Below are 55,413 nucleotides of genomic sequence, written 5' to 3'. Positions count from 1 at the left end.
CTTGCAGGCCGTGGAAGGCATGTGGCATGGCGGCAGCCCGTTCCCGCCGCGCACCCTGGGCGCGACGCTGGTGCTGGCCAACGACCTGGCGCCCGTCGGTTCGCCCCTGCACCCGCCGGAAAGCGCGGCGCGGCGCCAGGCGGCGGCGAAGATCGATTTTGGGATTGGCGGCAGCACCCTGCACACCATCCTCGACGAGTCGGCCGAGGAGATCGAATCCTTGGCGGCCGCCTTGTTAGTGTAAAACTTTTCTTTCCTGACATCCCCGCCTTGCTGCGGGGATTTTTTTCGTCCGCATTTTGATGCATCTTTCCCCATGGCATACAATCGCCGGCTCGGCTATCCGCCGGACTGACTTCCTCCTCTTATCAAAAGGATCTTATGCAGAAGCTGTTTTCTTCCCTGGCCGTCACGGCGCTCGCTTCCAGCCTGGCGCTGGCGTTTTCCGCGCACGCCGCCGCGCCTGCCGCCAAGGACTTGCCCGTGGTACAGGAAGCGCCGCTGCGCGCCCACCTGGCTTTCCTGTCCAATGATTTACTGGAAGGCCGGGGCACGGGCCAGCGCGGCGCCGACCTGACGGTGGCGTACCTGGAAACGCAGGCGCTGATGGCCGGGCTGCAACCCGTGCGCGGCAACAGCTACCGCCAGAGCGTGCAGATCGCCGGCGTGAAATCCTTGCCGCAGGAAAGCAGCCTGCAGGCGGTGGCGGGCGGCAAGGCCGTGCCGCTGGCGTTCGGCCCGGACTGGGTCTGGGCCACGGGCGACTCCGTTGCCGCGCACACATTCGACGCGCCTCTGGTGTTCGTCGGCTACGGCATCACGGCGCCGGAAGAAGGCTGGAACGATTTCAAGGGGGCCGATGTCAAAAACAAGATCGTCGTCATGATGGTCAACGACCCGCAGCCCACTGCCGCCGAGCCGAACCGCTTCGCCGGCAAGGCGCTGACGTATTACGGCCGCTGGACGTATAAATTCGAGGAAGCCAAGCGCCAGGGCGCTGCTGGCGTGCTGCTGATCCATACGAAGCCATCGGCCTCGTATGACTGGAGCGTGGTGCAGAACAGCTGGAGCGGCAGCGAACGTTTTCAATTGGCGGACCGCACGGCGGGCACGCCGCTGCAGGGCTGGATCGCGGAAGACGCGGCGCGCCGGCTGTTCGCGGCCGGCGGCCAGGATCTGGACGCCTTGCGCGCGCAAGCGGAAAGCCGCGACTTCCAGGCTGTCGCCTTGAACGCCAAGTTGTCGGGCGAGATGAAGTCCATCGTGCGCAAGGTGGAGCAATTCAATATCGCGGGCATGGTGCCGGGCACGGACCCGACATTGAAAGAGGAAGCCGTCATCTACAGCGGCCACTGGGACCACCTGGGCAAGCAAGGCGAGGGTGACGAAAAAGCGGGAGACACGATTTACAACGGCGCCGTCGACAACGCCTCGGGCACGGCAGGGTTATTGGCCATGGCGCAGGAAGCCGTGAAAAAGCCGGCGAAGCGCACGCAGATCTTCCTGTGGGTGGCGGCCGAGGAGCAGGGCCTGCTGGGCAGCGCCGCCTACGCGGCCGACCCGCTGTGGCCCTTGAACAAGACGGCGGCCGCGCTGAACCTGGACAGCCTGAACTTTGTCGGCGCCACGCACGACATCGGCGCGCAAGGCAGCGAGCGCACGGAGCTGGGCGCCATGGCGGCGGCAACGGCTAAGGCCATGGGCATGCATATCGCGGCCGCGCGTCCCGACCTGGCCGGCGGCTACTTCCGCAGCGACCATTTCAGCTTTGCCAAGGCGGGCGTGCCCGCGTTTTCCATCAATGGCGGACGCGAGTACATCAAGGACGTGGCCGCGTCGAAAGCCAAGGCGGCCGCGTATGGCCCCCGCTACCATCAAGTCACCGATGAGTACGATGCCAGCTGGGACCTGTCCGGCATGACGCAGCAGGCGCAGTTCACCTTGAACCTGGGGCAGGCCGTGGCGAATGGCGCGAAGATGCCGGCCTGGAAGGCGGGCGATGCGTTTGGCAAGGCGCGCGAGCAAGCCGCAAAATAAATCCGGGGTCAGACCCTCAACAGCGCCAGCATCAAGGCTGGCGCTCACTCACCCGGGGGTCTGACCCCAGCTTGCGCTACGTGTGGCGGTACTTGCTCCACACCAGCAGTGCGTAGGTCGGGTTAGCGCGCCAGCGCGCAACCCGACAACACTGGAGGCGCCGCAGCGCCGGATCAAGCCGCCCGTTCCAGCCTGCGCTGCGCGTGCCGGTACTTGCTCCACACCAGCAGCAGCAGCAGCGGCATGGCGCCGCCGACCATGCACAGGGCCGGCCAGCCGCCAGCCGCATAGCTGGCGCTGGCCAGCGCCGAGCCGGCCGAGGCGCCGATGAAGCCGCCCGCGATGAACACGGTGGTCACGCGCGCGCGCGCATGCGGCGCCAGTTTATAAATGATGGACTGGTGCGTCACTTGCAGGCCCATCACGCCCATGTCCAGCAGCACGATGCCGATCAACAGCAGCACCAGCGAATGGGCGCCAAAGCCGATCAGGGCCCAGCCCGCGATCGAGGCGACGGCCAGCAGCCAGGTGGCCTGGCGCGCATAGCCGCGGTCGGCCATGCGGCCCGCCGTGTTGGCGGCGAACGCGCCGGTGGCGCCTGCCAGGCCGAACAGGCCGATCTGCATTTCCGAATAGTGGTACGGCGCGCCGCTGAGCAAGAAGGTCAGGCCCGTCCAGAAGACGCTGAAGGTGCCCAGGCCCAGGCCCGAGAACAGGGCGCGCTGGCGCAGCAACGGTTCCTGGCGGATGATGTCGGCCAGCGAGGCCATCAGCTTGCCGTATTGCAGCGTGCCGCGTGGGGCTTCATTGGGCAGGATGCGGCGCAGCATGACGAGCAGGGCCGCGACGACGATGGCCGCCAGCACATACACGGTGCGCCAGCCGCCGCTGATCTGCGACACGGTGCCGGACACGGTACGCGCCAGCAAGATGCCCAGTAACAACCCTGTCATCACGGTGCCCACCATGCGGCCCCGGCTGTGGTCGGGCGCATACGACGCCACCATGGCCGTGACCACCATCAGGGCGCTGGAAGTGATGCCCATCAGCACGCTGGCGATGGCGAAGATCACAATGTTCTGGCTGGTGGCGGCCAGCAGCAGGGCGGCGATCTTGGCGATCAGCATCCACGTCAGCAGCTTGCGGCGGTTCAGCACGTCGCTGAGGGGCACCAGGAAGACGATGCCCAGCACGTAGCCGATCTGCGTGGCCGTGACCAGGTAGCCCGCCTGCGGCACGCTGACGCCGAACGAGGCGGCCAGCATGGACGTCAGCGGCTGTACATAGTAGAGGCTGGCGACGAGCACGCCGGCGGAGAGGGCGAACAGGAGGATGCGGGTCGATGTCAGCAGGGTGCTGGCGTCGACGGTGATTGGTGCGGATTTCATGCGATACAACTTTCTTGGAATGATGCTTTTGGATGAGCATGATAGCGGGGCTGCGCATTTCTTGCCGGGCAGGGCCGATTTTGCGGCCAGGCGGTGAACAAAAAAATCCCGGCGATCGTTGCCGACGGCCGGGAAAAGGGTATATGGGGATATACCGGGAGGAAGACGTTCAGTTACTGTTGCCGTGCCAGTTCCGCATGCACCTGCGCCGTGATTTCATACGAGCGCAGGCGGTGCTGGTGTTCGAAGATCTGCGAGGTGATCATCAGCTCGTCGGCACCCGTCTCGGCGATGAAGGCGGCCATCTTGGCCTTCACCGTGTCCGGCGCGCCGATGGCCGTGCACGACAGCACGGAATCGAGCATGGCCCGTTCCTGCGGGCCCAGCTGCTCCAGGTAGCCGGGCACGGGCGGCTGCAGACGCGACGGGCGGCCCGTGCGCAGGTTGACGAAGGCTTGCTGCATCGACGTGGCGCGCAAGTGCGCTTCGGCATCCGTGTCGGCGGCGAACACATTAAAGCCCAGCATCACGTACGGTTTGGCCAGCTGCTTCGATGGCTTGAAATGTTCGCGGTAATACGCCACGGCCTGCAGCATCATTTGCGGCGCGAAGTGCGAGGCGAACGCATACGGCAAGCCCAGGTGGGCGGCCAGCTGCGCGCCGAACAGGCTCGAGCCGAGTATCCACACGGGCACTTTCGCGCCCTTGCCGGGCACGGCCAGCACGCGCTGGCGCGGCTCGTCGGACATATAGTCGATCAGTTCCAGTACGTCTTGCGGAAACTGCTCGGCGTCCGACTGCAGGTCGCGGCGCAGGGCGCGCGCCGTCGTCTGGTCGGAACCGGGCGCCCGGCCCAGACCCAGGTCGATGCGGCCCGGATGCAGCGCTTCCAGGGTGCCGAACTGTTCCGCGATGACCAGCGGCGAGTGGTTGGGCAGCATGACGCCGCCCGCGCCCACGCGGATGGTGTTCGTGCCGGCCGCCACGTGGGCGATCACCACCGCCGTGGCGGCGCTGGCGATGCCGGGCATGCCATGGTGTTCGGCCAGCCAGTAGCGGTTGTAGCCCCAGCGTTCGCCGTGCTGCGCCAGGTCGAGCGTGTTCTTGAACGACTGGCTGGCGTCGCTGCCTTCGGCGATGGGGGCCAGGTCGAGTATGGAAAATGGAATCATGATAGCGATATCGGGACGTGGTGGAAAATCACAATGGACGATTTGTCTATCCCCTCATGGCAACAGGGTCAGCCATGGCCGGGAAGACGGCTTGCGCACATCATAATGCGAATCGGGATTTTGCGTACTGATCGGTAAAAAACTCGCGTTGATTGGAAAGCGGGCGGGGGGATGCTAGAGTGGGCTCCCCTAATCCACGTGCCGTCCCATGCTCAAGAAACTTGCCCGCCTGTCCCTGCTCAGCTTGCTGATCCCATCCGCTTTCGCCGTGCACGCGGCGCCCGTCAGCCCGCAGGCACAGGAAACGGCCCGCTACGCGCTGGCCACGTATCCCGGGCCGCTGATCGCCAGCCTGGCGAAGATGGTCAGCTACAACACGGTGGCCGACCCGGCCGTGCCGTTTGCCGACAATCCCCAGCACACGGGTTTCAAGCGCTATCTGGCGCAAGAGGCGCAGCGCCTGGGCTTTGACTTCCACGATCATGGCCATGTGGTGGTGATCGGCATGGGCACAGGCAGCGAGCGCGTGGGCGTGATCACGCACGGCGACGTGCAGCCCGTGAATCCCGCCAAGTGGGCCCGCTCGCCATTCGAGCTGGACCGGACCAGCGAACCGGGCAAGTTGCTGGGACGGGGCACGGAAGACGACAAGGGCCCCATCGCCACGGCCCTGTATGCGATGAAGGCCATCCAGGATAAACAGGTGCCGCTGAGCAAGCGCATCGAACTGTACGTCTACATGGCCGAGGAATCGGACTGGGAACCGTTGAAACAATTCCTCAAGACCCATACGCCGCCGCAAGTGAACATCACCATCGATGCGGAGTACCCGGTGGTGACGGCCGAGAAGGGCTATGGTTCCATCCAGCTGGCCTTGCCGCCGCGCACGGCCATGCCGGCCGCAGGCGGCGCCGTGCTGAAGAGCCTGACGGGGGGCTTTTTCGCCAGCCAGATCCCGGAAGACGCGACCGCCGTCATTGACGGGGCCACGCCGCAGTTGGAAGCGGCCATCCGCGCCCGCGCGCAGCAGCAGAAGGGCATGCGCTACAGCTACGCGCGCGAGGACGGCACCTTGACGGTGGCGGCGCTGGGCGTGTCGGCCCACTCGTCCAAGCCGGAAGATGGCGTCAATGCCATCAGCATGCTGGCCGACGCCCTGGCCGTGCAACCATGGCAAGGCACGCAGGCGGCCGACATGCTGTCCTTCCTGAACGAGCTGGTGGGCACGGGCATTTATGGCGAGCGCTTCGGCCAGATCGCCTACCGCGACGGGTTCATGGGCCCGATGACGGTGGCGCCTACCGTGCTCAAGCAGAACGGCGGCGCGCTGGAGCTGAATATCAACTTGCGCCGTCCGCAAGGCAAGACGGCGGCCGAACTGCAACAGCAGGTGATGGCCGCCTTCGACGGCTGGAAGGCGCGCCGCCAGGTGCCGGCCACCTTGCAGGCGCAGATCGGCGAACCGTGGCTGCAGACGCGCGCGCCGCAGATTCCCACCTTGTTATCCGTCTTCGAACACTACACGGGCATCGCCAATCCGCAACCTGTCGCCATCGGCGGCGGCACCAATTCGCGGCTGTTCCCGAACGCCGTCAGCTTCGGCCCTGCCATGCCGCATACGGTGTACACGGGGCATTCCGAACATGAATTCATTACGGAACAACAGTTGCTGTTGAACTTGCAGATGTACACGGCCGTGCTGATCGAATTGGCCAAATAGGCGCTTGAAAAAACAGGCGGACGTCGTAGACTGCAAACCTGGGACGAAGGGCTGAACTTTTTTGGCGGATGCGGGTCTTACGTCTCCATGTGCGCAAGGGGGCAGTCATGCATCAACAGGACACGGTGTGGTCGCGGGCGGGAGCGGTGGCAAGATGGCGGGCGGGAGCGTCATCATGAACTGGCCGCTGGAACTGGAAGTGGCGCACAAGCTGGCGCAGATGCGCGGCTGGCTGGAGCAGGAGCGGGCAGGGGCCATACGCTTGCGCGGCGTGGACTGGTTTGCGTGGGCCACGGCGGGCGCGTCGAACAGCCATTGCCATACGGCCGAGTGCGGGTGGGCGGAAGTGCTGGTCACGCGCGATGCCGCCTATATCCTCACCGACGAAGCGGAAGCCCCGCGCATGCGCGAAGAGGAAGTGCGCGGGCCGTGGACGTGGCAAGTGTCGCCATGGATGCAGCCGCAACTGTACGAGCTGCGCGAGCATTTCGTGCAGCACGCGGCTGGCGGCGCAGCCGTGCTGTCGGACCGGCCTGGCTTGCATGAGCGCAGCCTGCCCGTGGTTCTGCGCGAAGAGCGGCTGGTGTTGCTGGAGTCGGAGCAATTGCGTTACCGGCAGGTGGGCCAGCTGGCCGCCAGCGCGGCGGCGGACGCGCTGCGCCAGGCCCGCCCCGACTGGAGCGAACAGGAACTGGCCGCCGCGTGCGTGCGCGCGCTCTGGCTGCGCGGCTTGCAAGCCGTGCATGTGCTGGCCAGCGGCGCGGAGCGCCAGCGCCGGTATCACCGCGCGCCGCCCGCGCATGCCATGCTCGGCACGCAAGCCGTGCTGGCCCTGTGCGCGCGGCGTTTCGGCCTGTGCGCCAGCCTGAGCCGTCAACGGCGCTTCGCGCCCGCGCCACAGCATGGGGCTGGCGGCGGCAATGGTCGTGGCGCGGCGAATGCCATGGACGATGCCGATGCCGCCATGCTGGCGCTGGAAGCCGTGGCGCTCGACGCCTGCGAGACGGGCCATGCGCTGAGCATGGTCTACCACGCGCTCGACAGCGCCTATGCCTATGCGGGCCAGCCCGACACGGTGCGCACCCGGCGCCAGGGCGGCATCCATGGCTATCTGGCGCCGGAAGTGGCGGCCGGCGCCCACACGGAAATTCTCCTCAAGCGCGGCATGGCCCTGGCCTTCCACCCCAGCCTGCCCGGCAGCACGGTAGAAGATACCTTCCTGCTCGACGGTGGCCATTTGCACAACCTGACACACGATCCATCCTGGCCATCGGCCATGGTGCAGGGGCGCAGCCGGCCACTGACCCTTGCGCTGGCTTAGTCTGGCAGGCTTGCCGTGCGCATGGCGAGGACGTCCCAGGACGCAGTGTCAACCCAGACCAGCAATCTCAAGTCCAAGGCCAGCAATCTCAAGCTCAAGGTCAGCAATCTCAAGTCCAAGGTCAGCAATCTCAAGCCCAAGGTCAGCAATCTCAAGCCCAAGGTCGCCACACCGTTCGCCACCGACAGGGCGCATGTGCGCGGTGGTGTTGTCCAGCGGTGCCGTGCGGCCACGCAGCGGGCTGGCCGGTGTCGCCCGTGTCAATAGCGCTGCATCACGCCCCGCTGCACGCTGACACGGTCGCCGATCTGGAAGGCGGGCTGGGTATTTTGCACGAAGGTGCGTGTCGTGCCATCGTCCAGGCGCAGGGTGACGCGGTACATCATGCTGCCCGTGGCGCCCGAGGTGGTGCCGGCCGTGCCAGAGGTGCCTGCCTGCATGTCGCCACTGCTCTGATCCATGCCGCGCGGTACGGCGTCGATCGATTGCACGGTGGCCGAGCTGATGTTCAGGCTGGATTGACCTTGCGCGGCATCGTTGCCCATGTTGTTGCCCGCATTGCTGCTCATGGTATTGGCCGCGTTGCTGCCCGCGTTGCTGCTCGTGCTGCTGCTCATGGTGCCGCTGTTATCGGTGGTGGTGCCGGCCGTGCTGCCGGCGGGTGTGGTGCCCGCCGGCGCGGCATAGGTTTCGCCGCTGGTGCTGCGTGCCATCGCGGTGTCGTCCGTCGAATGGCAGGCGGCAAGCAGGGTACACATTACGCCAGTCAGCAGCAGGGTGTTTTTCGATCTCATCTTGGTCTCCTCGTGGTCGAACACTAGTGATCAGCATCCGTGGTGATGCGGATGGCGGCGATTGCTGCTTGTAAGAGCACGGTGAATGGGAGACGTTCGATGGCTGTCGTTGCTGATTGAGCTAGATCAACTAGGCAACTGTTGTGCTTGGTATTGTGATGTTCGGTGTGCACGCACCATTCCTCACTGCTCAACCAGGAGAAAAAATGTCATCAGGTCCTACCGCAAAACTGATCGATGAGTTGGTGCTGGCTGTCGGCGGCGCCGCACCCGATGCCCGGTCGCGCCATGTGCTGGCCCAGGCCTTGCACGGCCTGGTGCGCGTTGCGCGCTCGGAGCAGTTGCTCGACATGCAGCGCGATGCGGCCCGCGCCGTGGGCGCGCACGGCCGGCGCGAGACGCGCGCGCTGTTGCGGCGTCTGGGCACGCAGGGGGCGCGCAGCAGCCAGGGCCAGCTGCCGTTGGAATTGCTGGTCAGCGAAACGGACCGCGCCTGACGCTTGCCGCGTGCATGCGGACTCAGGCGTCGGGCAGGGGCGCCGACTTGCCCAGGGCGGCGTCGACCATCCGTGGCCACAGGAACGTCAGCAGCAGGGAGACGAGCATCGCCGCCGCCATGTCCACCAGCCAGTCGTGCACGGAGCCGTGGCGGTAGGGCAGGAAACTCTGGATGAATTCATCCAGCGCGCCCATGGCCGCCACCGTCAGCACCGACAACAGCGCGCGGCGCGCCATGCCGCCGCCCGTGCCGCTGAACAGGATCAGGGTCAGCACGCCATAGCCGAACGAATGCAGCACGCCGCCCGACGCGTACTCACCCACGTCGGCGCGTACGCCCGGGATGTCGCCGATCAAGATGACCAGCAAGTACAGGACCAGCGCCGTGCGGTAACGCAGGCGCTGGTAGCGGTCGGCAAAGCAGAGTTGCAGCAGTGTGGCGGGCATGATGCGTGAGGAAGTGGGGAAAGCCGCAACCATATCATGGGCGTGGCGGGCAATTCCTGTTTTTGCGCAAGAGCTCGGCTGGCAAGCAAAAAAAAGGCCCGCGGGGGCGCGGGCCAAAAACCCAAATGTGTGGGTCAAGAGTTGAGCGTTGCTCACCATGTCGCGCGCCTTGCCGGCGCCCGCCACGGTCATGAAAGGGAGTGGTGTGCCATCGCGGCACACCTGTCTGTAGTCAGGCATATCGGTTGCCTGTACAGCAGATGAAGCAAGTATAGGGGGCGAACATGACGGGCCTATGACACGACGCAACATTTTTTTGCGGCATGCATATTTTTTTTGGAAAGAGGGGAGGCGTGGCCGAACCGACCATGTTTCAGGAGCGGCAGCAAAAAAAAAGCCCGCTGGTGAAAGCGGGCTTAAAACTATTTTCTTGGAGGAGAATAGTGGAGACAGGTGCATTATGCTGCGTCGCACGATATGTGTCTAATGGTCTTTTCAGATATCCATTATCGTTTTTTGATATAACTGTCCCATGCTGCCTCAATCCTTCACGGCCACCGTGTAGTTCAGCGCCATGCGCCCGCCATCGACATAGATGGTCTGGCCCGTCATGTAGGTGGCGTCGTCACTGGCCAGGAAGGCGGCGATGCCGGCCACTTCCTCCGGTTCGCCGCAGCGGCCCAGCGGCGTGCGCGACAGGATCGTGTGGCGCGCCTGCGGACTCGACAGGACCGCCTGCTTGGCCAGTTCCGTCAGGATGGTGCCGGGGCCGATGCCGTTCACGCGCACGCCGTGCGGCGCCAGGTTCAGGGCCATGACCTTGGTCAGCTGGTTGATGGCGCCCTTCGACACCACGTACGGCACCTGGTTCGGAATGGCCAGCTCCGCATTCACGCTGGACATGTTGATGATGCAGCCGCTCTGGCGCTTGACCATCTCGCGCGCCACGGCCTGGCCGCACAGGAACATCGATTTCAGGTTGATGCGCATGACCCGGTCGAAATCGTCTTCGCAGACGTCGAGGAAATCGGCCGCGTGCGTCACGCCCGCATTGTTCACGAGGATATCGATGTGGCCGAACTGGGCCAGGGTTTCCTTCAGCATGGCATCGACATCCGCCTTCTGGCTGACGTCGGCGCAAAAGAAACGGGCTTGCGGACCCAGCGCGGCGGCCGCCTGCGCGCCTTCTTCCTTGATGTCGACCAGCATCACTTGCGCCCCTTCGGCGATCAGGCGGCTGGCGCAGGCCAGGCCGATGCCTTGCGTGGCGCCCGTGACGATGGCGGTTTTATTGACTAATTTCATGTGTTCTCCTCGGTGGCTGGGATGCGCTGCCATTGTGCGCGGCAATGGCAGATTTTAATCCCTGGCAGGCTTCAGAGGAGGATAGGTTCGTTCGGCAACTGGTTGCCGCGCGTGCCGTTGGCGGGGAAGTGGCTTTGCAACAAGGTATTCAGTTGCGCCAGCGCGTCCAGGGTGCTGTCGTGGTAATTGCCGTCCTTGAAGCCTCGGGTCATGGTGCGGCACACGGCTTGCCACTGTTCCGGCGTCACGCGCCGACCCACGTTGCGGTCGGCCACGATGTCGACCTGGTGCTCGGCCAGGTTGATGTAGATGAGCACGCCAACGTTGTCTTCCGTATCCCACACGCCATACTGGGCGAACAGTTCGCGCGCCCGCTCGCGGTTGCTCACGCCCTGATAGGCCATGCCGGGCGTCAGGGCCGCTTCGACGATCAGGCGCACCTCGGCCTGGTGCATTGCTTCGCCGTCGGCAATGGCTGTCTCGATGGCTTTCAGGGTGCGTTCGGGAAAGGCCTGGCGCGCCGTCGCCGGCGTGCCGCGCAAATGTTTCAAGGCCCGTCCGCAGCGCTGGCCGAATGTCAGTTGTTTCGTCATTACCAATCTCCCGAGGCGCCGCCGCCGTCAAAACCGCCGCCGCCACCGCCGAAACCACCGCCGCCACCGCCACCAAAGCCGCCACCACCGCCGAAGCCGCCACCACCGCGGTTGTTCAGCGCCTGGTTCAGGATGCTGCCCAGCACCACGCCCGTGGCGCCGCTGGACCAGTTGCTGCCGCGCTGCAGGCGCGTCGGCCCGCCACGCGAGCGGAACACGGTCAGGAGCACAAGAAAGCCGAAGAACAGCAGCGGCAGCCAGAAGGTCAGGCCGCCCGCTTCCACCGTCGCTGGCGCCGATTTTTGTGCCGGGGCGGGGAATTGTTCCTGGTTCAGCAGGGTGGCGATGGCGCCCACGCCAGCGACCAGGCCGCCATAGAAATCGTTCTGCTTGAAATGCGGGGCGATGACATCCTGCAGGATGCGTTTCGATTGGGCGTCCGTCAGCACGCCTTGCACGCCGCGGCCCGCTTCGATGCGCAGCCGGCGCAGGGCCGGCGGGTTGTCTTTCGCCACCATCAGCAGCACGCCGTCATCGACGCCCTTGCGGCCCAGCTTCCAGGCATCCGTCACGCGGATGCTGTACTGCTCGATCGCTTCCGGCGCCGTGCTCTTGACCAGCAGCACGGCGATCTGGCTGCCCGTCTTGGCTTCGTAGTCGGCCAGCACGCCTTCCAGCGCCGCCTTTTGCCTGGCGTCGAGCATGCCGGCGTCGTCCGTCACGCGCGCCGCCAGCGGCGGCACGGGCACGAGCTCCTGGGCACGGGCGGGCAGGGCCGTCCAGAGCAGCAGCGCCGTGGCCAGCGCCGCGAGGGTGGACCAGGCTTTCATCTTACTTGCCGAAGTCGACGGTTGGCGCGGTCGAGATGGCTTTTTCATTCTCCACCGTGAACGATGGCTTGACCTTGTAGCCGAAGATCATGGCCGTGATGTTGTTCGGGAAGCTGCGCGCATGCACGTTGTAATCCTGCACGGCGGCGATGTAGCGCTGGCGCGCCACGGTGATGCGGTTTTCCGTGCCTTCCAGCTGCGACTGCAAGTCGCGGAAGCTGGTATCGGCTTTCAAGTCAGGATATTTCTCGGACACCACCATCAGGCGCGACAGGGCCGACGACAGCTGCCCTTGCACTTGCTGGAATTTCTCGAAGGCGGCCGGGTCGTTCAGCACCTCGGGCGTGATCTGGAAACTGGTGGCGGCGGCGCGCGCCTTGGTCACCGCTTCCAGCGTTTCCTTTTCATGCGTGGCATAGCCCTTGACGGTATTCACCAGGTTGGGGATCAGGTCGGCGCGGCGCTGGTACTGGTTGACCACTTCGCCCCAGGCGGCCTTGGTGGCCTCGTCCTTGCTCTGGAAATCGTTGTAGCCGCAGCCCGTCAGGATGCCGGCCAGGACGGTGACGCTCAGCGCCAGGCGCAGCCATTTGGTGAATTGGTTGGTGATTTGCATGATGGGTTCCGTGCAGAGTAAGGGAGGTGAGGCAAATATACCTGAAACGGCGGCAGATGTCGGTTTCATAAGCGTCCCCGGCCGCTGAGGAACAGGCGCGCACCGCCTTGGCGCCCCCGCGCCGCGTTACAATACGGGGTTTGCAACTGAATATAGAGAAGGTGTGCCGTGAATTTCATCAATAAATTATCCGCCGCGTGGACGGCCAATAATTCCCTGCTGTGCGTGGGCCTGGACCCGGACCTGGCGAAACTGCCGGCGCAATTGCGCGACGCGCCCGATGGAATCACCACCTTTTGCACGCGCATCATCGATGCCACGGCGGACCTGGCCTGCGCCTTCAAGCCGCAGATCGCGTATTTTGCCGCGCTGGGCGCGGAACAGCAGCTGGAAGACATCTGCCGTTATGTGCGTGAAAACTATCCGCACATCCCGCTGATCCTCGACGCCAAGCGGGGCGACATCGGCGCGACAGCCACGCAATACGCGCGCGAAGCGTTCGAGCGCTACGGCGCCGACGCCGTCACCGTCAACCCCTACATGGGCGAGGATTCGCTCGATCCCTACCTGGCGTGGCAGGATCGCGGCGTGATCATCCTGTGCCGCACCTCGAACCCGGGCGGCTCGGACTTGCAATTCCTGAATACGGACGGCGAACCGCTGTACCAGCGCGTGGCGCGCCTGGTGGCCGAGAAATGGAACAAGAACGGCCAGTGCGCGCTCGTCGTCGGCGCCACCTTCCCGGAAGAACTGGCGCAGGTGCGCGCCATCGTGGGCGACATGCCGCTGCTGGTGCCCGGCATCGGCGCTCAGGGCGGCGATATTGCCGCCACCGTCGGCGCGGGCCAGACGGCGAACGGCATGGGCATGATGATCAGCTCCTCGCGCGCCATCATCTACGCCACGCCGCAAGCGGGCGAAGACTTCGCCGACGCGGCGCGCCGCGTGGCCATTGAAACGCGCGATGCGATCAATGCGCATCGTTCGGTATAAAAAACCCAACACCTTGAATGCCGGGGTCAGACGGGGACGCCGAGACCCGTCGGGTCTGACCCCGGATTTTAGTCGCGCTGCGGGGCGACGATTTCCGCGTAATCGTACAGCTCGCCCAATATCTCTTCCCCCCGCTCATCGACCGATTCCGACAGCACGTCGATTTCCGTAAACAGCATTTCGATGGTGCGGGCGCCGCCGTCGCCGTCGAACAGGCGGGCGGCGCGGTGCTGTTCCCAGCGCAGGCTTTCCGCTTCGCTCAGGGTTTGCGGGAAGTTGCGGGCGCGGTAGCGGAACAGCAATTCCTGCAGGCGCTCGTCGGCAAACGAGGGGCGGGCCGTGGCCAGCTTGGCCGGCGTGTCGCGGCGCAGCGATTCGAGCAGGCGGCGGTCGTCGTTGCTGACGAAGCCATTGTACAAATCCTCATCCACGTCCAGGGCGGTGTTGGCGCCCGGGCGCTGGAACACTTCGGCCCAGATGGCATCCATGTTCGGTGCCGCCGCGGCCAGCTGGGCGTTGACCTTGGCGGCCTCCACGTCGATGCCCCATTGCGCCGCCATGGCGGGCGACAGGGTCTTTAAATTGCCGACCAGCATGGGCGACTTGTTCAAATGTACGCTTTTCACGGGCAGGCGCGTCATGCCTTCGGGCATGGCTTCCTTGCGCGTGAACAAACGCGTGCGGATGGTGTCGGCGTCCAGTTGGAACAGTTCGCGCGGGTCGTAGGCGCAATCCCAGACGAGGATCTCGTTCTTATTGCTCGGATGCGTGGCCAGCGGCCAGACGATGCCCAGGCAGCCCCGTTCGGCCGGGAACATGCCGGACACGTGCAGGAAGGGCTGGCGCTCGCCGGCGGCCAGGTGCATGCCCATTTCGCTGGCGACCTTGTCCTTCTTGTGCAGGGCCAGGCAGAATTCGAACAGCTTCGGCTGCTTTTGCTTGATCAATCGCGCCAGCGCGATGGTGGCGCGCACGTCGGACAGCGCATCGTGCGCGGCTTCGTGGACGAGGCCATTGGCCTTGCTCAAGTGTTCCAGTTTAAAGCTGGTCTGGCCATCGTCGCGCTTCGGCCATTGAATGCCTTCCGGGCGCAGCGCGTGCGTCATGCGCACCACGTCGAGGATGTCCCAGCGGCCGCAATGGTTCTTCCATTCGCGCGCATACGGATCGATCAGGTTGCGCCAGAACAGGAAACGCGTGACTTCATCGTCGAAACGGATGGTGTTGTAGCCCACGCCGATGGTGCCCGGCTCGGAGAAGGCCGCCTCGATGGTGGCGGCGAACTGGTGCTCGGGCACGCCCAGCTGCAAACACTGCTGCGGCGTGATGCCCGTGATCAGGCAGGATTGCGGGTCGGGCAGGAAATCATTGGCAGGCTGGCAATACAGCATGATCGGTTCGCCGATCTCGTTGAGGTCGGCATCCGTGCGGATGGCGGCGAACTGGGCCGGGCGGTCGCGGCGCGGCTGGGCGCCAAAGGTTTCGTAGTCGTGCCAAAGAAAAGTCTGGGTAGTCATTGATGGTCGTTGCTTGCTTAATTGTTATCTGGTTATGCGGGCCGCTGACAGCCGTCGCTTCAGTTTTCTGAAAACCTGCCGATACTACACGAGAGGATGGTCATCATCGCGTTTTCCGCATGGTGGCATACATTGCCCGTTCAAGGAGGCTTATCGTGTCAATTCCCATCGCCACAGGCGCCAATTCCGCCTCTTCCCTGAGTTCCGTCAGTAGCAGTGCTGCCGGCAAGGAAGAAAAAGTCCAGCCTAAGGACGCCAGCGCCACTGAAATGAGCGTGAACGACCGCACCAGGCTGCAATTGAACGCCTCCATCATGCAGGCGTCGCTGAATGTGTCGATCGGTTCGGAAAACGAGCCGCTGGCGCTGCTGTACAAGACCGCCATCACGAATATCAATGAAGCGCTGAAGGGCCAGTACGGCGACGATGCGATCCAGAACGCGGCGTCGCAGGACAATAGCGCCGAAGCGACGGCGCAGCGCATTGTATCGCTGTCGACGGGTTTTTTTGACGCGTTCAAGAAGCAGAATCCCGACCTGGACGACGATGCCGCCCTGAGCAAATTCATGGACACCATCAGTGGCGGCATGGAAAAAGGCTTCAAGGAAGCGCGCGACATCCTGGGCGGCTTGAAGGTGCTGGGCGGCGATATCGCCGGCAATATCGACAAGACGTACGAGCTGGTGCAGAAGGGCTATGCGGATTTCATCGCCGCGCACAGCAGCAAGAAGGATGACGCTGCGGCGCCAACTACGCCTGCCAAGCCGGCCGACAGCAAGGCTGCCTGAGCATCATCATTACTTGAGGTGCGGGAAGCGCCTGAGAAAATGTCCAGGGCCAGGCGCATTGCCGAAGGCAGTACGAATGTACGGCGAGGCAATGCAACGACGCCATGGGCTTGTTATCAGGTGCTTACGCGGTTGCGCCCGCCCGCCTTGGCGCGGTACAGCGCCGCGTCGGCGGCGGCGATCAGCGCTTCATCGTCCTGTTCCGCCGCCAGGCTGGCCACGCCGAACGAGCCCGTGATGTGCGGCAGCGCGCTGCGCATGTCGGCGAAGATCACGGCTTGCTGCATGCGTTCGCACAAGCGCTCGGCCACGCGCAAGGCCACGTGTTCATTCGTGTCAGGCAAGATCACCATGAGTTCCTCGCCACCGTAGCGCACGGCAAAGTCCGTCGGCCGCAGGGCCGCGCCCAGCACTTGCGCGGCGATGCGCAGGGCCTGGTCGCCCGCCTGGTGGCCATGCGTGTCGTTGAAGCGCTTGAAATGGTCGAGATCGATCATCACCAGCGACAGTGGCGCATTGCTGCCGTGCGCCGTGACGATCATGTTCGGAAGCAAGTCGGTCAGCCAGGCGCGGTTGTACAAGCCCGTCAGGCTGTCGACCATCGATAGCTGGCGGTAGAATTCGCCCAGTTTCTGGCGCCGGCGCAGCAGGGCGTTGGCGGCGCGGATGCGGAACGATAATAAACGCAGCAGGTTGCGCGCCAGGCCGTTCGACTGTTCGATCAATTCCCAGACGATGGCCGCGTCGATCACCAGCAAATCGGTTTCTTCCAGGGCGGAAATGGCCGCCAGGTTGCTCGCTTCGTCGAGCACTGACTGTTCGCCCACGCTTTCGCCGGGCAAGACCTTGCTGACGGTGCCGTCATCCATGCCCGTATGGGTGTCGGCGGCCACGGCCAGCGCGCCGCGCAGGACGATGTACAGGCTGGCGCCGCGCGTGTCGGTGATGGCTTCGCCCGCTTCGAGGCGCATGACGGGGCAGGGCGCCAGCATGGCGGCCGTCTGGCCATCCGCCCCATCGCGAAATAGCTGTAAATCGCCGATGTTGCAGCCTGATGCGCCGAAATTGCCGATCTGTTCCACAGTCATACTTTCAAAAAGCCCGAGCCGCGCATGCAGCGCGCCGGTCTCTTCATGATAGCGTAAAGCTGCCTCTGCGGTAACGGCAAAGGCTTGCTTCTGGTAACTTTCTATGAGAAATACGACAATTATTTCATTGTCGCGTTAATAAGCTGAAATGCTTGCGGTTTTGATAGCGGCGATGCCGCACGGGAAGGGAAAAAGAGGGGGGCAGATGTACAAAGGCAGCCTTGAACGGCTGCCTCGTCTCTGGCGAATGCTGCAGGGGGAAAATTACTCGGCGGTTTCTTCCGCTTCGGTCGCATCGATCACGGCATTTTTGCCGGTGGCGTGGCGCTTGCTGTCTTGCAGGCGGCCCAGGGCGCTATCGATGGCGCGTTTCAGCTTGTCGGTGGCGCCGGCAACGGATTGGTGCACGGTGGCGTTTTGCTCGGTGACGGCGATCGGCTGGTAGCCGGCGACACGGGCTTCCATGACGCAGCGGATATCGTCGGCGCCGCCTTTCGGGCCATTCGTATCGCTGAGGTGGACTTCGATGCGGGTCAGGTTGTCGCGGAAGCGGCTCAGTGCGCTTTCAAGTACGGATTGCACATGTTCGTTCAGTCCAGCGGTGTTGGCGATGGTGCTGTCGGTATGAATATTGATTTGCATATGCTTACTCCTGTCAATTCAAAAAAAACCCATCTCAGGCGTGCTGCGGCCTGGTTGCTGCCTCATGCACATGACGTCTGTGCATGGAACTTATCTTACTCCTCTTTCCAGTATTTCAAGAGGGTGCGCACGATTAAGATGAGCTTAACCCTTCAGCCAGGTCAAGTTTCCTCGCGGAATTTTTTCAAGCCGACGTCCGCTTTATCCATTGATGAGGCCAGCGGCGATATTGATCGACAAGCCCAGCACCACCAGGTTGAAGAAAAAGCTCAGCACGGATTGTCCCAGCACGATTTGCCGCATCAGGCGCGTCTGCACGGTAACGTCCGACGTTTGCACGGCCACGGCGATGGTGAAGGCGAAGTACAGGAAATCCCAGTAATCGGGGTTGTGTTCGTCGTCGGGAAATTTCAGGGGGCGCAACGCGGGGTCGGCCTGGTAATACAGGTGGGCGTAATGAAAGCAGAACAGGGTGCCGACGAGGAACCAAGAGCCGACCAGGGTGAGGATCGTCAGGCCGTAGTGCAGCGCGCGCTCGTCCGGCGCCATGTCCTTCATCGAGGACAGCTGCGAGACGATGGCCACCAGGCTCATCACGGACGCCACGGACAGCGCCGACAGGACCGTGGCGGCCCGTTCGTCCTGGCGCTGCGCCATGGCCTTGACCTTGTGATGGTTGGCCCGCATCATCATCCAGGCCATCGTGGCCAGGTAGAACCAGACGGCCACATTCCACGCCGTCAGCAGCCGCGTCATCTGCTGCCAGGACGCGGGCAGCAGCAGGCCGGCGGCCACGCCGATGGCCGTGGCCAGGCTCAGGTGGGGGCGGCTGCGGATGAAGCCGTGAAACGGAAGCGTGATTTTCATGGTGCCGGGATGCCGCAGTTGGGATCATGCATCTTAGCGCTTAAGTCGCCGCCGTGGTGGCTGCCTGCGCCGCCGCTTCCTTCTCGTGATGGGGGAAGCGGTCCATGCGCGACAGCACGGGGAACAGCACGGCCCACGCGCCCGTCACGGCCAGGGTGGCGGCGCCGCCGAAGAGCACGGCGCGCACCAGGCCGAACCAGCCGGCCGTGAGGCCCGATTCGAATTCGCCCAGCTCGTTCGAGGCGCCGATGAAGACGGCATTCACGGCGCTGACCCGGCCGCGGATTTCGTCGGGCGTCTCGAATTGCACCAGCAGGTGGCGGATGTAGACGCTGACCATGTCGCCGGCGCCCATCAGGAACAGCGCCGCCAGGGCCAGCGGGAAATAGCTGGTGCTGCCCAGCACCAGGGTGCCCATGCCAAACACGGCCACGCCGCCGAACATCCAGGCGCCCACCCGGCGCGTGATGGGGAACATGGCCAGCGCGATCGAGCACAGCGCCGCGCCGGCGCCCGGCGCCGTGCGCAGCAGGCCCAGGCCGCCGGGGCCGATATGCAGCACGTCGTGCGCCAGCGCCGGCAGCAGGGCCGTGGCGCCGCCGAACAGCACGGCAAACAGGTCGAGCGAGATGGCGCCCAGCACGATGGGTTTCGACCAGACGAAACGCAGGCCTTCGAGCAAGGTATGCCAGCTGACGGGTTCGCGCTTGACCAGTTGCGGCGCCGGCGTGGTGGCGCGCATCAGCAGCACCGACAGCACCAGCAGCGACGACGAGATCAGATACACCACCTTGGGACCGAAGTAGTACAGCAAGCCGCCCAGGGTGGGCCCGAGGATGATGGCGACGTGCGAGCTCGACGAGCTGAGCGCCACGGCGCGGCTGAACTGTTCCGTCGGCACCATGTTCACCAGCACGGCCTGCGTGGCCGGCATCATGAAGGCGCGCGCGCTGCCGAACAGCACCAGCACGGCAAACACGGGCCAGACGATGGATAGCCCGCTGAGCGTGAAGGCCAGCAGGGCCAGCGCGCAGGCCAGCTGCGCGGCCAGGCACCAGGCGATGATGTTGCGGCGGTTATAGCGGTCGGCCACGTGGCCCGCCGGCAAGATGAGCACGAGGAAGGGCGCGAACTGCGCCAGGCCGATCAGGCCCAGGTCGAACAGGCTGCCCGTGATCTGGTACACCTGCCAGCCGATGGCCACGCTTTGCATCTGCACCGCCAGGGTACCCAGCACGCGGGCGGACAGGTAAAAGGCGAAGTTGCGGTGACGCAGGATACTGAAGCCGTTGCCGGCGGACGCGAGAGACATGAGGTTTCCAGGGAACAGCGGGGTGGGCTGGGGCAAACGTGGCGGCAGCGGGTGCCGCCGCGGCAGCGCCCCGCTGTCTGGAAGGTGCTGCTTACTTGGCCAGGTCGGCTTCCGTGGTGAAGGCGTCGGCGTGGAACTCGTCGGCTGGCAACTGGCACAGTTGCACGAAATCGCGGTTGGCCGATTCCACGACGATCGGCGCGCCGCAGGCGTAGACCTGGTATGCGGACATGTCGGGCAAGTCCGCCATCACGGCCTGGTGCACGAAGCCCGTGCGGCCGCTCCAGCCGTCTTCCGGCAAGGCTTCCGACACGACGGGCACATAGGTGAACTGCGGCAAGTCGGCGGCCCACTGGCGGCACAGCGCGTCCATGTACAGGTCGTGCGGACGGCGCGCGCCCCAGTACAGGGTGATGGGACGCGTGGATTTCTCGTTGATCATGTGCTCGACGATGGCTTTCAGCGGGGCGAAGCCGGTGCCTGAGGCCAGCAGCACGACGGGCTTGTCGCTGTCTTCGCGCAGGAAGAAGGTGCCCATCGGGCCTTCGAAGCGCAGGATGTCGCGTTCCTTCATGCTGCCGAACACCTGGTCGGTGAACAGGCCGCCGGGCATATGGCGGATGTGCAGGCTCACGGGACCGCCTTCGACGGGCGCGCTGGCCATGCTGTAGCTGCGGCGTTTGTTGTCGCGCAGCATGATTTCGATATACTGGCCGGCGCGGTAGTGCAGGCGCTCGCTGGCTGGCAATTGCAGGGTCAGCACGACGACGTCGGGGGCGACTTTTTCGATGGTGGTCACGCGCGACGGCATTTTCTTGATCGGATAGTCGCTGCTGCCGGCCACTTCGCGCGCCTGCACCACCAGGTCGCCCTGGGGCACGGCGCAGCACAGCAGCGAATAGCCGGCGGCCGCTTCATCTTCCGTCAGGGAGCGGGCCTGATATGGCTTATGCTGTACGCTGCCGGAGACGATCTTGCCCTTGCAGGAGCTGCAGGCGCCGCTCTTGCAGCTGTACGGCAGGCCGACGCCGGCGCGGATCGCCGCCGACAGGACGGTTTCGTCCGCTTCGCAGCTGAATTGGTGGCCGCTGGGCTGAACAGTAATTTGAAAAGTCATACAATCCTTGAGATGAAAAATATGTTAACGCCATCATTGCGCAAGCGGGCAGGCTTGCCGCGCCTGCTGATCCTCGGTTGCGGCGACGTCGGCATGCGCCTGTTGCCCCTGCTGCGCGCGCGCTTTCGCGTCTTTGCCGTCACCAGCCAGCCGGCGCGCTGCGCGCAGCTGCGCGCGGCCGGCGCCGTGCCCATCGTCGCCAACCTCGATGACCGCGCCAGCCTGCGACGGCTGGCCGGGCTGGCGTCCATGGTCGTGCACCTGGCGCCGCCCCTGTCGTCTGGCTTGCTGGACCGGCGCACGCGCAATCTGGCCGCCATTTTACCCGAGCATGCGCGCCTGGTGTACGTCAGTACCAGCGGCGTGTATGGCGATTGCGGCGGCGCCATCGTGGCCGAAACGCGGCCCGTGGCGCCCGCCAATGCGCGGGCCAGGCGGCGCGTGGATGCCGAGCAGGTCTTGCGGGAGTGGGGCGCGCGCCGTGGCGCCAGCGTGGCGATCCTGCGCGTGCCCGGCATTTATGCGGATGAGCGCCTGCCTTTGAAGCGCTTGCGCGAAGGCACGCCGGCGCTGGCGGCCGCGGACGATGTGTATACCAACCATATCCATGCCGATGACCTGGCGCGCATCATCGAACGGGCCCTGTGGTGGGGGCGGCCAGGCCGCGTCTACCACGCCAGCGATGACAGCGTACTAAAAATGGCCGAGTATTTCGATGCCGTGGCCGACACCTTCGGCTTGCCGCGCGCGCCACGGCTGCCGCGTGCCGAGCTGCAACAAGTGGTCACGCCGATGCTGCTGTCGTTCATGTCCGAGTCGCGCCGCATGGACAATGCGCGCATCAAGCGCGAGCTGGGCGTGTGCCTGCGCTACCCGCGCGTGGTCGACGCCTTGCAAGCGATGTCCGCCGGCGGCGTGCGCATCGGGTAAAATGGCCGGTTATCCCCGCGCTATGCAGGGCACGGCGGGGCATGGCGCATGGCGCGGCGTGCCTGCAGCGCGCCATTCACTAAAGGAATACAGCATGACCACCCTGACTTATGAAGCATACCTGGACGAGGTCACCACCGTCCTGACCGAACTGTATGACCTCGACGACGAGGCCGCCATCAAGCTGGTGGTGGCCGCCCAGGACGCGGAATTCTTCGTCCCGCACGATGCGCATGAAGCCATGCGGACCGTCGAGCAAGCCAAGAAAGATGCGGTGACCCTGTTCGAGCGCAAGCAGAACCGCCAGCAGACGCAGGAAAAGCAGCAGCAGCGCGTGCGCCAGCAAAAGAAGACCTGATGGCAGTGTAAGCCGGGCGGGTGCCGGCGCAACGCCGGGACGTTGTCATTGATGCAGCGCAAACGCGCCGTGGCGGCCTGGCGATATGGTGAGCAATGTCGTCACGCATTTCGCCCAATGTGGCGGGCTGGACAGCTAGACACGCGACGATGGGTCCGGCCGGCAGGAGCTTGCGATGCATCCCATCAGCCATTGCATCAGTCATCCCAGCAAGGAGCAGGTGCGCGCCTATATGCGCCGCCGCGAACGGGCGCTGCAGCCACCGCCGCCGCCTGCTGAAATCCGTCGCCAGCTGGCCTGGTGCCGGGTGGATGCCCACAGCGTGCATGCCCATGTGCACGTGACGCCGGCCAGCATGGCCGCGCAAAGCTGGCATTTTTCCGTGGAAATAAACCGCCTGGGCGCCCTCATGGCCATCGCCTGGCTGATGCGCAGCGGCGTTCCCCACCGTAAAAATTGATGACTTGCAGCAAATTTTCTCAAATTGGGTTATCCTCTAGCACATTCCAAGTGCGTCAATTCTCTTCAATTATCACAATTTTGCTCCAAGTTAAGCAAAAATCAACAATAGCGTGTATTATATTGTTTGCGGGATAAAAGCCGCATAAGTGATGGCGCTTTTTAGTGTGTTTACCCTGAGTTATTGCAAAAGCGACATTCGGTCTCTTTTTTGCAGTAATACAACAAGTACGGATTTTTGATCATGTCTCTCAAACAAATTACCTCTTTGCCTACCTACAACCCGAATCGCGTCCTGGATGCGATCATCGACAAGCTGCAACTGAAAAATGATGCGGCCCTGTCGCGCGCGCTGGAAGTTGCGCCACCCGTCATCAGCAAGATTCGCCACAATACCTTGCCGATCGGCGCCACGATCCTCATCCGCATGCATGAAATCAGCGATTTCAGCATCCGTGAGCTGCGCGAACTGATGGCTGCCTAAGAGCGCCTGACAGACGGCAAACTGAGAGGTGCCGTCTGGGTAAGTCAGGCTTGCCGCGTGCGGCAGCCACATCTGGATTCCGGTTTTCTATTGTGCGTCCTGGCTTAACGCCGGGCGATCGAGATAGAAACGCCCCGTTTCCAGGCCAGTCGGGGACGACTCGACCAGTGCCGCGGCCAGGGAGCCGGGGGCGCTGGAGAAGGCGGTCACCGCAGCCCCCGTGGCGCGGCCCGAATATGCCGTCGCTTGCACCGCCGCACTGGAAAACGCCGCTTGGACGGCACGGCCCGAGTAAGCCGTCTGCGGCTGCTGCACCGCACCCGAATAGGCAGTCTGCTGCTGCACCGCGCGGCCCGAATACGCCGTCGCCTGCACCGCTGCGCTGGAAAACGCCGTCGTCACGGCGCGGCCCGAGTAAGCCGCCTGCACGGCGCGTCCTGAATAGGCTGCCTGCACGGCACGCCCCGAATACGCCGTTTCTGCGCGGATATAGTCTTCCCCAAAAGTTTCTTCATACAGCTGTTTCATGCGCTCGCCCACGCGGTGGTGCGCCGCCTCGTCGTCTTCGCCACGCAGGCCGATGTACGGGAAATGGTGCAGGAAGTAGCCGAACACCTGCTCGCAATCGGCCGCATACTTCAGGGTGTCGAGGATGTGGTAGTGCCAGAACGTGTCGACATCCATCAGCGGCGCCGTTTCTTCCTGGGGAAACTGTTTCATCAGGATCAGGAAGCGGCGATACTCGAATTCCACCGCATTGGCCTTTTCCAGGCTCCATCCCTCGCCCGATTCCCGGTGCATCAGCTTGACCTTGATCGCGTCCAAATTCAAATCGGCAATGGCTTTGAAACTGTCGTTCGTGTTCATGAGTGTCCTTTAGTATCGTAAAAGAGCTGCGTGAGGAAAACGGCGGAAAAGCAGAGGCTAGGCTGGTGGCGTGGACTCCTGACAGGTGGGTGGGCGTCCGGGCGATGATGGCCAGACATTCAGAATTGTTCTACATCAATATTGCATTGAATCACAAAATACGCAAGCTGAGCTTGTTTCAAGCGCGGGGCGGCCGTCCTCAGGCGGATGCGCGGCTGTCTTCCTGGTAGGGGAAGCGCGTGGCGTCGGCCCCCAGCGGCACGCTGACGTGCACGCTCATGCCCGTGCCGGGGCTGCTTTCGATGTAGAACGTGCCGCCCAGTAACTTGATGCGTTCCTCGATGCCCACCAGGCCAAAGGAGCCGAGCTTGTTGCGTCCGTCGATGGCCGCGCCCACGCCGTTGTCGCTGACGCTCATCGACACCGTGTCGCGGCACTTTTCCAGCTTGACTTGCACGCGGCTGGCGTTGGCATGCTGGGAAATGTTGCTCAATGACTCTTGCAGGATGCGGAACAGGGCCGTTGCGCACTGATCGCTGAGGCAGATGTCGTCATGGCTTTCGCTGATCTCGCAGGCGATGCCCGTGCGCAGGCGGAACTGCGCCACTTGCCACTCGACGGCCGCATTCACGCCCAGGTCCAGCACGGTGGGGCGCAAGTCGTTGATGATTTGCCGCACGCTCTTGATGGTGGCGTCGATCTGTTCCAGGGTAGAGCGGGCGCGGGCATTCAGGCGCGGATGGCGCCGCTGCGTGCGCGAGGCCAGCATGTCCGCATCGATGCGCAGCACCAGCAGGTTCTGGCCCAGGTCATCGTGAATTTCGCGCGCGATGCGCTTGCGTTCCTCTTCCTTGATCTGGTCGGCGTGGGCCGCCAGGCGGCGCAGTTTCTGGTGTGACAGTTGCAGGCGGATCTGGCTGGCCCGCAGCTCTTCCGTCATGTCCCGCGCCATCTGGATGGCGCTGCGGCGCGACGAGGCCAGGGTATGGAACAGGGTGTACAGCAGCATGGCGCTGGCAAAGCCGGTCAGCAGGGCCAGCCATGGCAAAAAGGCATCGAAACGCGTATATAAATCGCTCTTGCGCACGCTGAACAGCGCTTGCCAGACGCGGCCGTTGTGCTCGATCAGCATCGTGCTGCTCAGATATTTCCCCGAGTTGCCCGGCTGCCACCATGGCGCATGCAAGCCCGCCGTCGAACTGTCGAAGATGGGGCGCATGGTATGCGGCAAGTCCAGCGGCTCCCGCGCCTGCGGGCCGATATCGAACAGGGTCAGGCGGACGTTGCGCACCGGCATATCGGCCAGCGCGCTGCGCACCATCGTCACCAGGTCGTAGCCGATGCCGACGGAGCCCAGGTGCGCCGCGCGCCGCTGCTGCACCGTATCGGTCGGCATGCCGAGCCGGTACACGGGCAGGCGCATGGCCATGCCTGTCAACTGCGGCCGGCCTTCCATCGGCACGGGCACGCCGGAATTGCTGATCTGGCCGGAGTCGCGCGACTGCGCCAGCGCTTCGGCGATCAGGGGCCGGGAAGCGATGTCATAACCATATTTGTCGGCCGCGCTGGCGATCGGTTCGATGTACACCAGCACGGAATAATGCGCGCGGGGGCCGGGTGGATGGATGGCAAAGGCGGGATAGCCGTCGCGTCCGGGCGGGTAGGCGCGCTGCATGGCCGCTTCGAACGGCAGGCGCTGCGCTTCGTCCAGTTCCTGGCTGTAGTTCAGGTTCATCACGCCAGGATAGTTTTGCTGCAGAGCCATGTTCGCCACATAGCGGTGGAATTGCTCGCGGCTCACCTGCTCGCTGGCGCGGAACAGGCTGGCCGCGCCGCGCAGCAAATTGGCATACGACTGCAGGCGCGATTCGATGTTTTGCCGGGCGTTGCGCGCCAGATTGTTGAACAGGTCGCTGGCATCGTTTTCGATCGACAGGGAGGCGGCCATATAGAACAGCAATCCCACCATCAGCGACATTGCAAAGCCGAGCAGCCAGAGCGGTCTTTTCTCAGGGGATAACTGGTGCTCGCCGGCAGTAGAGGACATCGCAATCCGCATCAGGTGGTGGAATCGGGTGCCGCCTGTGGGGCGGGGGCTTTGCTGCTTGCACAAACGCTATGCCAATTGCATATTGCGCAATAGCTGCTCAATATACAAAACTATCGCTAATGTAGTCAACAGGCAATATTTAGCCTCGCCATATATATCGTCGAAACAAAAAAAACCGCCGTGGCGGTTTTTTTCGGAAGAGCGGGCGGCGCCTTACTTGGCCGGCTGCCAGCTGTCTTTCAGGGTGACGATGCGGTTGAAGACGGGTTTGCCCGGCTGGCTGTCGACCCGGTCGGCCGCGAAGTAGCCGTGGCGTTCGAACTGGAAGCGCTGTTCCGGCTCCGCCAGTTCGGCGCCCGGTTCCAGCCATGCCTGCACGACTTCCTTGGCCAGCGGGTTCAGCAGCTGCTTGAAGTCCTTGCCGCCGCCGTCCGGCTGCGGATCGGTGAACAGGCGGTCGTACAGGCGCACTTCGGCGGGAATCGCCGTCGGCGCGCTGACCCAGTGCATATTGCCCTTGACCTTGTAGTTGGCGCTGCCTTCCGTGCCCGACTTGCTGTCCGGGAAATAGGTGCAATGCACGGCGGTTACTTTACCGTTCGCATCCTTGTCAAAGCCCGTGCACTCGATCACGTAGCCGTAGCGCAGGCGTACACGGCTGCCCGGCTTGTCGTCGATGGGCGGATACAGGCGGAAATAGCCCTTGTTCGGCACTTCCATGAAGTCGTCTTCCTCGATCCACAGCTCGCGCGAGATGGGGAAGGTGCGCAGGCCGCGCTCGGGGAAGTGCGGGTGCACGGGCGCCGTGCATTCCACGCTTTCGTTTTCCGGGAAGTTGTCGATGATCAGTTTCAAGGGACGCAGCACGGCCACCGTGCGCGGCGCCTTCGGGTCCAGGTCTTCGCGCAAACAGCCTTCCAGCACGCTGTAGTCGATCCAGCCGTCCGATTTCGTCACGCCCGTGCGTTCGCACATCAGTTGAATCGCTTCCGGCGTGTAGCCGCGGCGGCGCATGCCCACCAGGGTCGGCATGCGCGGGTCGTCCCAGCCGTCGACGATGTGCTCTTCCACCAGCTGGCGCAGCTTGCGCTTGCTGGTGACGATGTAGGTCAGGTTCAGGCGCGAGAATTCGAACTGGCGCGGCACCGGTTGCTGGAAGAAGCCGCCGGCGGCCAGGGTTTCCAGCAGCCAGTCATAGAACGGGCGGTGGTCCTGGAATTCCAGCGTGCAGATCGAATGCGTGATGTTTTCCAGCGCGTCCGAGATCGGGTGCGTGTAGTCGTACATCGGATAGATGCACCAGGCATCGCCCGTGCGGTGGTGGTGCGCGTGGCGGATGCGGTAGATGGCCGGGTCGCGCAAGTTCATGTTCGGCGAACTCATGGCATCTTCGCTCATCTTCGCGCGCAGGATGTGCTCGCCATCCTTGAACTGGCCCGCCTTCATGGCGCGGAACAGGGCCAGCGATTCGTCGCGCGGACGGTCGCGGAACGGCGAATTCTTGCCGGCCTGGCCGAAATTGCCGCGGTTGGCGGCCATGTCTTCGGCGCTCTGGCTGTCCACGTAGGCAAAGCCGGCCGTGATCAGGTACTCGGCCATCGCGTACAGCTGGTCGAAATAGTCGCTGGCGTAGTGCAGGTGGCTGTGGCCATCGGCGGTCTTCGGTTCCCAGTCAAAGCCCAGCCATTTCACGCTGTCCATGATGGTGTCGACGTATTCCTGCTCTTCCTTGGCCGGATTGGTGTCGTCGAAGCGCAGGTTGCACTGGCCGGCGTAATCGCGCGCCAGGCCGAAGTTGACGCAGATCGACTTGGCGTGGCCCACGTGCAGGTAGCCGTTCGGCTCCGGCGGGAAACGCGTGATCACCTGGGGCAGGCCGGGACGCACATGGGTGCCGGCTGCCAGGTCGGCTTCGATGATGTTACGCAAGAAATTGGGCGCCAGCGCTGGCGCGGCGGTATTCGGTTTATCGTTGCTCATTGATCAATGCGGAAGAGTGACAGTAAAGAGCATTTTACCGTACCGCCAGCGCTTTATAAGCACGTATTTGGCCCCATATCCCAGCATGCAAGCGACGCGGACGCCGTTCTATAGGATAATTCGCCTTTAATTAGTAGAAATTCGCGCCTCCGGAGCCTTTTATGGAAAATTTGTATAACGTCCTCGGTGTCGCGCCCAATGCCAGTGACGATGAAATCAAGAAGGTTTACCGTTCGCTGGCCATGCGCTTCCACCCCGACCGCAACCAGGCCCCCGGCGCCGAGGCCCGCTTCAAGAGCGTGACCAAGGCGTACGAAATCCTGGCCGACCCGGCCAAGCGCGCCGAATATGACCAAAGCGTGAACCACCGCATCATCATCGATCCGGAAGCGGAAGCCTATGCCCTGTGGTGCGGCGTGTTCCGCCTGCATGGCACTGTACTGCCGGCCGACTAAGCACGCTGGCGGCCGTCCGGTCAGCCTGAATGATTTTAAAAACAACAACAACGGCGCTTTTAATGTAACAGCGCCGCGCATCATATTGGAAAGCACAGCATGAGAAGAGTACACCCTGAATTCGCGTACCAGTCGCGCGAGCTGGAAGGCCAGATCGAAGGCATCCTCGGCGACCCGCCGAACCGCAAGAACTACAAAAGCATGGTCGACGCGCTGGTCGGCGAGTACGCCAGCGGCGGCGGCATCGAAGACGTGAACATGCTGGCCTTCGCGCTGGTCGACCATATCAGTTTCAGCGACCCGAAAGGCTTGCTGGCCGAAAGCGAAGACTACGAGTTCGGCGACCCGGCGCGCGTATTTTCCATGGCCGCCTGCGCCGATCCGGAAGCGGCGAAGATGTACGCCGCCATCGAAGAGAGCTTCCCCGACCTGGCGCGCCAGGCCATCATCACGGCCTTCCTGCACAAGAATCCGCGCCTGTGGGACGACGACGACCAGTCGCTCGACCAGCTGGCCGCCAATGACGACGGCGACGACGAGATTGATGAAGACGAAGCCACCGACGATTTCGCCCAGATGTTTGACCAGGATGGAGATGACCATGGCCGATAATGAACAAAAAAGCAATCTTCCCGCGCTGACGAAACAGGTCACGGAGCTGGTGCTGTCCGGCTCGCTGGGCCACGCCGAGCAGGCGTTTGCCGATGCGGCCGACCAGTACGGCGACCTGGCCGTGGTGGAGGTGCTCAATGCCATCCCGCCGCAAGTGACGGCCCTGCACCTGGCTGGCTTTGACGGCGGCAAGATGTCGCTGGCGACCCTGCTGGTGCCGCCCAAGGCGTGGGCCGACAGCCTGGCCTTCATCGCCGCCACCTGGAGCGACGACCAGATCGAGGATGATCCGGAACGCATCGCCGAGGCCCTGTTCGCGCACATCCACGGCGTGGTGTTTTCCACCGACGACGCCGAGCGCCGCCGCGAGCTGCTGCTCGAGGCGTCCGCCACGGACTGGGGCGCGACGGCGTTCGCCATCCTGTTCTCGATGGCGCCGAAGGAAATCCTCGAAGTGGCGGGCGAGATCGTCATCAAGGGACCGTACGTGACGGGCGTGACGTCGTCCGACAACGACATCGTGCCGCTGGCCATCGAGCTGGCGCAGGCGAATGAAGATGGCTGGGACCGTTCGCTGTTCGAACTGTTCCCCGACTTCCGCCACAGCGCCGACCTGGCCGACGCGGAATACTCGGACGACCCGGACGAAGAACCGACCATGTTGCAGCGCAGTACCAAGGAATTGCTGTACCGTTTGCGCAAGCAAGTGCCGAGCACGCGCAGCGCGCCACGTTCCAGCACGCGCCGCAGCCTGGGCACGGGCATCTTCTCTTGATGAAAGCAGGGAATCACTAATGCTGCCAGCAATTGTTGTAGAGAATCTTCCACGCCTGGTGCGTGCCATCAAGCTGTTGCCGAACGATCCGCGCGAGGACGCGGCGCTGAACCTGGCCGACGAATTGACGGGCATCACGGCCATGGTGGCCGAGAAGTTCACGAATGAACGCACGGCCGACGGCATCCAGAAAGCGCTGTACCTGACGGTGGGCGGCGTGTCGCTGGGCCTGGAGCAGGCCGTCACGCATGAAGGCGACCAGGCCGCGCTCGATTTTCTCGTCGAGCACGGCGCCGAGCACGCGTTCCAGGTGGGCTTTCGCCTGATCAAGGAACTGTCGCAGCTGCCCGAGGACGCCCTCGTCGGCGAATACGACCAGGACCCCGTCTACCTCGCGCGCCGCTTGCGCGAACTGTTCATCGATATTTGCCAGGCCGACCCGAACCAGAACTGGGCCGGCTATGAAAAGTATGCGTTGCAGTTGCAACAGCGCAAGGAAGTGCAAGCCGTCGTGCGCCTGGCCAGCTGGCTGCGCCGCCACCACGATAACGGTCCCGTCAGCGACAGCGACTTGAATGCCGAGGGTGTCATCGCCCTGGCCATCATCTTCGCCATCGAAGGCGGCGGGCGCATCGTCGCGCGCACGGGCCAGAAGGAGTTCGAGCGCTTCGTGCGTTCCGTGCGCAAGAACAAGCCCGACTTCGAGGAAGGCTGGGCCGCCTTGGTGGCCAAGGTGCCCGTGCAGCATCACCCCGTGCTGCTCGACCGCATCGCTTCCTATCGCCGCAGCTGCACCGTGGTGCAGAAAATCCTCACGCGGGCCAGCATGAAGAGCCTGTTCGAGGACCTGGAGAATTACGCCGGTTCCGAGCTGGACGCCGACTACTCGTAAGGCAGCGTACGTAGGCTGGCGCCTGCCGGCCTACGCTCCCCCTTCCATGGCCGCTTCCTCGGCCAGTTTCACGAACGCCGCCACCAGCGGCGACGTTTCCTCTTCCCTTTGTGCAAGTAATAGACTGGTGCTCGCCTGCGGGTCGGCGATGGGGCGGTAGCACACGCCGTCCATGCGGATGCGGTCGAACGAGGCGGGCAGCACGGAAATGCCGCAGCCGGCCGCCACCAGGCCGATGATGGTCGACGCTTCGCCCGCTTCCTGCGTAACCTGGGGCACGAAGCCGGCCGCCTTGCACAGGCGAAAGATCTGCGGATAAATCCCCGTGCCCGCATCCTTCGGGTACATGACAAAGCCTTCGCCCGCCATGTCGGCAATCGCGATGCTGTCCTTGGCCGCCAGCGCGTGGGCGACGGGCAGCACGAGGAACAGCGGGTCCTGGCGCAACTCGGTGAGGCGGATGTCGTCCGGGTACGTCGTTTCCGGCGGGCGCACGAAGCCCAGGTCCATCGTCCTGGCCGAGATCGCTTCCAGCTGATGCAATGTCGCCATCTCGTGCAGGGTCAAGGTGACGTGCGGGAATTGCTGGCGGTAGCGGTTGATGACGGTGGCGAAGTAGGGCGTGAACGGCGTGGAAAACGTAAAACCGATGCGCAGTTCGCCCGCTTCGCCCCGCTGCGCCCGGCGCGCCGTCACGGCAGCCTGTTCCGACAGGGCCAGGATGCGCCGCGCATCGTCGAGAAAGAGGCGGCCCGCTTCTGTCAGCCGCACGGAGCGCTTGTTGCGCTCGAACAACTGTGCCCCCAGTTCTGCCTCCAGCGCCTGGATTTGCTGGCTCAGGGGCGGCTGGCCGATGTGCAGGCGCTCGGCCGCGCGCGTGAAGTGCAATTCCTCGGCGACGGCGACAAAGTAACGCAGGTGGCGCAGTTCCATGTTCGTCCAGTAATCGTTTTAAAGTATGAGTTGGGCCTTAAATATATATTGGACGATATGAGTTGGCAATCCTAAGATGAAGACTCGCTTCCTTTCCGAAACACGGCCATGTCTGATTCATCGCTTGCCTTTGCCCCCGCCGCACCTTCCGCCATTCCGGTTTCCGCTCCTGGTACCGGTCCCGGTTCCGCTCCCGCTGCCCGCACGGCCATCGCCAAGGGGTCCATCGAATTCAAGCGCAGCAACCGCGCCCTGTTCTTCGGCGGCTTTTCCACCTTCAGCCTGCTGTATTGCATCCAGCCCCTGTTCCCGCTGCTGTCGCAGCAGTTTCATCTGACGCCTGCGCAAAGCAGCTGGTCGCTGTCCGTCTCGAGCGGCTTGCTGGCCATCTCGCTGGTGCTGCTCAGCGCCGTCTCGGACCGCGTGGGCCGCAAGCCGTTGATGGTGGCGTCGATGTTGTCCGCCGCCGTATTGACCATTCTGTCCGCGTTCGCCCAGGACTTTGGCCAGCTGCTGGCCATCCGCGCCGCGCTGGGGGTGGCCTTGGGCGGCATGCCGGCCGTGGCCATGGCCTACCTGGGCGAGGAAATCGAAGGCCCGTCGCTGGGGCTGTCGATGGGGCTGTACATCGCCGGCAGCGCGTTTGGCGGCATGTCGGGACGCTTGATCGCTTCCATGCTCAGCGATTTCCTCTCGTGGCGCTGGGCCCTGGGTGTGCTGGGCGTGGCCGGCGTGCTGGCGGCGGCCGAATTCTGGCGCAGCCTGCCCGCGTCAAAAAACTTCGTGCCCAGTACCAAGGGCTGGAACGCCTTGCCGCATGCCATCAAGCAGCACTTTTCCGACCGCGGCCTGCCATGGCTGTTCTGCCTGGCGTTCGTGCTGATGGGCTGCTTCGTCAGCCTGTATAACTACATCGGCTACCGCCTGCTGGCCGCGCCCTTCAGCCTGCGCCAGAGCACGGTCGGCCTGCTGGCGTTCCTGTACTTGATCGGTATCTTCAGTTCCGTCTGGGCCGGCCGCCTGGTGGACCGGCTGGGGCGCCGGGGCGTGCTGTGGATCATGCTGTCGGTGATGCTTGCCGGCATTCTGTTGACCCTGTTCGATTCGCTGCCGCTGATCGTCATCGGCATGGCGCTGGCCACGTTCGGCTTCTTTGCCTCGCATTCGATCGCCAGCAGCTGGGTCAGCCGCCGCGCCCGCGCGCCGCAGGCGCTGGCCTCGGCCTTCTATCTGCTGTTCTATTACCTCGGTTCCAGCCTGATCGGTTCCGCCTCGGGCATGATGTGGGGCTTCGACGGCTGGACGGGCGTCATCATCATGCTGGGCCTGTGCCTGGGCGGCGGCGTGCTGATCGCCTTGCGCCTGCGCCACCTGCAGCCGCTGGGCGCGCGCGAGGCGGTGGCCTGAGGCGGCTATTTGGGGCAGTTGCCGATCATCGTTTCCCCATTCTTGCCGGCGCCCGTGGTCACGCACAAGGTGCCCAGCGCGCTGGTGATTTTATACGTGCGGCTGCCCCTGGCCGCATTCGCGCCCACTTCCTCGATTTTCGACGCCTCGTACCATTTCGGCGGCACGGCCGCGTAGGCGTCGGCAAAGCCTTGCTGCATGCGCTTGTACGCCGTGTCCTCGAATTTTTGCTCGCCGCGCTGCGGAAACTCCTTGCGCAAATCCTTGTCGATCTTGCCCACGTCGCGTTTTGCCTGCGCCAGGATATCGGCCGCGCGGGGTCTGCCAGGCATTGGCGTTTCCGCCTGCGGCGCCGGCGCCGGCGCAGCTTCCGCCGGGACCGATGGCGCGGGACGCGGCACGGAGATGGGCGCGGCCTGGCGCACGATGACGACTTTTTCGGCCGGCCGTGGCGCGGGCGCGATGGTGGGCTTGACCGGTGCCGGCGCCGTGTGGCGCAGCCATTGAATTGCCGGGCCCCGGGGCGTGTCGTCCACCCCATGCCGGGGCCGTGACTGCAGGAACGCGTAGAGCAGTGCCAGATGCAGCACGGCGACCAGCAGCAGGCCGGGCGCGCGGCGTGGAAGTGTCGAAAGCGTGGTCATGGGCAGGCATGGCTGTTTAGGTACGCCAATGTATCTGAAGTATTTGATAATTATCTGGAATGTCACAAGCGCTTACATAAAAGTGCCACATGGAAATTTCAAGGCGATGACGGTCGGCGGGGAACCCTGCGCCAGCCTGGTGATCCAACCCGGATACCACGCGAACAGGAGGTCACCATGTTGCAGGCAAATGAAGTGGCACGGCGTTTCGGCGCCATCGAGCAGGCGATCGGCCAGGCGGCGCAGCTGTGCGGCAAGGAGCAGGGCATGCCGATGGATTTGAAGGATTGCATCAACCAGCTCGATCAGCAGAAGAGCGCCGTACGGCAAGCCATCGACACGCACGACGATGCGCGCATCCGCCAAGTCGTTGACCAGATGGAATCCCTGGGCGACCGCGCCAAGAAGGCTTGCGGCACGGCCTCCGGCCTGACGCCGGAAATGCAGCGCGCCGTGCTCAAGGTCCATGATGAACTGTCGGACCTGAAGCACCAGTTACATTAAACAGCTGTCAAAAGCTGCTGCGCGTCGTGATGTGCGGCCGGCGATGCTCTCGCAATGGGTGTCCCGCGCATTCGCACAACTGCGCTTCTCTGCCCCTATGCACTGCCGCTCGCTGCGGTTCTGTGCGGACTTGTCACCGTTTTACATCTGGCGGAACAGATGGGCATATAGCGGGCTGACGCGTAGCTGCGCCCCGTGCTGGCGCAAGGTCAGCGACAGCTTGCCCGCCTCGTCGCGCACGGCGCTGGCGATGGCGCTGGCGTTGACGATGGTGCCCCGGTGGATTTGCCAGAATTGCTGCGGGTCCAGCTGGGGCAGGAGTTCCTTCAGGCTGGTGCGGATCAGTGCTTCGCTGTCGCGGCAGACGACGTTGATGTATTTGTCCAGCGCCTCGAAATACACGACGTCGGCCAGCGCGATCATGCGCACGCTGTTGCCCACGGCCGCCCGTATCATCTGCAGGCGCGGGGCCGGTGGCGTCAGCGCCTGCAGTTGGGCCAGCAAATGGGCCAGCTTGTCATCGCTGCTGGCCAGGCTGGGGGCGACGGCGTGCCTTGCCGAATCTGCCGGCGTTGCCGCTGCTATGGACGCCGATGGCGCGGCCAGTGCCGCATGGCTATCGCGCAAGCGCTGCTGCAGGCGTTCCACTGTCTTGCCAAGGCGGGCATCGTTGACGGGTTTTAAGACATAATCGGCGGCCGCGTGCTCGAAGGCGGCCAGCGCGTATTCATCGTACGCGGTGACGAAGACGATGTGCGGGAACGGCGTGCCAGCGGGCCATTGCTCGGCCAGTTCCTCGGCCGCTTCCAGCCCTGTCTTGCCCGGCATCTTGATGTCAAGAAAGAGGATGTCGGGTTGCAGCGCCAGTCCCTGGCGCAAGGCCTCCACGCCATTCGGGCAGGTGGCGACGATGTCGAGTTCCGGCCACAGCCGCTGCAAGGCGTGCGCGAGGGCGGCGGCGAGGATGGGTTCGTCTTCGGCGATGAGGGCGCGCGGAACTTGCTTGGTCATGGCAGGGGGCTCGTGGTGGTAGTGTGGAAAGGAAAGGTCAGGCGGGCGGTCGCGCCTGCCGGCTCGTTGGCGCTCAGCGACAGGCTGGCCAGGTCGCCATGCATGGCCTGTAGCCGTTCGCGGATATTCGCCACGCCCAGCTGCGTGCCCTTGGTCTGGCCAGGGTGATCAAGGCCCAGGCCGTCGTCGCTGACGGTGAGGGTCAGCATGCCGCTGTCGATGGATGCCTGCACATGGATATGGCCGCCTTCGATCTTCGGTTCCAGTCCGTGCTGGATGGCGTTCTCCACCAGCGGTTGCAGCAGCATGGGGGGCACCTTGATCTGGCGCAAGTCATCGGGCAAGTCCAGCGCATACGTCAGGCGCGCGCCCATGCGGATCGCCATCAGGCCCAGGTAGGCTTGCATGAGGGAAAACTCCTGCGCCAGGGTGGTGGCGCCGGCGCGCGAGGAGCTGAGCGTGGCGCGCAGATACTGGATCAGCTGGTCAAGCAGCAGCTGGGCCCGTTCCGGATCAAAGCTGATCAGCCCCTGCAGGTTGGCCAGGGTATTGAACAGCATGTGCGGCTCGATCTGCGCCTGCAGCAATTGCAGCTGGGCCTGCATGGCCTGGCGCGCCACGGATTCGGCACGGGCTTTTTCTTGCGCCGCTTCCATGCGAAGACGTGCAATCTTTTCCCGGCTGCCAAAGAACAGGATGGCTGCGCCCGCCGCCGCCAGCGTGAACACCGTCATGCCGACGTTGCGCGACGAGATGGCGATGGGCGCGGGAACGTCGATATGTGCCAGCCAGCCGAACAGCATGGTGCCGGCCACCTGCGCCACGGCGGCGCTGGCGATGACGAGGATGGTGAAAGGCAGCAAGGGGGCGCGTCGGTCCTCGCCCCACCATGCCAGGCGGATGCCGTCGATCAGCAGGAAGACGATGCCGCCGATGCACATGGAGGCAAGCAGGTTGAGCCAGAAGCTTTGTCCTCCGCTCAGCACGTAGGTGATGAAGACGGCACACAGGACGTTGAGCAGCAGCGCATAGCGCGCATCGGCCAGCAGGCGCCGGTAGGGAAAGCCTGTCTTGCGCGGGGCGGTGTCGGTGGTGTGCATGCGGAACAGCTTTCAGGTGGCGATTGGGTTGCTTGTGCGGCCATATTCGGCGAAGCTGCGGATGCACGCAATGGCGCTGCGACGAAACGGGGCGGACGTGGCGCCAATCGCCTGATCGCGTCCCTTACACGGTGGCCGCTGCACGAGATAGTATGACAAAGCTGTCTGGATCGACAACTATTCGCAATAAAGGAAAACCCATGTGGCCTTACCCACGCATCCTGGCGCACCGCGGCGGCGGTATTCTGGCGCCTGAAAATACCTTGGCCGCCCTGCGCTGCGGCCTTGCCTACGGCTACCGCGCCGTGGAGTTCGACGTCATGCTGGCGGCCGACGGCGTGCCCGTCGTCGTGCACGACCCGGTACTGGGGCGCACGGTGGCTGGCAGCGGCGCCGTCAGCGATTACACGGCCGCGCAGCTGGGGACGATGGAGGCGGGCGCCTGGTTCGGCCCGCAGTTCGCGGGCGAGGGCGTGCCCACCTTCGACGCCGTGCTGGCGTATTGCAAGGCGCAGCACATCTGGATGAATATCGAGATCAAGCCGGCACCCGGTTTCGATGCGCCGACGGGCGACACGGTGGCGCGCGCCACGCGCGATTATTTTGCGCAGGAAATCGCGGCTGGCGAATTGCTGCCGCTGTTGTCCTCCTTCAGCATCGCCGCCCTGGAAGCGGCGCGCCAGGCGGCGCCGGAACTGGCGCGCGGCTGGCTGGTCGAACAGATACCGGACGACTGGGCGAACACGGCGAAGCAGCTGGAGGTGGTGGCGATTCATTGCGACCATGGGCAACTGACGCCGGAATTGGCGCGAGAGGTCAAGGAGGCGGGATACGGGCTGTTCTGCTACACCGTCAATACGCCCGAACGGGCCAGCGAACTGCTGGGCTGGGGCGTGGACGGCTTTTGCACGGACAGGATCGATTTGATCGCGGCGACGGAATAATACGATGCATACTCAGCGGAAATCCGGGGTCAGTCCCTTCGGGAGTGGAATTTTCCCCATTGGAAAAAATTCCCCCGGACGGGTCTGACCCCAGCAGTTGCCGTTTAGTCAAGCATTAAAAGGTCACGCGCATTCCCACCGTCAAGTTGCGCCCCATCAATGGTGCCGCATTCTTGATGAACGAGGTGTGGCTGTAGGCCAGTGCATTCGTCAGGTTGTTCGCCTTGATGTAGAACTGCGCCGGCGTGGTGCCGATGCGGGTATCGTAGTTGGCGGACAGGTTGAGCATGTTGTAGCCCGGGGTGGCCGTTTCGAACGCGGCCACCTTGTCTTGCTTGCCCACGCGGTAGAACTCGGCCACGCCGCTCCACGCCTGCCAGTTGGCGTCCACCTTCACGCCGACGCGCTGGGCGGGGATGCGCGGCAAGTTGTTATTGTTACCTGCGCCACCGTCGGCCAGCTTGGCCCGCACGTAATCGCCGAACACGCTGGCGCCGACCATGGGGGTCAATTGCTGGCGCACTTGCCCTTCCACGCCCGTGAACGTGGCGTCGCGCTGGGCGTACTGGATCAGCTGGAAGCCTTCGTGGCTGTCCAGCGTGCTGCCGAAGATGTAGTTATCGACCTTGTTGCGGTAGGCACTGGCCGAGAAAGTCGTGGCGCCCGCATATTTGCGCAGGGTCAAATCGATATTGTTCGACGTTTCCTTGCCCAGGTTCTCATTGCCCAGCTCATACGTGGCCGTGGCCATGTGCACGCCGTGCGCATACAGTTCCTCGGCGCTGGGCAGGCGGTGCGTGCGGGAAATGGTCGAGCCCAGCGAATACTGCGGCGCGAACTTCCACACGGCGCCCAGCGAGACCGAGGTGCCCTTGGCGCTGCGGTCTTGCAGGGTGGCGCTGTCGACGGCGATATCTTGCCATTCGTGGCGCAAGCCCGCTTCGAAGCGCCATTGATCGAGCTTGTATTCCTCCACCAGGAAGGCCGCGTGCTTCTTCGTAACTGTCGGCGCCACGTAGGCTTCCTCGCCCAGGGCGGAGAAATCGCGCTTCGACGTTTGCAGGCCGACCACCCCGCGCCAGCCGAAGACGGGATGGTGTTCCATTTCCAGGCGCGCGTCGTGGCCCTTGTTTTTAAATGTGGTGGCGATTTCCGTGCCTTCGATTTCGTCGTGCTGGTAATCGGTAAACGACGCGCGCAGGCGCAGCTTGGCGAAGCCGGGCACGGGATCGCGCAATTCGCCGCGCACGTCCCAGCGCTCGCTCTTGAGTTTCACGTACGGCACGGCGCCGTCTTCGTGGTCGTGGTCATGTTCTTCGTCTTCGTCGCCATGGCCGTGGCCCTCGTGGCCGCCGCAATGCAAATGCGTGCCGTGCGGATGGCAGCTCTCGAATTCGTGGTTGTGGCCAGGCAAGCCGTATTCCGCGTGCTGGCTGGTGAAGGCCAGGCCCAGGAAACCGCGCTGACCTACCCACGACACGCCCACGCTGCCTGTGTCCGTCTTGTTGTAGCTGCCGGCCACCCTGGAACCGCCTTCCCAGCCGCTGCCGACCTTGTATTCCTTCGCGTCGCGCTTGACGCCTTCCGCGTGGAAGGCGATGTTGCCGGAGCCGCCAGTCACTTCAAAGGCGCCCGCCTTGTCGCGCGCCGCCGAGTTGGCGCGCACTTCCGCGCTGCCTTCAAACCCCTTGGCTGGCACGCGGGTAGGGATTTTCTTGTCGATCACATTGACGACGCCGCCGACGGCGCCGCCGCCGTAGGCCAGGGCGGACGGGCCGCGCAAGACTTCAATCTGTTCCGACAGCATCGGTTCGGCCGCCACGGCATGGTCGGGGCTGATGGTCGACGCATCCTGCACTTCGGCACCATCGGACAGTATTTTCACACGGGGGCCATCCATGCCGCGGATGATGGGACGGCTGGCGCCGGCGCCGAAATGGCTGGACGTGATGCCGGGCTGGCCGGCCAGGGTTTCACCGAGGGTCGCCTCGCGGGCGCGCACCAGTTCCTCGCCTTCCAGCACGGTGACGGGCGTGCTCATGTCGTCGCTGCCCAGGGCCAGCGCGCTGGCCGAAACGGTGACGGCAGGCAAGGTTGTCGCCTGCTGCGCCAGGGCGCCGGCGGGAGCGGCAAAGGCCAGCATGATGGCCAGCGCCAGGGGAGTGGGTTGGTGAGGACGGACGGACATGGGCAAGAATTCCTTATCGGCTATCGGTGTGGGCAGGGTTGGGGCAGCGCGTGACAGCTAAATGGCTGCCCTAAGATGATAATGATAACCCATTATCATTACTGTGGGAGAGTTTTTCCGGGCGGTGGATGCAGGCGGATGGTGTATTCTGTCGGCTATGGAACGCACAACACGTCAAAAAACCGCCATTCAAGCCGCCATCGAGTCGGCCCAGCGCCCCCTGTCGGCGCAGGAAATCCTCGAACAGGCCAGCTTGCAGGTGACGCAGCTGGGCATCGCCACGGTTTACCGCAATTTGAAGTCCCTGGTGCTGGAAGAAAAGGTGCACGTGGTGACATTGCCGGGTGAAAATCCGCGCTACGAGTCGAACACGGCTGCCAATCACCACCACCACCATTTCCAGTGCACCACGTGCCAGCGCGTCTTCGACGTGCATGATTGCCCCGGTGATTTGAAGCGCATGGCTCCGCAAGGCTTTGTTGTCGAGCGCCACGAGCTGACCCTGTACGGCCGCTGCGCCGACTGCAATGCGGCCGCCGGTGCCACGGTGCCCGCCGCAGGGACCCCACCGCACGCCTGCGCCAGCGGCCACGACCCGGCCTGAGCGGGCAGGCGATTGATGTTGGCACGTGCGCAACAATGCCCGTGCCCGCCGTCATTGCCGCACCCCATATCACGTATAATCCTTCCTTTAAAGCTGCCGCCACTCTTTGCCAAAAAAACATGAAATCAACTGAAATCCGCGACAAGTTCCTCAAATTTTTCGAGTCCAAGGGCCATTCCATCGTCCGTTCCAGCTCCCTGGTGCCAGGCAACGATCCGACCTTGCTGTTGACGAACAGCGGCATGGTGCAGTTCAAGGACGTGTTTACGGGCACGGACAGCCGTCCGTACACGCGCGCCACCTCGGTGCAGCGCTGCGTGCGCGCCGGCGGCAAGCACAACGACCTGGAAAACGTCGGCTACACGGCGCGCCACCATACGTTCTTTGAAATGCTGGGCAACTTCAGCTTCGGCGACTATTTCAAGCGCGACGCGATCCAGTACGCATGGGAACTGCTGACCAAGGTATATGGCTTGCCGGCCGACAAGCTGACCGTCACCGTCTACATCGAAGATGACGAAGCGTACGACATCTGGGCCAAGGAAATCGGCGTGCCTGTCGAGCGCATCATCCGCATCGGCGACAACAAGGGCTCGCGCTACGCGTCCGACAATTTCTGGCAGATGGCTGACACGGGCCCATGCGGTCCGTGCACGGAAATCTTCTACGACCACGGCGCCGACATTCCTGGCGGCCCGCCGGGCTCGCCTGACGAAGACGGCGACCGCTTCATTGAAATCTGGAACCTGGTGTTCATGCAGTTCAACCGCGACGAAGCGGGCGTCATGCACAAGCTGCCGAAGCCGTGCGTGGACACGGGCATGGGCATGGAGCGCCTGGCCGCCGTGCTGCAGCACGTGCATTCGAACTATGAAATCGACCTGTTCCAGCACCTGATCCGCGCCGCCGCGCGCGAAACGGGCGCCACGGACCTGGAAAACAAGTCGCTGCGCGTGATCGCCGACCACATCCGCGCCGCCGCCTTCATGATCGTCGACGGCATCATCCCGGGCAGCGAAGGCCGCGCCTATGTGTTGCGCCGCATCATCCGCCGCGCCCTGCGCCATGGCCACAAGCTGGGCCAGACGAAACCGTTCTTCTACAAGCTGGTGGCCGATCTGGCCATCGAGATGGGCGGCGCCTATCCGGAGCTGGAAGAAGCGAAGGACAACGTCGCCAGCATGCTGAAGGCCGAGGAAGAGCGTTTCGGCGAAACCCTGGAAACGGGCATGAAAGTGCTGGAAGCGCAGCTGGCCAAGGATGCCACGGGCATCGACGGCGCCACCGCGTTTACCCTGTACGAAACCTACGGCTTCCCGCCGGACCTGACGGCCGACATCTGCCGCGAACGCGACATCACGTTCGACCAGGCCGGCTACGACGCGGCCCTGAAGGAAAGCCAGGAACTGTCGCGCAAGGGCGGCAAGACGCACAAGGACAGCAAGGTCGAGTACACGGGCGAGAAAAACAAATTCGTCGGCTACGATCAGTTGACGTTCAGCAGCAAGGTCGTGGCGCTGTACGCGGCCGGCACGCCCGTGCAGGAACTGAAAGCCGGTGAAGCGGGCATCGTCGTGCTCGACACCACGCCGTTCTACGCGGAATCGGGCGGCCAGGTGGGCGACCAGGGCGTGATCGCCTCGGGCGCGGGCAGCTTCGCCGTCAGCGACACCCTGAAAATCCAGGCCGACGTGTTCGGCCACCACGGCGTGCTCGAGTCGGGCGTGCTGAAGGTGGGCGACGCCGTCTCGGCGGAAGTCGACACGGCCAAGCGCGCGCGCACCATCCGCAACCACTCGGCCACGCACTTGATGCACAAGGCCTTGCGCGAAGTGCTGGGCAGCCACGTGGCGCAAAAGGGCTCGCTGGTCGATCCGGACAAGACCCGTTTCGACTTCAGCCACAATGCGCCGATGACGGCCGAGCAGATCGCCGCCGTGGAAACCATCGTCAACAAGGAAATCCTGGAAAACCGCGCCACGCAAGCCCATTTGATGTCGTTTGACGATGCCGTCAAGCATGGCGCGATGGCCCTGTTCGGCGAGAAATACGGCGACGAAGTGCGCGTGCTCGACATCGGCAGTTCGAAAGAGCTGTGCGGCGGCGTCCACGTGCAGCGCACGGGCGATATCGGCCTGTTCAAGATCATCGGCGAAAGCGGCGTGGCCGCCGGCATCCGCCGCGTCGAAGCGGTGACGGGCGAGGGCGCGCTGGCGCTGGTGCAAACCATCAACCGCCGCCTGGTCGAAGCGGCCAACGCCCTGAAGGCGCAGCCGGAAGAATTGACGGCCCGCATCGTTCAGGTGCAGGACCACGTGAAGGCGCTGGAGAAGGAACTGGCCGCGCTGAAATCGAAACTGGCCTCGGGCCAGGGCGATGAACTGGTCACGCAAGCCGTCGATGTCAACGGCATCAAGGTGCTGGCGGCCGTGCTCGATGGCGCCGACGTGGCCCGCTTGCGCGAAACCATGGACAAGCTGAAGGACAAGCTGAAGACGGCCGCCATCGTGCTGGCCAGCGTGGCCGACGGCAAGGTCAGCCTGATCGCCGGCGTCACGGCCGACGCGACTACCAGGGTCAAGGCGGGCGAGCTGGTGAACTTCGTTGCACAGCAAGTGGGCGGAAAAGGCGGCGGACGCCCCGATATGGCGCAGGCCGGCGGCACCGATCCGAGCGGCCTGGCGAACGCCCTGGCCGGCGTGCCGGCCTGGGTCGGCGAACGCGCGAAATAAGGCGTAAGCTAGCAGGCATGCGGGGTGTTCGCCCCACAGCCTCTTGAAAACGGCCCGCAGATGGTGTTTGCGGGCCGTTATTTCTTTTGGAATCCCGTTGTGACACCACAACAGCCGATGAACTATTTTGGTGCAGCGCGTCAATGCCCCTGATTTAGAGTAGTATGTCGAAAATCAGTACAACAAAAATGGTGGGATATTGATGATGAGCGACACACTACTTGATACCGAGATTATGGAATTTCACAAAGAACTCGACGCGCGGGGCTTGAATTGCCCCTTGCCGATTCTGAAGGCGAAGAAGGCTTTGTCAGAGCTGCAAAGCGGCGAAGTGCTGCGCATCATGGCAACCGATCCCGGTTCCGTGCGCGACTTCCAGGCTTTCGCCAAGCAAACGGGCAATGCCCTGCTGTCGCACGTGCAGACGGGCACCGAGTTCGTCTTCCTGATGCAGCGCAAGTAATCCTGCCGACCTGGGCCGCCGTGGCGCGGCCGGGTTTTCCTTTCCGCGCAGGCACTTTTGCTGCCCTGCAGCGTAGCGGCACACTCCCCAAACACACCGAGGCTGGCCAGTTTAGATGGATTGCTCTAACAAAAAATCGCACGATCGTGCTTAAATTCGGTTCAAGATTCAAATTTCTCTTATAATCAAACGCACAATCAGCACTTGATCCGTCATTTTTATAATTTCCCAAAGGCATAGCTATGAAAGTCTTGGTACCCGTCAAACGCGTGGTCGACTATAACGTCAAAGTCCGCGTCAAGAGTGACGGCACTGGCGTCGATACCGCCAACGTCAAAATGTCGATGAACCCTTTCGATGAGATCGCTCTGGAAGAAGCGATGCGCCTGAAAGAAGCCGGCAAGGTCACTGAAGTGGTCGCCATCTCCTGCGGCGTGACGCAGTGCCAGGAAACCCTGCGCACCGCCATGGCCATCGGCGCCGACCGCGGCATCTTGGTGGAAACGACGACCGAACTGGAACCGCTGGCCGTGGCCAAGCTGGTGAAGTCGCTGGCAGAGAAAGAACAGCCGCAACTGATCATTCTGGGCAAGCAAGCCATCGATGACGACAGCAACCAGACCGGCCAGATGCTGGCAGCCCTGCTGGGTTGGCCGCAAGCCACGTTCGCCTCGAAAGTCGTGCTGGAAGACGGCAAAGTCACCGTCACGCGCGAAGTCGACGGCGGCCTGGAAACCCTGGCGTTGACCTTGCCAGCGATCATCACCACCGACCTGCGCCTGAACGAGCCACGCTATGTGACCTTGCCGAACATCATGAAGGCAAAGAAAAAGCCGCTGGAAACCGTCAAGCCGGAAGACCTGGGCGTCGACGTCGCGCCACGCCTGAAGACCCTGAAAGTCGTCGAGCCGGCCAAGCGCTCGGCCGGCATCAAGGTAGCAGACGTGGCCACCCTGGTCGCCAAGCTGCGTACCGAAGCCAAGGTTATTTAAACATACCCCAAGACAAAAACTGGGGTCAGACCTGGAAGGTCCGACCCCCGGCACTTGCACACTACTAGGAATAATCATGGTCGCATTAGTTATTGCTGAACACGACAACGCTACCTTAAAGGGCAGCACCCACCACACCGTGACCGCGGCCGCCCAGTGCGGCGGCGACGTGCACGTGCTCGTCGCTGGTTCGAACGCCTCGGCCGCCGCCGCTGCCGCCGCGCAAATCGCCGGCGTGACGAAAGTCATCGTGGCCGACGCGCCATACTTCGCCGACGGCCTGGCCGAAAACGTGGCCGAGCAAGTGCTGGCCATCGCCGGCAACTACAGCCACATCCTGGCGCCAGCCACGGCCTACGGCAAGAACATCCTGCCGCGCGTGGCCGCCAAGCTGGACGTGGCGCAAATCTCGGAAATCACCAAGGTCGATTCCCCGGATACCTTCGAGCGCCCGATCTACGCCGGTAACGCCATTGCCACCGTGCAATCTGGCGACAAGGTCAAGGTCATCACCGTGCGCACCACCGGTTTCGACGCCGCCGCCGCCACCGGCGGTTCGGCCGCCACCGAAACCGTCGCCGCCGTGGCCGACAATGGCAAATCGGCCTTCGTGGGCCGCGAACTGGCCAAGTCCGACCGTCCTGAGCTGACCGCCGCGAAAATCATCGTGTCGGGCGGCCGTGGCATGGGTTCGGCCGAGAACTTCCACATCCTCGAGCCGCTGGCCGACAAGCTGGGCGCCGCCATGGGTGCTTCGCGCGCCGCCGTCGACGCCGGCTTCGTGCCGAACGACTGGCAAGTGGGCCAGACGGGCAAGATCGTCGCGCCATCGCTGTACATCGCCGTCGGTATTTCCGGCGCGATCCAGCATCTGGCCGGCATGAAAGACTCGAAAACCATCGTCGCCATCAACAAGGATCCGGAAGCGCCGATCTTTGCCGTGGCCGACTACGGCATCGTGGGCGATCTGTTCGAGATCGTGCCGCAACTGGTCAAAGAACTGGGTTAATTTAAACCCATCCGGTTTTGTGTAGAGCGTATTCCGGTAGGGAGCGTCTGCAGCAGATTGTTCATCGGAAGCGCGGACAAGGCGCGAGGAGGACGCATGGATATCCATGCTACGACGAGCAACGCCGTCCCCGCTTTCGAGGGGCTGTCTGCTGCTGATGTATTCCCCTACCGGGATACGCTCTTACTACAAAGCCACGCCGGCCCGCCCCACACGGCGAGCCGCGCGTGGCTTTTTTCTTGGAGAAATAGATGAGCTATCAAGCCCCGCTGAAAGACATGTTGTTCGTCATGAACGAACTGGCCGGCCTGGCCGAAATCCACACTTTGCCGGGCTGCGAAGACGCCACGCCCGACACGGCCGAAGCCGTGCTGGAAGAGAACGCCAAGTTCTGCGGCGGCGTGGTGGCCCCCTTGAACGGCCCCAGCGACAAGGAGCCGAGTTTCTGGCACGACGGGCAAGTCACCACCTCGAAAGGCTTCAAGGAAGCGTTCAAGGCGTATGGCGAAGCGGGCTGGCAGGGCGTGCAGCATCCGACCGAGTTCGGCGGCCAGGGCTTGCCCAAGCTCTTGGCCACGCCGTGCATCGAAATGCTCAACTCGGCCAGCATCTCGTTCGCCCTGGTCGCCCTGCTGTCGGACGGCGCCATCGAAGCGCTGCTGACGGCCGGCAGCGACGAACAGAAGGCGACCTACCTGGAAAACCTGGTCTCGGGCAAGTGGACAGGCACCATGAATCTGACGGAGCCGCAAGCGGGGTCCGACCTGGCCGCCGTGCGCACGCGGGCCGTGCCGCAGGGTGACGGCACCTATAAAGTGTTCGGCACGAAGATTTTCATCACGTACGGCGAGCACGACATGGCGGAAAACATCGTCCACCTGGTGCTGGCCCGCACGCCGGACGCACCGGCCGGCGTGAAAGGCATCTCGCTGTTCATCGTGCCGAAGTTCCTCGTCAACGCGGATGGCAGCCTCGGTGCGCGCAACGACGCCCACTGCGTTTCCATCGAACACAAGCTGGGCATCAAGGCCAGCCCGACGGCGGTGCTGCAATTCGGCGACCACGGCGGCGCCATCGGCACCCTGGTGGGCGAGGAAAACCGCGGCCTCGAATACATGTTCATCATGATGAACGCGGCCCGCTTCGGCGTGGGCCTGCAAGGCATCGGCCTGGCCGAGCGCGCCTACCAGCAGGCCGTGGCGTTCGCCAAGGACCGCGTGCAGTCGCGCGACCTGGCCGGTTCCGCCGGTCCGGTGTCCATCATCCACCACCCGGACGTGCGCCGCATGCTGATGTCGATGCGCTCGCAGACGGAGGCGGCGCGCGCGCTGGCCTACGTGGGCGCGGCCATTAGCGACGTGGCGCACCACCATCCGGATGCGGACGTGCGCGCGGAAAGCCTGGCCACCTATGAATACCTGGTGCCTGTCATCAAGGGCTGGTCGACGGAAATGTCGCAGGACGTCACGCGCGACGGCGTGCAGGTGCATGGCGGCATGGGTTTTATTGAGGAAACAGGTGCGGCCCAGCATTACCGCGACGCCAAGATTCTCACCATCTACGAAGGCACGACGGCCATCCAGGCGAACGACCTCGTGGGCCGCAAGACGGTGCGCGACGGCGGTGCCGTAGCCAAGGCCATCATTGCCCAGGTGCGCGCCACGGAAGCCCAGCTGGGCGAGCTGACCGGCGCCGACTTCCAGGCCATGCAGCGCCACCTGGCCGAAGGCAGCGCGGCCCTGGAAGCGGTCGTTGACTATGTGGTGGCGAACATGAAGACGGACATCAAGGCCGTCTTTGCGGGCAGCGTGCCGTACCTGAAGCTGGCCGGCATCGTGCTGGGCGGCTGGCAAATGGCGCGCGCGGCCGTGGCGGCGCAGCAAAAGCTGGGCGAGGGCAGCGGCGACGCGGCGTTCTACAACGCGAAAATCGCCACGGCGCGCTTCTTTGCCGACCACATCCTGTCGCAGGCGCCGGGCTTGCGCGCCACCATCATCGACGGCAGCGCCGGCGTGATGGCGCTGTCGGAAGAGCAGTTTTAAGTTGACGCGGGGCCGGCGGGAGCCGGCTGAATGCAAAAAAAAGCGCTGGAGAGTGATCTCCAGCGCTTTTTTTAACCCCAAACGTAAGTGCCGGGGTCGGACCCTCAGGGTCCGACCCCAGTCCTTGCTTTTGGGTTCAGCTTACCTTCTGGCGATGCCGTTGCCGGAATTGCGTACCAGGTCGCCAGCGGCCAGGCCAGGATCCTGGTCAAACGCGAAGTCGGCCTTGGCGCCCGTTTCGTATTGCACGGTCACGGTCCACGTCTTGGCGTTCTTCATGTGGCCTTCCACCTGCTTGCCTGCATAGGCGCCGCCCGCGGCGCCGGCCAGGGTAGCCAGGTCCTTGCCCCGTCCGCTGCCTACCTGGCGGCCCAGCAGGGCGCCGGCCACGCCGCCGCCGATCATGCCCAGGGCGCCGCCTTCACCGGCTTTTTCCGCCACGTTCACGGCCACGACCTTGCCGCACTCGGCGCAGATCTGGTGCTGCGGCTGTTTGGAAGGCTGGCTGGCGTAGGAGTTGCCGGCCTTTTGCGCGGCCTTGGCGTTGATGATGGCCTGGTCGTATTCGCCCTTGGCGTCGCGCAGGCATTGCATGCGGGCTTTCGAGCTGGTTTCTTCTGCGCACAATTTCTTGTCGTCCGCATAGCGCGTATTCGCCTGTTTGGTGTCGTAGGCATATTGCGCCTTGGGCGACAGGTTTTGCGCGAAGGCGGACGTGCTGAACAGGGCGGTAATGGCCACTGCGATGAGGTATGGGCGACGAATCATGATCTTCTCCTGTGGGGTGTTGAATGTGCCAGTAATGTCGGCATTGTGAATGCAGTATAGAGGAAAATCATGATTGCTTACCAACACTTACATGTGCGTGCGGCGCCCCTCGTTTGATGTCATTTCCATATGGAACTAACCATAGGCGCCGCCCGTGTACAGCAAGTCGAACAGGCGCGCCATGGTGGCGATCAGGACGCCCGCGCCTAGCATCAAGGTAGCAACCAGTACCACGGCCAGCGGCCAGCCCGTGTCCGACTGCTGGCTTGAGGCGGCATTGTAGCGGCTGTCCCACTTGTCGTCTGGCATCAAGCCCAGCACCAGTGCTTCGAGGAAGCCGGCCAGCGCCGACACGGTCAGCGGCAGGATCTGGTAAAACCAGTCGGCCTCGGGAAACAGCTGGTGCAGCAGCATGGCGGCGGGCAGGGCGGCCAGGTGCAGCCAGCCCCAGCGGTCCCTGGCGCCGTGCAGGTAGAAGCGGTGGGCGCCCACGGTGCCCAGTAAAAAGGCCAGCAGGCTGGTGAAGGCCTTGTTCTTGTGCGACTGTTGCAAAATGGTCGTGGTGGTCATGGGACTCCAGAGTTGCTCATCGGTAAAGATGCTCAGTATTGCGCATTGTCGGACGCAGCGATAGCACTTTCATGCGGCATTGTGCGATGATGTCGCCTCATTTGATGGCCAATTCACGCCATTGCCGCCACGATAGGCGCACGCGCCTATTGCGTCTTCGGCGATGTCTGGTCATAATGTTTGATTAGCCCAAATTACACGCCCGTCATCATAACGCTTGCTGCCTGGCGGTAAAGCGCGCTATAATTTGCGGCTTTTTCCGCCTCAGCACACTTTTTGGAAATATTATGGTCGTTATTCGTTTAGCTCGTGGAGGCGCCAAGAAGCGCCCGTTCTTCAACATCGTCGCTACTGATTCGCGCAATCGCCGCGATGGTCGCTTCATTGAGCGTATCGGTTTTTACAACCCGATGGCGCAAGGTGGCGAAGTTCCACTGCGTATCACCGCAGACCGTCTGGCCTACTGGCAAGGCGTTGGCGCACAATTGTCGCCAACCGTTGCTCGCCTGGTAGCCAGCAACAACAAAGCAGCAGCTTAATTAGATCACTGGTTTGACGGTCAAGACTGCATCCGGGGTGAAAATCCCCGATGACCTGGTACAGGTAGGCTATGTCTCCGGTGCTTATGGCATTGCTGGCGGGGTCAGGATCACTCCTTTCTCCGACGACGCGGATGCATTATTAAGCGTCAAAACCTGGTGGTTTGATAAACCGACCTTGCACGACGTTCAAGTCAGGCAAGCGAAGTTACACGGCGGCGACGTCGTGGCCCAGCTGGTGGGTGTGGTCGGGCGGGATGCCGCAGAAGCGCTGAAAGGCGTGTCTGTGCAAATTCCGCGTAGCCATTTCCCGACGCTGTCGGCCGATGAATTTTATTGGTCCGATCTGATCGGACTGACAGTTGAGAATTTGCAAGGCGAGTGCCTCGGCACAGTGCACGACATGATGAGCAACGGTCCGCAATCGATCTTGCGCGTTACTCCCGTCGCCACTGCCGATGAGACCGCTGAAAAGGCGCCTGAGCGCCTGATCCCGTTTGTCGGCCAGTTTGTCATTAACGTTGACAAGGCCGCCAAGAAGATCACGGTCGACTGGGGCCTCGATTATTAAACCGCCTGCGCTTACCTTGCGCCGGGCAAACTTTGCAGGAGGGTGAACGATGCAATTTGATGTCGTGACCCTGTTCCCGGAAATGTTTGCCGCGCTGACGCAGTCGGGTGTGACCCGACGTGCCTTCGAGCAAAACAAATGTGGCTTGTCCCTGTGGAATCCCCGTGATTTCACGACGGACAATCACCGTACCGTGGACGACCGCCCGTATGGCGGCGGCCCCGGCATGGTGATGATGGCCCGTCCGCTCGAGGCGACGATCACGGCCGCGAAGCAGCGCCAGCTTGACCTCGGTCTGGCCGCGCCGCGCGTGGTGTTCATGTCGCCGCAGGGCCGTCCGCTGACGCACGCGCGCGTCACGCAGTTGAAAGCCGAGCCTGGCCTGGTGATCCTGTGTGGCCGCTATGAGGCGGTGGACCAGCGTTTGCTGGACCGCTGTGTCGATGAAGAAATCAGCATGGGCGATTTTGTCCTGTCAGGCGGTGAATTGCCCGCCATGGCGCTGATGGATGCGGTGATCCGCTTGTTGCCGGGTGTCTTGAACACCGAGGCATCGGCCATCGAGGACAGCTTCGTCAATGGCTTGCTCGATTCGCCGCACTATACGCGGCCGGAAACATACGAAGGCATGGCCGTACCGCCCGTCTTGATGGGTGGTAATCATGCCGAGATCGTCAAGTGGCGCCGCCAGCGCATGCTGGAAGCGACCGCGAAAAAGCGTCCTGATCTGTTGATCAGCGCGCGCGCCGCCGGCTTGCTCAGCAAGACCGACGAAAAATTTCTGGCCAGCCTGTAAACCGTCTCCGGACGGCCAGCAGGGTGGCCTTGCAGTGCCGGGCATGTTGCCCAAATTGGTAATACCCATCCTCTACCGGGCGGATAGCACGCTATCCACAGTGCGCCGGCATGATGGTTTTCGGAGTGTTAAAAATGGACTTGATTCAACAATTAGAGCAAGAAGAGATCGCCCGTCTGGGTAAATCGATTCCTGACTTCGCACCAGGCGATACCGTTATCGTCAGCGTCAACGTCGTCGAAGGCACGCGCAAGCGCGCCCAGGCTTACGAAGGCGTCGTTATCTCCCGTCGTAACCGTGGCCTGAACTCGAACTTCATCGTTCGCAAGATCTCGTCCGGCGAAGGCGTCGAGCGTACGTTCCAGCTGTACTCGCCGCTGATCGCTTCGATCGAAGTGAAACGCCGTGGTGATGTTCGCCGCGCCAAGCTGTACTATCTGCGTGAGCGTTCGGGTAAATCGGCGCGTATCAAAGAAAAATTGCCAAACCGCCGCGTTGTGGCGAAAGCAAGCGCGTAATATCAGCGTCTGCGTTGGGAAAAGGGGTACCGCTTATGGTGCCCCTTTTTTTATTTAGAATTGCTAATGGGACAAGCTGCCATGGCCACCATCGCATTTGATCCAAAACAACTCGCCATCGATTCGATCGCCGGCGAGGCGGCGCTGGACGCCGCGCGCCTGACGCCGGACTGGCTGCGCCAGCGCCTGGCCGCGCCGCCCGACTGGCAGCCCGAGATGACCCAGGATTTCCTCTCCGCCCGCGCCGTGCCCGTGCGCGCCGCCGTGCTCATTCCCCTGGTGCAGCGCCCGCAGGGCCTGACCATCCTGCTGACCATGCGCACGGATCACCTGAGCAGCCACGCGGGGCAGGTCAGCTTTCCCGGCGGGCGCAGCGAGCCGTTCGATGACTCGGCCATCGCCACAGCCCTGCGCGAAACGGAGGAAGAGGTGGGCTTGTCGCGCGCGCATGTCGAAGTGCTCGGCTGCCTGCCCGATTACCTGACGGGCACCGGCTACCAGGTCACGCCCGTGGTGGGCCTGGTCACGCCGCCGTTCGAACTGCGCGCCGACCCGTCGGAAGTGGCGGAAATCTTCGAAGTGCCGCTGGCCTTCCTGATGGATGGCCTCAACCACCAGCGCCTGTCGGTGGAGTTGCCGGGCGGACGGCGCTCGTTTTACGCCATGCCGTACGAGCGCTTTTATATTTGGGGCGCCACCGCCGGCATGCTGCGCAATCTGTTCCACCTCTTGCGCGCGTAAAATGGCGCCCCGCACGTAATAAGTTTGATTCCAGCACTGCACTGCGCTATCGTAGCGGGCATTGCGGTATTGCTGAAAAAGACAAAAAGGACGTTTGATGACATTTCTCTCCATACTTTGCGCATTGCTGATCGAGCAGCTCAAACCTTTGCGCGCGGACAATCCGATCTACGCCGAAATCAAGAGCCTGGCGATGCGCATGGAGACCTGGTTCAATGCCGGCCATGCCACCCACGGCCGCATGGGCTGGTTCCTGATGATCGGCGTGCTGATGGTGCCGACGGCCGGCGTGTACTGGCTCTTGCGCTATTACCAGCTGACCCCGCTGGCCTTTGTCTGGAATGTCCTCATCGTCTACCTGACGCTGGGTTTTCGCCATTACAGCCATTATTTCACCTCGATCCAGCTGGCCCTGAGCGCCGGCGACGAGGCGTCCGCCCGTACCCTGCTGGCCGAGTGGACCAAGCTCGACACGGTAGGCATGGAGGCGAGCGAGATCGCCCGCATCGCCGTCGAAAAAGCCCTGATCACCACGCACCGCAATGTCTTTGGCGTCTTCTTCTGGTTCCTGATGCCGCTCGGTCCCGCCTGCGCCGTGATGTACCGCGTGGCCGAATACCTGGCGCGCGCCTGGAACGAGCCCGAGCACATGCGCAATGAGGCGTTCGGCCAGTTCGCCGCGCGCGCCTTTTACTGGATCGACTGGATCCCCGTGCGCCTGACGGCCGTGGCCTTTGCCGTGGTGGGGAATTTCGAGGATGCCATCTATGCCTGGCGCAATTTCGCCCAGCGCTGGCAGGACGAGGCCATCGGCATCATCCTGACGGCCGGCGGCGGCGCCATGGGCGTGCGCCTGGGCACGCCAGCGGAAACGGCGGCGCGCGTGCTGACCACGCCCGACCTGGCCGTCGACGACAGCGACAGCGAAAGCGATATCCTGCCCGGCGAAGAGCCGGGCGCGCGCGCACTGCAGAGCACGGTCGGCCTGGTGTGGCGCGCCTTGCTGCTGTGGATGCTGTTGCTGCTGCTGATGTCGGGCGCCGTTTTCCTCGGCTGACGCGGGCGCACACGCGCCATCCATGCGCCTTGCGCGTGGAACAAGGTTAAAATAGGGGCTGGCGCGCAAGGCGTGCCGGCCCCTGTTTGCAGCGGCAGGGCAGATCGAGGTAGAACCCAAGTCTTCTATAAGATATAATACTGGCTTACCGCAGTACACGCAGTGCAGTTACACAACTGAACGACCAGCCCGGCTTACCCGCCGGGGCCATTCACGCAATCCAGTCCCGACAAGCCACATGGCCGAGTTATCTCAAAAAACAGGGGAACTCTCAGACGAGTTCTTCATCCTTGGTCTCACCAGCAATGGCAAGCAATTCCGACCCAGCGATTGGGCCGAGCGCCTTTGTGGAGTGATGTCCTGTTTCAATCCCGAAGGTGGCGGGCGCAATGCGCACCTCCAGTATTCGCCCTACGTGCGTCCGACCGTCGTCAATGGCGTCAAATCCGTGGTCGTCAACACCAAGCTGCGCGAGATCGAACCGATGGCGTTTCACTTCGTGCGCGAGTTCGCCAAGGATAACGACCTGCAGATCGTCGAAGCCTGCTTCCTGCCGCCCCCCGAAGAAAAGTAAGACTGCTTTCATTGATCTGCCTCAAGCCTGCGCTGGCGGGCTGGCGTAGCGTTGATACTCCGAAGCAGCGGGAGTGGCGACATGCGTATCGGCGATATCTGCACCTTGCACACCATTCATTGTCAGCGTGACACCAGCGTGCAGCAAGCGGCGCTGCTGATGCGCCAGCACCACGTGGGCGACCTGATTGTGGCCGAACAGCCCAACGGCGAACGCGTGCCCATCGGCATCCTCACCGACCGCGACATCGTCATCTCCGTCATCGCCCTGGGCCTCGACCCGGACAGCCTGCTGGTGGGCGACATCATGAGCGCCCAGCTGCTCACGGCCAGCGAAGATGAAGACGTCTACGAAATCATCGAACGCATGCGCGTCAACGGCATCCGCCGGCTGCCCGTGGTCAATAGCCTGGGCGGTCTTTCCGGCATCGTCAGCATCGACGACCTGCTGGCCTTCCTGGCCCAGGAGATGGCCGAACTGGCGCGCATCAGCAGCGGCCAGCTGGTGCTGGAAAAGCGCACGCGCAAGTAGGGATCCCTGCGCCACCTGCCGGTATTGCGCAATTCCAGTCAAATCCTCCGCATCCGGAAATGCTACAGTCGCTGCTCGTTCCATGGGAAGCGCATATGCACTATCTGGCCAAGGCACTCTGGTATATCGAATCGCATTCCGCGGACAATCTGTCGCTCGACGACATTGCCCGCGTGGGCGGCGCTTCGCCTTGCCACCTGACGCGCGCCTTCGGCCTGGCGACGGGCTACTCCGTCATGCGCTATGTGCGGGCGCGCCGGCTGAGCGAGGCGGCGCGCGCGCTGGCGCAGGGCGCGCAGGATATCCTCGCCGTCGCGCTCGCAGCAGGCTACGCTTCCCACGAAGCGTTTACGCGCGCCTTCCGCGAGCAATTCAAGGTGACGCCGGAAATGGTGCGGGCCCAGCGCCACGTCGCCAACCTGGCCCTGGTGGACGCCATCAGGTTCGATGCCGCGCCCGGTCTGCCGCTAGAGGCGCCGCGTTTCGAGCAGGGGCCCGCCCTGCTGCTGGCGGGCCTGGCCGCACCTTATCGCGCGGAAACTGTGGCCGGCATTCCCGCCCTGTGGCAGCGTTTCCTGCCCCATGCTGCGCCACGGCAGGTCGTGTATGGCGTGTGCTGCAACAATGACGACGTGGGCAACTTCGATTACCTGTGCGCGCTGGACGTGGCCGATTTTTCCCGCGTGCCCGACGACTGGACGCGGCTGCGCATCGCGGCCCGGCGCTACGCCGTCTTCCGCCACCGCGGGCATATCTCCACGATACGCGCCACCTGGCACGCGATCTGGAACAGCTGGCTGCCCCGGTCTGGCCTGCAAGCGGCCGACGCCCCCGATTTCGAACGCTACGACCAGCATTTCGACCCGGCCAGCGGCGTGGGCGGCGTGGAAATCTGGCTGCCCTTGAAAGCTTGAACATGCTCAATATCCTGTCCGCGCCCCCCTTGTTTGCCGGCAGTGGCGTGCTGCGTGCGCGCCTGGCGCAACTGGCCGCCGCGCTGGCGGCGGGCCTGCCCCTGTACTGGGTGCTGGGACCGCAGCCCGTCGGCTGGCTGGCCTGGCTGGCGCCGCTGCCCGTGCTGTGGCTGGCCTTGCGCTCGTCGCGCCGCGATGCGGCCTGGATGACCTTGCTGGCCTCGGTACTGGGCCTGTCGTCGAACTTCAGCTATTTTCGCCTGCTGATGCCCATGCCGGCCGTGCTGGCCGTGATCGCCGTCAAGGCATTGCTGTGGCTGCTGGTGGTGCTGGCCACGCGGCGCCTCGTGCTGC

At 63.5% G+C, this 55,413-nt stretch carries 59 protein-coding genes (2 of these 59 cut by a window edge); 35 read left to right on the top strand and 24 right to left on the bottom strand.

The window, feature by feature from the left end; genetic code table 11:
- Window positions 1-244, top strand: the final stretch of a protein-coding gene (locus BM193_RS08480) for an HDOD domain-containing protein (protein WP_092798274.1). The gene continues 593 nt to the left of window position 1, outside the view; 244 of the gene's 837 nt are visible here — the last part of the coding sequence; its start codon lies beyond the left edge, outside the window; the stop codon is at window positions 242-244.
- Between the two features lie 137 nt (window positions 245-381).
- Window positions 382-2,037, top strand: coding sequence for a M28 family peptidase (locus tag BM193_RS08475; RefSeq protein ID WP_092798275.1), 1,656 nt, complete (start codon window positions 382-384; stop codon window positions 2,035-2,037).
- A gap of 173 nt (window positions 2,038-2,210) precedes the next feature.
- Here BM193_RS08475 and BM193_RS08470 read toward each other — a convergent pair whose 3' ends face one another.
- Window positions 2,211-3,425 carry an MFS transporter gene (locus BM193_RS08470; protein WP_092798276.1) on the bottom strand — a complete coding sequence of 405 codons (1,215 nt, stop codon included), beginning with the start codon at window positions 3,423-3,425 and terminating at the stop codon, window positions 2,211-2,213.
- A gap of 173 nt (window positions 3,426-3,598) precedes the next feature.
- Window positions 3,599-4,597: an LLM class flavin-dependent oxidoreductase gene (locus BM193_RS08465; RefSeq protein ID WP_092798277.1), complete on the bottom strand. Its 999-nt coding sequence runs from the start codon at window positions 4,595-4,597 to the stop codon at window positions 3,599-3,601.
- A gap of 208 nt (window positions 4,598-4,805) precedes the next feature.
- Between BM193_RS08465 and BM193_RS08460 the strand changes: the two genes are divergently transcribed.
- The 3 genes from BM193_RS08460 (at window position 4,806) to BM193_RS28230 (ending at window position 7,905) form a co-directional block, all read left to right on the top strand.
- Window positions 4,806-6,317 (top strand): dipeptidase, encoded by a 1,512-nt coding sequence (locus BM193_RS08460; RefSeq protein WP_092798278.1) that lies wholly within the window; start codon window positions 4,806-4,808, stop codon window positions 6,315-6,317.
- A gap of 175 nt (window positions 6,318-6,492) precedes the next feature.
- The gene (locus BM193_RS08455; RefSeq protein ID WP_254785961.1) at window positions 6,493-7,638 is read left to right on the top strand and encodes a peptidase M24; all 1,146 of its coding nucleotides are present in this window, start codon (window positions 6,493-6,495) and stop codon (window positions 7,636-7,638) included.
- Between the two features lie 45 nt (window positions 7,639-7,683).
- Entirely contained in the window at window positions 7,684-7,905 is a 222-nt protein-coding gene (locus tag BM193_RS28230) for a hypothetical protein (protein WP_139176157.1), read from the top strand.
- On the opposite strand, the gene BM193_RS08450 is transcribed toward BM193_RS28230, so the two are convergent.
- Window positions 7,899-8,432, bottom strand: coding sequence for a hypothetical protein (locus tag BM193_RS08450; RefSeq protein ID WP_092798281.1), 534 nt, complete (start codon window positions 8,430-8,432; stop codon window positions 7,899-7,901). The genes BM193_RS28230 and BM193_RS08450 overlap by 7 nt on opposite strands.
- A gap of 206 nt (window positions 8,433-8,638) precedes the next feature.
- Between BM193_RS08450 and BM193_RS08445 the strand changes: the two genes are divergently transcribed.
- Window positions 8,639-8,929: a hypothetical protein gene (locus tag BM193_RS08445; RefSeq protein WP_092832273.1), complete on the top strand. Its 291-nt coding sequence runs from the start codon at window positions 8,639-8,641 to the stop codon at window positions 8,927-8,929.
- Window positions 8,930-8,951: 22 nt separating this feature from the next.
- Here the strand turns inward: BM193_RS08445 and BM193_RS08440 are convergent, their stop codons facing one another.
- From BM193_RS08440 to BM193_RS08420, 5 genes are all read right to left on the bottom strand, one after another.
- Window positions 8,952-9,377, bottom strand: coding sequence for a VanZ family protein (locus BM193_RS08440; RefSeq protein ID WP_254785960.1), 426 nt, complete (start codon window positions 9,375-9,377; stop codon window positions 8,952-8,954).
- Between the two features lie 540 nt (window positions 9,378-9,917).
- Entirely contained in the window at window positions 9,918-10,682 is a 765-nt protein-coding gene (locus BM193_RS08435) for an SDR family NAD(P)-dependent oxidoreductase (protein WP_092798283.1), read from the bottom strand.
- A 71-nt stretch (window positions 10,683-10,753) separates the two neighbouring features.
- Window positions 10,754-11,275: a TPM domain-containing protein gene (locus BM193_RS08430; RefSeq protein WP_092798284.1), complete on the bottom strand. Its 522-nt coding sequence runs from the start codon at window positions 11,273-11,275 to the stop codon at window positions 10,754-10,756.
- Window positions 11,275-12,105: a TPM domain-containing protein gene (locus BM193_RS28720; RefSeq protein ID WP_092798285.1), complete on the bottom strand. Its 831-nt coding sequence runs from the start codon at window positions 12,103-12,105 to the stop codon at window positions 11,275-11,277. Before BM193_RS28720 ends, BM193_RS08430 begins: the two co-directional genes overlap by 1 nt.
- A 1-nt stretch (window position 12,106) precedes the next feature.
- Window positions 12,107-12,721, bottom strand: coding sequence for a LemA family protein (locus BM193_RS08420; protein WP_092798286.1), 615 nt, complete (start codon window positions 12,719-12,721; stop codon window positions 12,107-12,109).
- Window positions 12,722-12,889: 168 nt separating this feature from the next.
- Between BM193_RS08420 and pyrF the strand changes: the two genes are divergently transcribed.
- Entirely contained in the window at window positions 12,890-13,714 is an 825-nt protein-coding gene (gene pyrF / locus BM193_RS08415) for an orotidine-5'-phosphate decarboxylase (protein ID WP_092798287.1), read from the top strand.
- A 68-nt stretch (window positions 13,715-13,782) separates the two neighbouring features.
- On the opposite strand, the gene sbcB is transcribed toward pyrF, so the two are convergent.
- The gene (gene sbcB, locus BM193_RS08410) at window positions 13,783-15,231 is read right to left on the bottom strand and encodes an exodeoxyribonuclease I (RefSeq protein ID WP_092798288.1); all 1,449 of its coding nucleotides are present in this window, start codon (window positions 15,229-15,231) and stop codon (window positions 13,783-13,785) included.
- A 155-nt stretch (window positions 15,232-15,386) separates the two neighbouring features.
- Here sbcB and BM193_RS08405 point away from each other — a divergent pair, with 155 nt between their 5' ends.
- The gene (locus BM193_RS08405) at window positions 15,387-16,019 is read left to right on the top strand and encodes a DUF5610 domain-containing protein (protein WP_254785959.1); all 633 of its coding nucleotides are present in this window, start codon (window positions 15,387-15,389) and stop codon (window positions 16,017-16,019) included.
- Between the two features lie 116 nt (window positions 16,020-16,135).
- On the opposite strand, the gene BM193_RS08400 is transcribed toward BM193_RS08405, so the two are convergent.
- The 5 genes from BM193_RS08400 to BM193_RS08380 form a co-directional block, all read right to left on the bottom strand.
- Window positions 16,136-17,101, bottom strand: a complete 966-nt coding sequence (locus BM193_RS08400; protein ID WP_092798558.1) for a GGDEF domain-containing protein — start codon at window positions 17,099-17,101, stop codon at window positions 16,136-16,138.
- A gap of 270 nt (window positions 17,102-17,371) precedes the next feature.
- Window positions 17,372-17,749, bottom strand: a complete 378-nt coding sequence (locus BM193_RS08395; RefSeq protein ID WP_092798289.1) for an HPF/RaiA family ribosome-associated protein — start codon at window positions 17,747-17,749, stop codon at window positions 17,372-17,374.
- Window positions 17,750-17,950: 201 nt separating this feature from the next.
- Window positions 17,951-18,616 (bottom strand): DUF1345 domain-containing protein, encoded by a 666-nt coding sequence (locus tag BM193_RS08390; protein ID WP_092798290.1) that lies wholly within the window; start codon window positions 18,614-18,616, stop codon window positions 17,951-17,953.
- A gap of 40 nt (window positions 18,617-18,656) precedes the next feature.
- Window positions 18,657-19,928 carry an MFS transporter gene (locus BM193_RS08385; RefSeq protein WP_092798291.1) on the bottom strand — a complete coding sequence of 424 codons (1,272 nt, stop codon included), beginning with the start codon at window positions 19,926-19,928 and terminating at the stop codon, window positions 18,657-18,659.
- Between the two features lie 91 nt (window positions 19,929-20,019).
- A complete protein-coding gene (locus tag BM193_RS08380; RefSeq protein ID WP_092798292.1) occupies window positions 20,020-21,045 on the bottom strand; it encodes a CDP-6-deoxy-delta-3,4-glucoseen reductase in 1,026 nt (341 codons plus the stop codon).
- A 12-nt stretch (window positions 21,046-21,057) separates the two neighbouring features.
- On the opposite strand from BM193_RS08380, the gene BM193_RS08375 reads away from it, so the two are divergent.
- From BM193_RS08375 to BM193_RS08360, 4 genes are all read left to right on the top strand, one after another.
- The gene (locus BM193_RS08375; RefSeq protein ID WP_092798293.1) at window positions 21,058-21,975 is read left to right on the top strand and encodes an NAD-dependent epimerase/dehydratase family protein; all 918 of its coding nucleotides are present in this window, start codon (window positions 21,058-21,060) and stop codon (window positions 21,973-21,975) included.
- 94 nt (window positions 21,976-22,069) lie between these two features.
- Complete coding sequence (locus BM193_RS08370) at window positions 22,070-22,333, top strand: hypothetical protein (RefSeq protein WP_175533203.1); 264 nt, start codon at window positions 22,070-22,072, stop codon at window positions 22,331-22,333.
- Window positions 22,334-22,508: 175 nt separating this feature from the next.
- The gene (locus tag BM193_RS08365) at window positions 22,509-22,793 is read left to right on the top strand and encodes a hypothetical protein (protein WP_092798294.1); all 285 of its coding nucleotides are present in this window, start codon (window positions 22,509-22,511) and stop codon (window positions 22,791-22,793) included.
- A gap of 243 nt (window positions 22,794-23,036) precedes the next feature.
- Window positions 23,037-23,276: a hypothetical protein gene (locus BM193_RS08360; RefSeq protein ID WP_029496207.1), complete on the top strand. Its 240-nt coding sequence runs from the start codon at window positions 23,037-23,039 to the stop codon at window positions 23,274-23,276.
- Between the two features lie 87 nt (window positions 23,277-23,363).
- Here the strand turns inward: BM193_RS08360 and BM193_RS08355 are convergent, their stop codons facing one another.
- The 3 genes from BM193_RS08355 to BM193_RS08345 all read right to left on the bottom strand — a co-directional run bounded on the left by BM193_RS08355 (window position 23,364) and on the right by BM193_RS08345 (window position 28,173).
- Window positions 23,364-24,143, bottom strand: coding sequence for a glycine-rich domain-containing protein (locus BM193_RS08355; RefSeq protein WP_092798295.1), 780 nt, complete (start codon window positions 24,141-24,143; stop codon window positions 23,364-23,366).
- 199 nt (window positions 24,144-24,342) lie between these two features.
- On the bottom strand, window positions 24,343-26,190 hold the full coding sequence (locus BM193_RS08350) for a sensor histidine kinase (RefSeq protein ID WP_254785957.1): 1,848 nt from the start codon (window positions 26,188-26,190) through the stop codon (window positions 24,343-24,345).
- Window positions 26,191-26,406: 216 nt separating this feature from the next.
- Window positions 26,407-28,173, bottom strand: a complete 1,767-nt coding sequence (locus tag BM193_RS08345) for a glutamine--tRNA ligase/YqeY domain fusion protein (RefSeq protein WP_092798296.1) — start codon at window positions 28,171-28,173, stop codon at window positions 26,407-26,409.
- A gap of 161 nt (window positions 28,174-28,334) precedes the next feature.
- Here BM193_RS08345 and BM193_RS08340 point away from each other — a divergent pair, with 161 nt between their 5' ends.
- From BM193_RS08340 to BM193_RS08325, 4 genes are all read left to right on the top strand, one after another.
- Complete coding sequence (locus BM193_RS08340) at window positions 28,335-28,628, top strand: DnaJ domain-containing protein (RefSeq protein WP_010395442.1); 294 nt, start codon at window positions 28,335-28,337, stop codon at window positions 28,626-28,628.
- Window positions 28,629-28,727: 99 nt separating this feature from the next.
- Window positions 28,728-29,240: a hypothetical protein gene (locus BM193_RS08335; protein WP_092798297.1), complete on the top strand. Its 513-nt coding sequence runs from the start codon at window positions 28,728-28,730 to the stop codon at window positions 29,238-29,240.
- Entirely contained in the window at window positions 29,230-30,015 is a 786-nt protein-coding gene (locus BM193_RS08330) for a hypothetical protein (RefSeq protein WP_092798298.1), read from the top strand. Before BM193_RS08335 ends, BM193_RS08330 begins: the two co-directional genes overlap by 11 nt.
- A 19-nt stretch (window positions 30,016-30,034) precedes the next feature.
- Window positions 30,035-30,907 (top strand): hypothetical protein, encoded by an 873-nt coding sequence (locus BM193_RS08325; RefSeq protein WP_092798299.1) that lies wholly within the window; start codon window positions 30,035-30,037, stop codon window positions 30,905-30,907.
- Between the two features lie 30 nt (window positions 30,908-30,937).
- Here BM193_RS08325 and BM193_RS08320 read toward each other — a convergent pair whose 3' ends face one another.
- Window positions 30,938-31,840: a LysR family transcriptional regulator gene (locus tag BM193_RS08320; RefSeq protein ID WP_092798300.1), complete on the bottom strand. Its 903-nt coding sequence runs from the start codon at window positions 31,838-31,840 to the stop codon at window positions 30,938-30,940.
- Window positions 31,841-31,948: 108 nt separating this feature from the next.
- Between BM193_RS08320 and BM193_RS08315 the strand changes: the two genes are divergently transcribed.
- Window positions 31,949-33,247: an MFS transporter gene (locus BM193_RS08315; RefSeq protein ID WP_254785955.1), complete on the top strand. Its 1,299-nt coding sequence runs from the start codon at window positions 31,949-31,951 to the stop codon at window positions 33,245-33,247.
- 5 nt (window positions 33,248-33,252) lie between these two features.
- Here the strand turns inward: BM193_RS08315 and BM193_RS08310 are convergent, their stop codons facing one another.
- Window positions 33,253-33,891, bottom strand: a complete 639-nt coding sequence (locus BM193_RS08310) for a hypothetical protein (protein WP_092798301.1) — start codon at window positions 33,889-33,891, stop codon at window positions 33,253-33,255.
- Window positions 33,892-34,068: 177 nt separating this feature from the next.
- Between BM193_RS08310 and BM193_RS08305 the strand changes: the two genes are divergently transcribed.
- A complete protein-coding gene (locus tag BM193_RS08305) occupies window positions 34,069-34,395 on the top strand; it encodes a hypothetical protein (protein WP_092798302.1) in 327 nt (108 codons plus the stop codon).
- Window positions 34,396-34,536: 141 nt separating this feature from the next.
- Here the strand turns inward: BM193_RS08305 and BM193_RS08300 are convergent, their stop codons facing one another.
- A complete protein-coding gene (locus BM193_RS08300) occupies window positions 34,537-35,406 on the bottom strand; it encodes a LytR/AlgR family response regulator transcription factor (protein ID WP_092798303.1) in 870 nt (289 codons plus the stop codon).
- On the bottom strand, window positions 35,403-36,506 hold the full coding sequence (locus tag BM193_RS08295) for a sensor histidine kinase (protein ID WP_092798304.1): 1,104 nt from the start codon (window positions 36,504-36,506) through the stop codon (window positions 35,403-35,405). The genes BM193_RS08300 and BM193_RS08295 overlap by 4 nt, the downstream gene beginning before the upstream one ends.
- 200 nt (window positions 36,507-36,706) lie before the next feature.
- Between BM193_RS08295 and ugpQ the strand changes: the two genes are divergently transcribed.
- Window positions 36,707-37,450 (top strand): glycerophosphodiester phosphodiesterase, encoded by a 744-nt coding sequence (gene ugpQ, locus BM193_RS08290; protein WP_092798305.1) that lies wholly within the window; start codon window positions 36,707-36,709, stop codon window positions 37,448-37,450.
- Window positions 37,451-37,565: 115 nt separating this feature from the next.
- Here the strand turns inward: ugpQ and BM193_RS08285 are convergent, their stop codons facing one another.
- Window positions 37,566-39,638, bottom strand: a complete 2,073-nt coding sequence (locus BM193_RS08285) for a TonB-dependent receptor domain-containing protein (protein ID WP_175533202.1) — start codon at window positions 39,636-39,638, stop codon at window positions 37,566-37,568.
- A gap of 157 nt (window positions 39,639-39,795) precedes the next feature.
- Here BM193_RS08285 and BM193_RS08280 point away from each other — a divergent pair, with 157 nt between their 5' ends.
- The 6 genes from BM193_RS08280 (at window position 39,796) to BM193_RS08255 (ending at window position 47,480) form a co-directional block, all read left to right on the top strand.
- The gene (locus BM193_RS08280) at window positions 39,796-40,242 is read left to right on the top strand and encodes a Fur family transcriptional regulator (RefSeq protein WP_092798306.1); all 447 of its coding nucleotides are present in this window, start codon (window positions 39,796-39,798) and stop codon (window positions 40,240-40,242) included.
- Window positions 40,243-40,361: 119 nt separating this feature from the next.
- Window positions 40,362-42,974, top strand: coding sequence for an alanine--tRNA ligase (alaS, locus tag BM193_RS08275; protein ID WP_092798307.1), 2,613 nt, complete (start codon window positions 40,362-40,364; stop codon window positions 42,972-42,974).
- Window positions 42,975-43,209: 235 nt separating this feature from the next.
- On the top strand, window positions 43,210-43,437 hold the full coding sequence (locus BM193_RS08270; protein ID WP_010395510.1) for a sulfurtransferase TusA family protein: 228 nt from the start codon (window positions 43,210-43,212) through the stop codon (window positions 43,435-43,437).
- 242 nt (window positions 43,438-43,679) lie between these two features.
- The gene (locus BM193_RS08265) at window positions 43,680-44,429 is read left to right on the top strand and encodes an electron transfer flavoprotein subunit beta/FixA family protein (protein WP_076567298.1); all 750 of its coding nucleotides are present in this window, start codon (window positions 43,680-43,682) and stop codon (window positions 44,427-44,429) included.
- 76 nt (window positions 44,430-44,505) lie between these two features.
- Complete coding sequence (locus BM193_RS08260; RefSeq protein ID WP_086145064.1) at window positions 44,506-45,438, top strand: electron transfer flavoprotein subunit alpha/FixB family protein; 933 nt, start codon at window positions 44,506-44,508, stop codon at window positions 45,436-45,438.
- A gap of 251 nt (window positions 45,439-45,689) precedes the next feature.
- Window positions 45,690-47,480 carry an acyl-CoA dehydrogenase gene (locus BM193_RS08255; protein ID WP_092798308.1) on the top strand — a complete coding sequence of 597 codons (1,791 nt, stop codon included), beginning with the start codon at window positions 45,690-45,692 and terminating at the stop codon, window positions 47,478-47,480.
- Window positions 47,481-47,621: 141 nt separating this feature from the next.
- Here the strand turns inward: BM193_RS08255 and BM193_RS08250 are convergent, their stop codons facing one another.
- Complete coding sequence (locus BM193_RS08250; protein ID WP_092798309.1) at window positions 47,622-48,248, bottom strand: glycine zipper 2TM domain-containing protein; 627 nt, start codon at window positions 48,246-48,248, stop codon at window positions 47,622-47,624.
- A 135-nt stretch (window positions 48,249-48,383) separates the two neighbouring features.
- Window positions 48,384-48,818, bottom strand: coding sequence for an NINE protein (locus BM193_RS08245; RefSeq protein ID WP_092798310.1), 435 nt, complete (start codon window positions 48,816-48,818; stop codon window positions 48,384-48,386).
- Between the two features lie 287 nt (window positions 48,819-49,105).
- On the opposite strand from BM193_RS08245, the gene rpsP reads away from it, so the two are divergent.
- The 10 genes from rpsP to BM193_RS08195 form a co-directional block, all read left to right on the top strand.
- A complete protein-coding gene (gene rpsP / locus BM193_RS08240; RefSeq protein WP_010395524.1) occupies window positions 49,106-49,357 on the top strand; it encodes a 30S ribosomal protein S16 in 252 nt (83 codons plus the stop codon).
- Window positions 49,358-49,370: 13 nt separating this feature from the next.
- Window positions 49,371-49,928 carry a ribosome maturation factor RimM gene (rimM, locus tag BM193_RS08235; protein WP_092798311.1) on the top strand — a complete coding sequence of 186 codons (558 nt, stop codon included), beginning with the start codon at window positions 49,371-49,373 and terminating at the stop codon, window positions 49,926-49,928.
- A 49-nt stretch (window positions 49,929-49,977) separates the two neighbouring features.
- Complete coding sequence (trmD, locus tag BM193_RS08230; protein ID WP_092798312.1) at window positions 49,978-50,724, top strand: tRNA (guanosine(37)-N1)-methyltransferase TrmD; 747 nt, start codon at window positions 49,978-49,980, stop codon at window positions 50,722-50,724.
- A 134-nt stretch (window positions 50,725-50,858) separates the two neighbouring features.
- On the top strand, window positions 50,859-51,242 hold the full coding sequence (gene rplS / locus BM193_RS08225) for a 50S ribosomal protein L19 (RefSeq protein WP_035825414.1): 384 nt from the start codon (window positions 50,859-50,861) through the stop codon (window positions 51,240-51,242).
- 81 nt (window positions 51,243-51,323) lie between these two features.
- A complete protein-coding gene (locus tag BM193_RS08220; RefSeq protein WP_092798313.1) occupies window positions 51,324-51,983 on the top strand; it encodes a CoA pyrophosphatase in 660 nt (219 codons plus the stop codon).
- Between the two features lie 97 nt (window positions 51,984-52,080).
- Window positions 52,081-53,040, top strand: coding sequence for a CobD/CbiB family protein (locus tag BM193_RS08215; protein WP_092798314.1), 960 nt, complete (start codon window positions 52,081-52,083; stop codon window positions 53,038-53,040).
- Window positions 53,041-53,278: 238 nt separating this feature from the next.
- A complete protein-coding gene (locus BM193_RS08210; protein ID WP_029496213.1) occupies window positions 53,279-53,614 on the top strand; it encodes a DUF3579 domain-containing protein in 336 nt (111 codons plus the stop codon).
- Between the two features lie 81 nt (window positions 53,615-53,695).
- The gene (locus BM193_RS08205) at window positions 53,696-54,145 is read left to right on the top strand and encodes a CBS domain-containing protein (RefSeq protein ID WP_092798315.1); all 450 of its coding nucleotides are present in this window, start codon (window positions 53,696-53,698) and stop codon (window positions 54,143-54,145) included.
- A gap of 95 nt (window positions 54,146-54,240) precedes the next feature.
- Window positions 54,241-55,059 (top strand): AraC family transcriptional regulator, encoded by an 819-nt coding sequence (locus BM193_RS08200; protein ID WP_092798316.1) that lies wholly within the window; start codon window positions 54,241-54,243, stop codon window positions 55,057-55,059.
- Between the two features lie 2 nt (window positions 55,060-55,061).
- Window positions 55,062-55,413: the 5' portion of a carbon-nitrogen hydrolase family protein gene (locus tag BM193_RS08195; RefSeq protein ID WP_092798317.1), read on the top strand. 1,106 nt of this gene lie beyond the right edge of the window; the window shows 352 of its 1,458 coding nt (coding positions 1-352); its start codon is at window positions 55,062-55,064; its stop codon lies beyond the right edge, outside the window.

Origin of the sequence: Janthinobacterium sp. 344 (assembly GCF_900112025.1) — a bacterium.
In the GTDB taxonomy this organism is placed as follows: domain Bacteria; phylum Pseudomonadota; class Gammaproteobacteria; order Burkholderiales; family Burkholderiaceae_D; genus Janthinobacterium.
The sequence above is the reverse complement of the archived record's forward strand: the minus strand, read 5'-3'. Positions and strand labels throughout refer to the sequence as shown.

Coding starts and splice junctions, on each gene's coding strand:
- BM193_RS08475 (WP_092798275.1), top strand. CDS start 382: ATGCAGAAGCTGTTTTCTTCCCTGGCCGTCACGGCGCTCGCTTCCAGC.
- BM193_RS08470 (WP_092798276.1), bottom strand. CDS start 3,425: ATGAAATCCGCACCAATCACCGTCGACGCCAGCACCCTGCTGACATCG.
- BM193_RS08465 (WP_092798277.1), bottom strand. CDS start 4,597: ATGATTCCATTTTCCATACTCGACCTGGCCCCCATCGCCGAAGGCAGC.
- BM193_RS08460 (WP_092798278.1), top strand. CDS start 4,806: ATGCTCAAGAAACTTGCCCGCCTGTCCCTGCTCAGCTTGCTGATCCCA.
- BM193_RS08455 (WP_254785961.1), top strand. CDS start 6,493: ATGAACTGGCCGCTGGAACTGGAAGTGGCGCACAAGCTGGCGCAGATG.
- BM193_RS08450 (WP_092798281.1), bottom strand. CDS start 8,432: ATGAGATCGAAAAACACCCTGCTGCTGACTGGCGTAATGTGTACCCTG.
- BM193_RS08445 (WP_092832273.1), top strand. CDS start 8,639: ATGTCATCAGGTCCTACCGCAAAACTGATCGATGAGTTGGTGCTGGCT.
- BM193_RS08440 (WP_254785960.1), bottom strand. CDS start 9,377: ATGCCCGCCACACTGCTGCAACTCTGCTTTGCCGACCGCTACCAGCGC.
- BM193_RS08435 (WP_092798283.1), bottom strand. CDS start 10,682: ATGAAATTAGTCAATAAAACCGCCATCGTCACGGGCGCCACGCAAGGC.
- BM193_RS08430 (WP_092798284.1), bottom strand. CDS start 11,275: ATGACGAAACAACTGACATTCGGCCAGCGCTGCGGACGGGCCTTGAAA.
- BM193_RS28720 (WP_092798285.1), bottom strand. CDS start 12,105: ATGAAAGCCTGGTCCACCCTCGCGGCGCTGGCCACGGCGCTGCTGCTC.
- BM193_RS08420 (WP_092798286.1), bottom strand. CDS start 12,721: ATGCAAATCACCAACCAATTCACCAAATGGCTGCGCCTGGCGCTGAGC.
- sbcB (WP_092798288.1), bottom strand. CDS start 15,231: ATGACTACCCAGACTTTTCTTTGGCACGACTACGAAACCTTTGGCGCC.
- BM193_RS08395 (WP_092798289.1), bottom strand. CDS start 17,749: ATGCAAATCAATATTCATACCGACAGCACCATCGCCAACACCGCTGGA.
- BM193_RS08390 (WP_092798290.1), bottom strand. CDS start 18,616: ATGAAAATCACGCTTCCGTTTCACGGCTTCATCCGCAGCCGCCCCCAC.
- BM193_RS08385 (WP_092798291.1), bottom strand. CDS start 19,928: ATGTCTCTCGCGTCCGCCGGCAACGGCTTCAGTATCCTGCGTCACCGC.
- BM193_RS08380 (WP_092798292.1), bottom strand. CDS start 21,045: ATGACTTTTCAAATTACTGTTCAGCCCAGCGGCCACCAATTCAGCTGC.
- BM193_RS08375 (WP_092798293.1), top strand. CDS start 21,058: ATGAAAAATATGTTAACGCCATCATTGCGCAAGCGGGCAGGCTTGCCG.
- BM193_RS08370 (WP_175533203.1), top strand. CDS start 22,070: ATGACCACCCTGACTTATGAAGCATACCTGGACGAGGTCACCACCGTC.
- BM193_RS08365 (WP_092798294.1), top strand. CDS start 22,509: ATGCATCCCATCAGCCATTGCATCAGTCATCCCAGCAAGGAGCAGGTG.
- BM193_RS08360 (WP_029496207.1), top strand. CDS start 23,037: ATGTCTCTCAAACAAATTACCTCTTTGCCTACCTACAACCCGAATCGC.
- BM193_RS08355 (WP_092798295.1), bottom strand. CDS start 24,143: ATGAACACGAACGACAGTTTCAAAGCCATTGCCGATTTGAATTTGGAC.
- BM193_RS08350 (WP_254785957.1), bottom strand. CDS start 26,190: ATGTCCTCTACTGCCGGCGAGCACCAGTTATCCCCTGAGAAAAGACCG.
- BM193_RS08345 (WP_092798296.1), bottom strand. CDS start 28,173: ATGAGCAACGATAAACCGAATACCGCCGCGCCAGCGCTGGCGCCCAAT.
- BM193_RS08340 (WP_010395442.1), top strand. CDS start 28,335: ATGGAAAATTTGTATAACGTCCTCGGTGTCGCGCCCAATGCCAGTGAC.
- BM193_RS08335 (WP_092798297.1), top strand. CDS start 28,728: ATGAGAAGAGTACACCCTGAATTCGCGTACCAGTCGCGCGAGCTGGAA.
- BM193_RS08330 (WP_092798298.1), top strand. CDS start 29,230: ATGGCCGATAATGAACAAAAAAGCAATCTTCCCGCGCTGACGAAACAG.
- BM193_RS08325 (WP_092798299.1), top strand. CDS start 30,035: ATGCTGCCAGCAATTGTTGTAGAGAATCTTCCACGCCTGGTGCGTGCC.
- BM193_RS08320 (WP_092798300.1), bottom strand. CDS start 31,840: ATGGAACTGCGCCACCTGCGTTACTTTGTCGCCGTCGCCGAGGAATTG.
- BM193_RS08315 (WP_254785955.1), top strand. CDS start 31,949: ATGTCTGATTCATCGCTTGCCTTTGCCCCCGCCGCACCTTCCGCCATT.
- BM193_RS08310 (WP_092798301.1), bottom strand. CDS start 33,891: ATGACCACGCTTTCGACACTTCCACGCCGCGCGCCCGGCCTGCTGCTG.
- BM193_RS08305 (WP_092798302.1), top strand. CDS start 34,069: ATGTTGCAGGCAAATGAAGTGGCACGGCGTTTCGGCGCCATCGAGCAG.
- BM193_RS08300 (WP_092798303.1), bottom strand. CDS start 35,406: ATGACCAAGCAAGTTCCGCGCGCCCTCATCGCCGAAGACGAACCCATC.
- BM193_RS08295 (WP_092798304.1), bottom strand. CDS start 36,506: ATGCACACCACCGACACCGCCCCGCGCAAGACAGGCTTTCCCTACCGG.
- ugpQ (WP_092798305.1), top strand. CDS start 36,707: ATGTGGCCTTACCCACGCATCCTGGCGCACCGCGGCGGCGGTATTCTG.
- BM193_RS08285 (WP_175533202.1), bottom strand. CDS start 39,638: ATGTCCGTCCGTCCTCACCAACCCACTCCCCTGGCGCTGGCCATCATG.
- BM193_RS08280 (WP_092798306.1), top strand. CDS start 39,796: ATGGAACGCACAACACGTCAAAAAACCGCCATTCAAGCCGCCATCGAG.
- alaS (WP_092798307.1), top strand. CDS start 40,362: ATGAAATCAACTGAAATCCGCGACAAGTTCCTCAAATTTTTCGAGTCC.
- BM193_RS08270 (WP_010395510.1), top strand. CDS start 43,210: ATGGAATTTCACAAAGAACTCGACGCGCGGGGCTTGAATTGCCCCTTG.
- BM193_RS08265 (WP_076567298.1), top strand. CDS start 43,680: ATGAAAGTCTTGGTACCCGTCAAACGCGTGGTCGACTATAACGTCAAA.
- BM193_RS08260 (WP_086145064.1), top strand. CDS start 44,506: ATGGTCGCATTAGTTATTGCTGAACACGACAACGCTACCTTAAAGGGC.
- BM193_RS08255 (WP_092798308.1), top strand. CDS start 45,690: ATGAGCTATCAAGCCCCGCTGAAAGACATGTTGTTCGTCATGAACGAA.
- BM193_RS08250 (WP_092798309.1), bottom strand. CDS start 48,248: ATGATTCGTCGCCCATACCTCATCGCAGTGGCCATTACCGCCCTGTTC.
- BM193_RS08245 (WP_092798310.1), bottom strand. CDS start 48,818: ATGACCACCACGACCATTTTGCAACAGTCGCACAAGAACAAGGCCTTC.
- rpsP (WP_010395524.1), top strand. CDS start 49,106: ATGGTCGTTATTCGTTTAGCTCGTGGAGGCGCCAAGAAGCGCCCGTTC.
- trmD (WP_092798312.1), top strand. CDS start 49,978: ATGCAATTTGATGTCGTGACCCTGTTCCCGGAAATGTTTGCCGCGCTG.
- rplS (WP_035825414.1), top strand. CDS start 50,859: ATGGACTTGATTCAACAATTAGAGCAAGAAGAGATCGCCCGTCTGGGT.
- BM193_RS08220 (WP_092798313.1), top strand. CDS start 51,324: ATGGCCACCATCGCATTTGATCCAAAACAACTCGCCATCGATTCGATC.
- BM193_RS08215 (WP_092798314.1), top strand. CDS start 52,081: ATGACATTTCTCTCCATACTTTGCGCATTGCTGATCGAGCAGCTCAAA.
- BM193_RS08210 (WP_029496213.1), top strand. CDS start 53,279: ATGGCCGAGTTATCTCAAAAAACAGGGGAACTCTCAGACGAGTTCTTC.
- BM193_RS08205 (WP_092798315.1), top strand. CDS start 53,696: ATGCGTATCGGCGATATCTGCACCTTGCACACCATTCATTGTCAGCGT.
- BM193_RS08200 (WP_092798316.1), top strand. CDS start 54,241: ATGCACTATCTGGCCAAGGCACTCTGGTATATCGAATCGCATTCCGCG.